Here is a 57124-nt window from a genome sequence, read left to right on the forward strand (position 1 = left end):
TAAATAATGCTTGCAAACATATCACAATCCACCATTCTCTCATCTTTTGTAAGTTCATAAATTAAATGATAATGTTGAAGTAACTCAGTATCAAACCTAGGGTTAAAAGATAATGGTATTTGATCACCTTCACTGTTTACTTTATTTCTATTGTTATGCATTAAAAGATAAACATTATCAAACGCTATATCCTCTTTCGCTGCAACACATGCAACATAAGATTCATATGTTGCCGTTGTAACTAGAGTTCTTTCCATTAATGCCTGAGTATTAATTGATAAGGATAACAGAGTAATAATAATTAATATTTTATTTATCATTTTCATAAAAATAATTTATAGTATTTTCTATTACTTTTAGGATAACATCATTATTAAATAATCCAAATATTTCTCAATGAAATTATAATCCCTATCATTTCATCATATAAAATTCATTTTAATCATAATATCAATGTATAAAAATTTATATTTTTAAAACTCGATCACCGCATATAACATTAATCTTCATAACCAAATTAAATAAAAATAATTTTATCTTACTTCCAATCATACAGAGATATCCCATTTAATTTTTTAATAATTTAACCTTTTATTGTGGTAATTTAGATTAATTCGTTTATTTATATGACAATTGATGATATCTTAAGAGAAGATCATAATATTGATTAATATCCTTTCCTGTTTAGCCCATTTCTTATATTGGGCTTTTTTCTTGAATGCCTTCATTCCTCTTAATTTTTCCTTAACAATTCACACTAGATACTAGAAATTTATTAAACAGATAAATATACTACATATCGTCATAATTCATTTTTTATAACTTTTTATTCGCGCTCTATACCATGAGCGCATTTTTTTATTCTAAGCATTCATGTTTGATATAATCCTGTAACCCAAGAATCACTCGTTCTGACTCTGCAATTCGCTCTCTGAGTAACCAATAATTTCGGATAGCGGTGTCTGTAGGTCGGGCGGTGGTTGCATAAGCCAAGCTGGTGGAGGGAGTGGTTTTGACTTTGGGACACTCGGCTTTGATGTACACCCGCTCAGGATGATGCTCGCTAATATCACGCAAGCGACTAATTTCATTCTTAGCATTCGCTAGCTCCTGCGTATATTGAATATCCAACTGATTTAATCGCATTATGCGTGCTTGATAATCAGTATTAATAGACTTCTGTTCTTCAAGAGCAATCGTTAGTTCTTTGTTTGTTTCTACTAACAGATTAATTCTGTTACCTTGCCTGTTAATCACCCAATAGCCACCAACAATAATACCTGTCATCGCGATGACGGCATAGAGTTTTTCGTATTTCATGATTAGTACCGATGATGTGAGAGTGCAATCTGACAACGTTTTTCTAAACTCTCTTGGTCTTTAGTACATGAGTTATCAATCAAGAGATAAATGCCACCAGCGACTGTAATGAGTAATGCAAGGATAAAGCTGATAATGATGATTAAAGGTTTCCATGACATAGTGCTGACTCCGCCTCTCGACGACTGACAAGCCCTCGCCAAACCTTTCCACCCGCATATACCCAGCGTTTAATTTCTTCACAGGCACCCATTCTATCACCTGCATTTAGTTTCTTGAGTAATGTTGAGCGAGCAAATGCGGTAGCACCCACATTAAAAGCAAAGGAATATAAAGCGGCTTTGGTGTGCTCATCGAGTGGAACTTTGATTAATGCATCGACTAGTTGTTTTGTCTTAATAAAATCGTTTTGTAATAACGCATCACATTCTTGTTGTGTGTATCTCTTACCTTGAATAATGTCTTTGCCTGTATGCCCATAACAAACCGTCAAAACGCCTGCCACATCACGATAAGGTTCATAACGCACACCTTCAAAATGGGCTATCACTACTAATGCGATTGCTGTGGCTACTGCTGTTGTTAGCGCCGCTATTTTCTGTTTGAGAGACATTAAATATCCTTTGGTGCTTTCACCATTAATTCAGCAAGCCTTTTTAACGTTTCAGTCGGGTTTTGTGGGTCAATATGTTGAACAAGCTCTTCAAATAATTGAGTGCGTTTTCGCTGTTCTCGACGAGTCATAAAATAAGTGGCTAAACCCAGAACCATGCTAAACGCCATCCCAATAACAAATCCCCATTCATATAATGAGAGGCTGGCAAAAAAGGCCGTTAGGCCTGCTGTTCCATAGGTTACATTGGTTAATTTTTCCATACGCATAGTCACCCCCAAAGGAGTGTCCGTTGATGATGAGTGTGAGAGAGTTAAAAGTGAAACGATAAAAATTAGGCGGGCATTGATACTTTAAGTGCCTTTAATAAACCTTCAGGCAACTGTTCTTCCAGTGACGCATTAGAAACAATCACAAGACCATACATAGATATCCATGTATTCGTTTGTTGTAAGTGTCCCTGAATAAATTGCTTCGCTTTCTCTAACAAATAAACACAACTCTCTTGTGTGTTTTTACGCCAATAGGATTCAATCGCCACCAGCAATGGAGCACCAGCATTACCAATTTTTTGCAAGCCGATTCGATATTGCTTTTTACCTGCGGGAGACGTTGTGCAAATTAATTGTGTCAGTTGTTGAGTTTCACCATCAGCCGTATGGATATTCGCCGTTAAAATGATAGAGGTGTTCTTTTCACTGTCTGTTTCTGAAGCATAGTGAAGACTAAACTGTAATTCGTTTATCTCTTTTGGCATGATGAGCACCTTTTATTGATATATGTCATATTTAGACAAGAAAAAAACCACTGTTGTGGATTCATATAATTGATATTTTAATGATAATAATTATCATTACAGCACATATCTGGTTTTCCCTGATATTGATACATTGTTTTATTGATAATTTATCTCGTTATTAACACTATTCCCGAGAGTTTATGCCGACATAACTCCTAGCGTGTCGGCTTTTTTTTTGCTCAAATTTAAGCTAGCCTCGGCAAATAACACGAACAGTATCTCCAGTCACTGTTGTAATGTAGGCTTGGTCTGTACGCTTAATATCAAACGATGGAATAGAGTCTTTTTTTGTGTGTTCGACTCGCGCTACGATATCTTTATTTCCAGGCTCAGGATAAAACTCTAAGCGATACATTTCGCCTAAGTGGTGAACCTCCTCTACTTTACGGCCTTCACGTTCAGTAATTAATTTAAGTGCGTACATACATTCGTTCCTTATTTTAGATAATAAAAAAGACCGCCTAAGCGATCTTTGATTAATTCACACATTTTTTATTTATGATGTATGGCATTCACTACAGCACCAATAACAACCATCAGCAGTTCTATAACCATTAACCTTTGCTTGAGAAACAGCCTGAGCACAACTGGTAAAATAACCTAAATATTGCCGGTTTGACGCATTAGGCATATGGTCGCAACCATCTTGATGAACCTCATAATCACCATGATTATCAGTAGATGTATGAACATAGTAATGATGATACATAAATACCTCTTATTGTTGTGTACACAAAGAGATAATATGTTAAATAGTTAAGTTGTTCTTACCCTTAGCTCACATATCAAAGATCTATCTGGTAATTTTGGATAAATAAACTTGCAAGGATTACTTACAGGTTGAAATAACGTCATTGGAACTCATCAAGATAATATCAATAAATTAACCTATGATCCCCCATCTATGAAGGTAATGCCTTAGAACTCAGGAGAATTAAAGCTTCTGCTCCTCTCTTTGCGCTCTTCTTCTGACAACTTATCGTGCTCGGTGTAAAGTTTAGCTTTAACTAAATCAGCTATAGCTGGATATTTAGAATCCATCGAATTCTTCATACATATAAACTCCAGATAACAAAAAACCCCGCCGAAGCGAGGTTCATAAGTTGGTTGACCTTGATGTCAGTCTTATCACAATATCAATTATCTTACGATCGTAAAGTCTTAAAACGATTTTTTTCTACATATCGATCCATTTCTAATGGAACCTCAAGCATCATCAACATTCCTTCAATGATACCTTCCGCTTTTTGTAGTTTTTTTCCAATATAAGTATCAGAACAATGATGTTTTTCTGCTAACTGAATGAAGGTCATTCCAAACAAATAATAATCGACCAATAGATCATGCATATCACTACTTTTTTTATTTAATTGAGCCATACAACTGGAAATTATCATTGCATCATCTTCACTGCACTGAGGACGGGATTTCACTTTATTAGGTATTAATCCTTTAAAACCTGCAGCGATAGAATACCATTGAACTGATTCAGTATTATCAGCACACCACGCTCCCCAACGTGATAAAACTTCCTGTATATCTCTCATGCTAATACTCCCAGCTCTGTACACACGTTAAACCAATGCCCTCATTCCTAATGAGCGGTTTAGAAAAGAAAATAATAATTCGAGTTGATTACCATAAGTGGCTTCCCACAACTTGGGATCACGATGTAACTCATCATGATGTTGCCGACATAATGGAATAGTGAATAAGTCATGAACTTTCGTTCCCATACCTCCCATACCATGGCCGATAATGTGATGTGGATCGTCAGCTTGTTGTCCGCAAACACAACAAGGCTGTGTTTTCACCCATTGAAGCCATTGGGAATTCTCCCAACGTTGTATTTTAGGTTTCAAAAGGAATGACGCTAGTGGCTCAGGATCGATAGCAACTTTTATGACTGGTCTTATCGTGTCTAATCGTTCATTCATTGTTGATAGTGCTGTTACATTGCTTGGAATAATATCTGCTTCAGGAAAACCACCATGTACCCTGCGCTCTTTAGGTTTTTCAGACCAATCCAAAATTTGACGTAATATCGCATCAGGTAATTCATCAACCAAGTTATGCATCACAGCAAATGAGAAAAAATCGGGTATTGTCAGCTGGTGGCCACTATCTAATCTCAAACGACTACGAATAGTGTCTACCATCCAAGCAATACGATTTTTATGAGCCAATTCAGCAACCCACTCAGCTGATGAATGGCGAATATGATTATCATGGTACCAACAAGTCCGTATCACACCGTCTTTATGCCATGTGGTTGTTAATTCATGGTGATGATAACTGTCATGCTTATCGTTAATCTGACAACAATGGATATTTCTGCCTATCCACATATTCATCGATGACAATCCCCCCATAACTTGGATAACTTTTTTATTATTCAAAAAATCAACAATGCCCTTGTTATCCAATAATGGCTGTTCATTTCCTGTTAATGCCCCAGAAGGCCATTTATCTAAACTTTTTGGTACATCGCTAATAATCACGCGAGAATGTGGTTTAAATTGCTTAAGCAACTCCGCTCCAGGCTTCAATAAAACAACGCCAAGGTCAGACTGAATATAGGGCGTTAAGAGTAGTTTCATTAAATCTCATCCCCAACTTTATATTCAGCCCATAACCCTGCAATCCACTTCACACCTTTAGTAGTAAACCTTGATTGTGCAAAAGCGTGGTTATTTTTTGGGTTCGTTCCCGTTTTTATCTCAAAGCGACCAAGATCGACATGAGTTTGATAAGGCGTAAACGTATTATTCAAGCGATACATAATTTTCTTATCAATTAAAAAACAGCGAAAATCGGTTTCTTTCGCCTGCAGTAATTTACACACTTGTCGAAACGTCATAGAACCATGGGATAAAACATAATTATCAACAAACTGAGCCTTAGGTGTCGCAATCGCCAGTTCACTTTCCAATTTTTGTTTTTCTTCCGCTAAGTCTGCTGCTAATCGCAATGCTTCTGGTAATGTTTGAGGAATGACTGGCTGCATTTTTGATTCTAATTCCTGCCAGCGATCAACTATTTTTGCTGTGAACTGAGGTGACAATCGAGCTACCAACACCAGAGAGTCTCTTTTATTAAAACGATATTCAGTATATTGATTGCCGTTATGTTCAAAAGGGAACTCAGCCAATGGCTGGGTTAAAATTTGAGCAACAAAAAGCCTATCGGCAGAACGCTTAACATCGGAGTGATTACTTCCGGTTAAACTGGCAATCTCTCGACTCGACATAGTTAATTCACGATTCATTATGGGTAATACTGAAACTTCCATTGTTTTTTGCATCATGCTATTTCTCTCCACGTTTTACTCGTGACCGTACATCACGTGATTAAATGGGCAGATTGTTCTCTCCTTCACAATATCCATTAACATCAACTCAGGCATAAGTCCCCCATAACCCAATCAGTAATGTCACTACAAACCAAAAACTAACGAACAAAATGTATTTAGTTAGCATTACTGAGCCTCCTGTAACATTTCTATCGCTTGCTTCCAAATGCTGTTCCATGCTTGGCGACCTGAAAACTCACTCATACGACGAATGCCTGTTTTACCTGCTAGCTCAAGTGCAATTTCTTCAATGCGGTTTTTAGGTTTAGAGCGAGAGCCAATCAAGCGGGAAAAGGCACTATCACGTTCAACGGTGTCAACTTGAACTTTTGGTTCATTCCTTGGCTCTTGGCTACGGACAGTGAGTTCATCAAAGTGTTTACGTAATTTTCGAGGACTTAAAATATTTTTGTGCCAGAATGAATCTTTGTTAGCCCAATCGAACAAGGCACAAATTTGCTCATGGGTACGCCCATCGATTTGGCGCATCAGGCGGATATCGTTCGCCCAGTCATACCAAGTAGGCTCTAATGCGGAGGGATTCAGTTTTTTAACACGACCAAACATCCATTTCGCTGTTTTTAAATCATCTTCATCCCCCCATTTCTGCCCATTAGCGCTGTAAATTACTGCTTCAGGATAACGAGTTAAAAAATCATTTTTCGACTGGTCGCTGGATTCGTCAGAATTCTGCGACGAATGATCTGTTTCTGTTGTACTCTCTGAAGTAATCTCTGTTGTATTCTCTGTAAGAACAGGCCATTTTGACCCGTTCAGAACAGCACATTTTGCACTGTTTGATGGTTTCAACTTGCGCTTATCGATAAGGTCATTTTGAACTGTTCGATCAGATGAATTATCACCATTCGATTGGGTCATATTGACCTCTTCGGTCAGCAAGTGGTGATCGTAATTAATCGCATAATAATTAGTACGGTCATGATTCGATTTATTGATTTGCTCGATGCGTAAAACGCCCTGCTTTTTTAAATTAGTAAAAGCACGTTTAATCGTTGACTCAGAGAAAAAAGGAAATTGATTCTTCCACTCTTCGACGGTGTTATAAATCCAGCGCGAGCCGTCATATTCAACACCTGAAGTAGTTTCAGTTAGCCAATATTGAATTTGCTGTAACAGCATCGCCTCATTTAAACCAAGACGTACCGCTAATTCAGGAATAACGACTAAAGGGCGACTTTTTAGTAATAATAAACTCATCTTGCCACCTCATTACTTAATACGTGTGTACTTCTCTTTAAATCGTTGCAAGGGTTCACATTGCGGATCGTCACAACCATCCAGCATAAAAATGACTCGCTGTTTTTCTCTGTCATAACGAACAACATGAACAACAATACCTCGGTGATTTTTGTAGTAGCGATCAAGTTGGTTTGGGTTCTCATTGCTCATTGCCCCGCTCTCCACTTGAAAAATAAAAATCAGCCCATGCCTTTTTAAGAGACTGTCTATCTACCAAACATGCAGGTTTCTTGTAGTTGTCTGGTTGTTCGTCAGAGACTATGATTTCTACATAGCGAAATGACTGACTACCCGAGACAGGTAAACACCGGAATTGCTTTTTAGGTATTAAATGCGCTAATCTACTCATGCTAATTTCTCTTCACACAATTGAAATTTGCAAACCGAAGCCAGAGGCCGTACACCTTTGGCTTCACCCTTTCTGGATATAGCCATCTTTAATTTCTCTTTTGATGTAACGAAACAAACGCATTCATAAATGTGCGGATCTGCGAAATTAATCCATCCAACATCATTTTTATTTTCTGTTCTTCTTCATTATCAATAACGCCATCAGCCAAACTATCTTTCATGAATAAAGCTAAACGCCCCTGCATTTCGTCAACACCACTACGCAGTACAAACAATTCCGTTTCATCCAGTTCCGCAGGACTGATCCGGTCCACGAGTAAGCGATTTGATTCACGAGCGACAAATTCAGCAAATAAAACGGTCTTAGAAATATCTTGCATCGCTAACAACTCGTTTAAATCAAATGAGCGGCAACCGTTTTTCTCATAAAGCTTGTTGTTGAATGATGTTAAAGACAGACCAAGTGCTCCAGCCATTGCCTCACGCCCACCAGCAGTCGCCTCACACATTGCTTTCACTACCTGTTTTATTGATTGGTTACTCATTTCCTACCCTTATTTAAGATTTTTGTAGTTAACTGCTTTAAATAGTTTTGCTATTGTTTATTCAATAAAAAACTATGGAAATCATTGTTGAGTTCCACGCAAATACGACCAATCAATATCAGGTCTAAGCTCTTCACACCGAACTACACCTAACGTCGCTTTCTCAATTTCAAGGCAACGTTCAGCAGGAATTTTGCGAACACCATTAGCCCATTGAGAAATAAGTGTCGTTGGAACTCCCAATTTTCTGGCTAGTTCTGTAGATTTTCCCCGTTTGTTACTTGTGTATGTTTTTAGTGTCATTTGATTTACCTTACATATTACCCATCTAGATAATAGCGTTTCGCTATCATTAGTCAATAGCGTTTCACTTCTTCTAATGGTTAGTGCATTGCTATCTAATGTAGAAAATAAATAAAATTGGCAATGATATGAAAACTATTGAAGAAATTAGACGTGAATGGCTTAATATGCTTATTGAACAACATAAAACTATTGCTAACTTGAATATAGCTTTAGGAAGAGCAAAAACAGATGCGACCTTATCGCAAATAAGAAATAAGGCTATAGATAGCAAAAGTGGTAACCCCAGAAATATGGGCTCCCCTTTAGCTAGAGAGATCGAAGAAAAGCTTGGTTTAGAAATAGGTACACTAGATCATACTCCATGTAAGACTGATAAATCTCATAGAAATAATAGCTTTCTAGAAGCTTATGATTCTGCTGATGACGCAATAAAGTCAATAATTGATTTTATTTTACATAAAGACACTTCCACGCCAATCCCTCAGTGGGTTGATACAGATGCTAAAGCTCATGCTGACTCGTTAGAACTAAAATCAAGAAAATGGTTTGCAAACAATAAAAGCAATAAAAATAAGATCAAAACCAGAGCTTAAACTTGCTTGGTCTGATGGAAAGCCATTATTTTTGCCTCTCAACAAATCCCCAAAAAAATAAACACAAATTTATTAGCGTAATGCTATTGACCAAACATTAGCGTTACGCTATCTTATTGGTGTCAACAATATTACCAATGCCTACTCAAATACAAAGTAAATGATTTTTTATGTGTGAAGAGAATCAATTGTGTGGAGGGAAATTAGCGTGAGTAATATTACTAATGAAAAACAAAACATCAAAATCTATGCCTTAGTCTTTCATAAGAACGCGCTAACTCTGTCAACCGACAATATCCATGAAGACTTTTGGTTAGAGCTACACGAAACCATCGGTTGGATTAAATTTGTAAAACATAGTGAAGAATCTGAGTTTGTTAAGAACGGAGCACTGTTTGTAGCCACTGAACTGCGTCCGGTATCTGATTCAGTCCCTTACCCAATAGTTGAAGCACAATGTGTTTTGTGGCGTCAGCGGGAAGCTCTTTTAAGTGCTGCAGATACCCTCTCCTTTCTTCTGGGTCAAAAACGAGGAACAATGATTGATTGAGTCTTTAACCATTAACGGGGGTGTGGTGATAATGTTCTGCTCAGTCAGCCATTTTTATCAAATCTAACAATAACTAAGGGTACTGGTATTGCTTGTGAAATGTCTTATCCGGGTTGTATCAACTCGCTAGTGCCCTTTCTTATTGTGTGAAGAGATAACATGAGGTTATAGAAATGAGCCAAGAAGATCGTAAGACAAATGTCCCTGACTTTCTTTCTGAATTAGATGCTGGCGTTTTTGAAAATAAAGTCTCTGCTGTTTTAAATGATGTGGCTTTAGGCGTTTTAAATAATGGTGGAAAAGGCAAAGTCACTATTGAATTAGATTTTGCTCGCATTAGTAATTCAATGGAAGAAAAACGAGTTGAAATAGCTCATAAGCTTAAATTCTCTGCACCAACACCTAGAGGAAAACGGACTGAGGAAGATACCACCAAAACACCTATGTACGTGGGTAAAGGTGGCAAGTTGACCATTATGCAAGAAGATCAAGGTCAATTATTTTCTTTACAAGGTCAACCCGAAGGTAAATTAAAAGCCATTAATTAGTTTTCTTATTTTTAATTAAACCTGTCCATTTAATTTAATACTTTTAAATAAGTAGGAGTTTACTCATGTCTCAATTAGACAGTAATGCTATTTCGCAAATTCAAGATATGACAGTGGCTTCATTAAGTCTCAATGCAATAGAGAAGTCATTATGCCCAGCGATTGTGCTTCCGAATGACTTTAAAGTAAGTAGTTTAGAAAATTTACAAGAAGGTCGTTTCCGTTTTCGCGGGGAAATGAAAACAACCAGTATCAGCGACTTTGTTAAATACTCAATCAAGAATGCGATTGAAGAAGGTGTTAGTTGCTTTATTGATGCCGATGAAATGAGTGCAGAAACTATTTTTAATCTCGGCACAATAGGTAAAGCAGGTCATGCTGATAACACTGCTATTGTGAAATTAAAACAAACCGCCCCATTCACAGCATTATTAAAAATGGATGGTGTTAAATATCGTCAAAAACAATTAGCCGAGTGGTTAGAAGATTGGCACGATTATTTAATGGCATTTGATGCTGACGGTAATGTTTTAGATATCAAACAAGCTATTTCTGCTGTTCGTCGTATTACGATTGAATCAACACGCTCTGCTGAACATGAAGATGCTGATTTTAGTGCTAAGCGCTCAGTGTTAGAAAATGTTGAAGCAAAAAGCAAAGACATTATGCCTGCCACATTCCAGTTTACTTGTACTCCTTATGACGAATTAAAAGAACGTAGCATTAAATTACGTTATAGCGTACTCACTGGTGATGATATTCCCGTTTTAGTCCTTCGAATCATTCAACTTGAAAAACTTGAAGAACAAATCGCTCAAGAGTTTCGAGATATGCTTTGCAATAAATTCAATGAAAGCAAAATTGAAATATTCATTGGTAAATTTTCAGCGTAATTAATCATACAAACGCCACTAACTTGGTGGCGTTTATAAAATTGTGTGGAGAGAATAATGTCTTATATTGCAACAACAACAAATAAACATTTCTATTATCTCGATGTACGGATCGAAGATATAGATATTCAAGATATTGCCAGTGGCCTTGCTAATGAATGTCGCTTTAATGGGCTGATTGATAATTTCTATTCAGTTGCTCAACACTTGGTATATGTCAGCTATTTAGTTGCACCTGAATATGCTTTAGAAGCCTTACTTCATGATGCTAGTGAAGCCTATGTAAAAGATCTGCCATCAACTATATCTGATGCAGTTAATTTTGCTGACTTAATGATGTTAGCCACAGAAAAACGTGATTTGGAAATTGATGTTGGTAGTAATTGGTTAATGCTTGATGATATTCCAGAAAGTGATTTTGTTGTTAACCCACTAACACCACCACAAGCAAAGTCAATGTTCCTACGCCGTTTTTATGAGTTATGTAAAGGAAAGATAAATGGATGATGATAGTTATTTCACACTGAAAGAGTACGCAAGGAAACTAAAGATTTCTCGTCATACTATATATCGAAATCCTACTAATTTTTTTATGTTTCGAGTAGGTGGTTCATGGAGAGCAAACCGCGAAAGTTTGAAAAAATTTGAGCTAGCACAGTTTAATGACAACAATATTTACTGGCTAACATTAGTCAGTGGTGGGAGAAATTCAAAATGCCGATCTACAAAAGAGGTAAAAAATACTGGATTGATATCACATCTCCAAATGGAAAAAGAATTAGACAATCTGCTGGCACCTCGGACAAAACAAAAGCGCAAGAATATCATGACAAGTTGAAATATGACTTATGGCAACTAGATAAATTGGATAAGCATCCTGATAAGATCTTCGATGAAATTATTATTCTTGCTTTAAAAGATGCAGAAGGACAGAGAAGTTTTTCAAATAAACAGACCCAAGCTAAATATTTCTTAGGTATTTTTAAAGGGAGAAAAATATCAACAATCACAAGGGAAGAAATAGCTAACTCTTTACCTATTTATAGTACAGCGAGAAAAAGAAAGCTATCTAATGCATCTAAAAATAGATATAGAGCTTTCATTATGCGAGCTTTTTCACTTGCTCATAAAATGGGATGGATTAAAGAACAATTATATATTCCAAGAATGAGGGAACCTACGGTTAGAGTCCGATGGATTAAAAAAGAGCAAGCAATTGATTTAATTAATAATTTAAAACTTAAGTGGATGAAAGACCTTGTTAGTTTAGCTTTACTGACTGGAGCCAGACAAGGAGAATTACTTTCATTAACGTGGCGCAATGTAGACTTAGACAAAGGTATAGCTATTATTACTGCTGAAAATGCAAAGTCGAAACGAGCTCGCACTCTTCCACTTAATGAAGAGGCAGTAAATATTCTAAAAAATATCCCACGAAAATTCGATTACATATTTACTAGAACTGGAAAGAAAAAACATTCAATCGGCTTAGAGGATTTCGCACGAGCAATAAAGTTAACTAGATTGGTTGATTTTAGATTTCATGATTTGAGACATACATGGGCAAGTTGGCATGTGCAAAATGGAACCCCATTGATGGTACTTAAAGAAATGGGAGGATGGGAGACTTTAGAAATGGTTAAAAGGTACGCCCATTTAAATACAGAACATTTAAGTAAATATAGTGAACTCGTCACAATTTCGCCACACTCGATAGATAAGACCAAAAAATGAAACAACTAATATCTTAATTAATTGATATTTTACAATAGTAATAATGCTCTATTATATTCAATTCAATAAAATTTAATGCTTGAGATATCATAAAATAAATAATAAATCTCAATCTATTAATATTTAATGAAATTAAAAAAATTAAAAGGTAAGAAAGATAGTTTACTTAATATAAAAAGGCCCTCTTACGAGGACCTTTTGAATATAGAAAGGTATCTTTTGTGTCAGTGTACGAATTAACGTAACAGAGACAGAACAGTTTGTGGTACTTGGTTTGCTTGAGCAAGTACTGAAGTACCCGCTTGTTGCAGAATTTGACCACGGCTCATGTTAGAAACTTCTGTTGCATAGTCAGCATCTAGGATACGGCTACGTGCAGCAGATAAGTTGTTAACAGTGTTGTTCAGGTTGTTGATAGTAGATTCAAAACGGTTTTGAATCGCACCTAAAGAAGAACGCATACCGTCAACAGTGTTGATTGCGTCATCTAAAGTTTTCAGTTGAGCTTCTGCTTTAGCTTCTGCTTTAGTTACGTCATCCGCAGTTGCAACTTTAACATCACTACCCGCTGTAAATTTGATTACTTTATCACCAGTAGCTAATGCAGGATTAGTCACTTTCAGATCAGCTTTGAAAGTTACATCTTTCTTAGAACCATCAGCTTCTGCAACTTCAGCAACGATATAATGTTGACCATTTTTATCAACACTTGCAGATTTAACATCAACGTTTTGAGCCTTGCCGCCATAGTTTACGTCAACTTTACCTAAACCCGTAGCAACTTTACCATCAGCATCAGCAGGAGCTAATGCAGCTGCATCTTTAGCAGTTAAATCAGCAGCTTTAACACCACTAAATGCTTCTGCGCCAACTTCTAATTCGTTAACTTTCAGCGTTTTGCTGTCAACTTTTTTCAGATCAAATTCAATTTTTTCTTTATCGTTAGTACCAACATGAACGGTCATTTTTTCTTTTTCGCCGCTCAGTACTTTAACGCCGTTGAATTGAGTTTGTTCAGAAATACGGTCGATTTCTTTTAAACGCTCACCAACTTCTTCTTGGATTGATTTGATATCTGATTCTGAGTTAGAACCGTTTTTAGCTTGAACTGTTAACTCACGGATACGTTGTAAGTTGTTGTTGATTTCGTTCAAAGCACCTTCAGTAGTTTGAGCGATAGAGATACCATCGTTCGCATTACGTGCTGCTTGAGTTAAACCATTTACGTTTGAAGTGAAACGGTTAGCAATCGCTTGACCTGCTGCATCGTCTTTCGCGCTGTTGATACGTAAACCAGAAGACAGACGCTCGATTGCACTTCCTAAAGCTCCCTGAGATTTATTCAGGTTGTTTTGAGTTACCAGAGACAGATAGTTGGTATTAATGACTTGTGCCATAGCTAGATTCCTTTAAAATCAAGTCGATAAAATAAAAGTTTGCCTATTCATTTTCGGTGTTAATCACCGGCAACAAGTTTATCGGCACTCCACATACAACCTTTAACTTTTCCTACAAAAATTTCTGCGATTTTTTATAGAATCGATATCAAGTTAATGATAAATAAAGAAATTAAATTATCATTTTTTTATTTATTTTTTATCAATTTTCGTCTCAACGTTTTTTTAACCCATCTAAATTCGACTTTGGTCATCAATGGCAATAAAAGGCTTCTATATGGCAGCCTGTTTCACTCATCAAAAATACTAAATAGACGTAAACTTTTCGCCGATTCTACCGATAACATTTTTTGAGGATCATTTTACGAACACAGAAAGGAGACCAGTATGGCTGGTATTGCTTCACTAGGCGTAGGCTCAGGGATGCCTCTAGGTCAAACATTGGCACAATTAGAAGCGGCGGAAAATAAGCGCCTTGAACCCCTTGATAAACAGATGAAAAGCTACGACGCTCAAATTACTGCTTACGGTAAAATGCGCGGACAGCTCGATAAATTACAAAAAGCATCAGAAGATTTAAAAAAATTCGACAAAATTGTAGGTACTAAAGTTGAAGATGAATTTGATGCTTTTAAAGTTACCACTGATGGTAAAGCAAGTGTCGGTAACTACACCGTTTCTGTTACCCAATTAGCTCAAGCTCAAACATTAAAATCTACAGCAGTCAGTGATGTAAAGAAACCGCTTGGGGAAACCTTAGGTGAAGGTAATAAACGGACATTAGTTATTACACAACCCGGCGAAGAAAAACCATTACGTATCGAATTAGAAGATAAACAAACTTCAATTCTTGAATTACGTGATGCTATCAATAAAAAAGAAGGTAATGTTTCAGCGACTATTGTTAAAGCTGATGATAATACTAGCTATTTAGTGCTAACTTCACGTAAAGAAGGTACTAAATCTGAAATGAAAATCACCGTTGAAGGTGATGATAAGTTAAATCAATTCCTGTCGAATTCAACGGCCAAAGACGATGCATCACATACATCAGGCATGAGACAAATTGTTGACGCTAAAAATGCGAAATTAACCGTTAACGGAATTGCGATTGAACGTCAGACTAATGAGATTAAAGATGCGCCTGAAGGGATCGTTTTAAATCTGAAAAAAACCACTGACAATAATAAAGATGGTGTCGATAAGCCTGAAATTATCAATGTAGCGCGTGACATTGAACCAATGAAAAAGGCGATTAAAGCCTGGACTGATGCTTATAACGAACTGAGCACAACGTATAAAGATTTAACCAAATACACCCAAGTTGAAAAAGGCGAAGAATCGTCTAAAAACAACGGGGTTTTATTAGGTGATAGCACCAGCCGTATGATTATGTCTGAGCTAAAAAGCTTTGTTACTAGCTCACAAAGCACATCTGAATTAGATACCCTTAATAAAATGGGTATTAAATTTAAAGTCGATGGCACATTAGAAATCGACAATAAAAAACTTGATGATGCGTTAAAAGAAAAGCCAGCTAACGTCAAAGAGTTTTTTATGGGTGATGGTAAAGAGACAGGATTTGGTACTCAAACCTATAATTACCTAAAGAAAACACTGCAATCTACAGATGGCACCTTAGATATTGCCACTGATGGTGTAAAAAAACGTAAAAAAACGTTAGATAACCAAATTAAAAACACTCAACGCAATATTGCCGCCACGATGGAACGTTATAAAAATCAGTTCCAACAGTTAGATAAAATGGTGAACTCCATGACTAACTCTAGTGCATCAATCGGCCGTTTATTAATGTAATTTTTAAAAGTAGGATAATATGTATCAACAATCAGCCAGTAAAATGTATGCTCAAATCGACGTTGAAAGCGAGATTTTAAATGCCACGCCTTACCAGCTGATCCAGATCCTATTTAATGGGGCGCTTAGCGCCCTTCGCCGTGCATTAATATTAATGGAGCAAGGAAATATCGTAGGTAAAGGCGAAAATATTTCTAAAGCCATTAATATTATTGGTAACGGGTTAAAGCAAGGTTTGGATAAAGAAAAAGGTGGCGAGCTTGCAGAAAATCTGGAGCTCCTTTATGACTATATGGTTAATCAGCTACTCAATGCTAACTTAAAAAATAATCCAGAAAAAATTCATGAAGTCATCAAGCTCTTAACTGAAATTTCTGATGCTTGGCAACAAATCGGCACACAGATTAATTCTTATTAAATTAGAGTGGATAACAATATGGATATTATGGCGGCTTACGAGCATGTTTTAAAATCAAGTGAGCAAATGTTAACGCTTGCCAAAGATCAGCAATGGGATAAGCTGATAGAAATGGAAATGGATTATTTAAAAAGCGTAGAAAGTATCACTAAGATGATAAAACCTGCTGACGGTGAGCTGAGACTACAACAACGCCTCACAGATATGCTAAAGAAAATCTTAGAAAACGAAAATGAGACGCGAAATTTATTACGGGCTCGTCTAGATGAGCTTGGCATATTAATAAGACAGACTGAACAAGAGCAGAGGGTACAAAATAGCTATGGTCAGTTTACAGAACATAGTTATTATCCTGATCTCAACCTGAAATAACTCTCCTCTGCGCCAAAAGCGGTTTTATTAGCTAATGGCGTCTTTATTTAGAAAATAACATCTCTTATTATTCAGCTTAACTTGTTATCGGTAACGTGAAAATCAACATTTACCATTTTTGTTCTTTTGGTTTTGATTACATAGACATAGATTGTACAGATTGCACTAACACCATATCAATATGTGGAATGTTATCTTCAAGATAAGTTTCTGAATCGATAACAAAACCATGTGATTGATAAAATGAGACTAAATAAGTCTGTGCCATTATTTTTATTGTATGGGTATTAAATTGACGACACGTAGTTGCAATCGCCTCTTTTATTAACTGATGAGCAATACCACTTCCTCGCTGATGTTGAGCAACAATCACTCGCCCTATTGAGGCTTCTTTAAATGCGATACCTTGCGGTAATAAGCGTGCATAAGCAATCAGTTGCTGATCCTCTTCCCCTTTCGCAAACAGATGTAATGTATTTTGATCTAACCCATCCAGATCTTGATAAGCACATTGCTGTTCACAAATAAAAACCTGATTTCTTAATGCCAAAATAGCGTAAAGCTCCTCTGTGGTGAGTTGTGAAAATGATTTTAAAATCCAATTCATACGCTTTATCCCGTGGTTTAAAAGTGATAACAAAACAATCAATGATAATGCGATATCATCGACAAAATTTGTGTTTAATATAAATAATGAAATGATAATGTTGATAGTGCGTTTTTATAGTGAGAAACGCAAAAGAATAGATACTCAATATAGAAAAGTAGACGATAAAACTATCAATCTCAATACGTTCAGACTCCCCACGAGCCTTTATTACTTTGCTTATCTATTTTATAAAGATAATCTTAAAGTCGTTCTAACCCTTTCCACGCTCTATTTTTTACTTCTGTCACTAAAATGGCAGGATTTAAGGTTATTTTCTCTGCAATTGAAAAAGCCAACTCGATAACTTCTTTATGATCTTTAGTTTCAGTATGGTAATTAAACTCTGCAAGAGGCAGAACATATTTACCTTTGAATCCATCAATCTCTTTTTTAAATCCTTCTTTTACCATCTTTTGTGTTAATAACACATAGTCTGCATTTTCAGGATCAGATAACTCAACTCTAACAGTAAACTCAGGCATAGAAACCTCCTACAGTCTGTCTATGTCTATTGGAATTCTGTTAGCTCTCAAAGGGTAGTATATTAAATCACCCCTCATTTTCCTAGTCAGAAACTGTGATAAATAATGTGATAATGATTGAAATTAGAATCGCCCACTTCACTGTGGGCGACTTATTAGCTCATAATAATCTGATAAATAATAATTTATTTAATCACATCATAGAGTTGCTGATTAGATAAGTAATCTGCGGTTAAACCTACTGATGGATTATATTGTCCACCGTGGATCTCAGAGAATGCTTTACCCTCTTTACCTAATGAAACTTTACGTTCATCTTTACCCGTACTTTCATGGATAGAATAGGTTTTACGACGCATTGCTATATATTTATCTGCATCATTAGCAATATCGGTGTGATAGCCTGTAATTTGTGTATCAGTTAAGGCTAATTTATTTGCTAAATCACAGCCCCAGCGAGTTAAACAGACTTCTGCAAAGTGGCGAACCACTAGACCCGGTGCATATAATGCATTTTCGCCTTCACTACCATCAATAGAAGCATTACCCACTAATGTGGCATGGCGTCCTGAAATAGGGAAAATATGCATTTTTGTATCAGCAGCGACGGTTGGGATCACGCAAGTAAATCCTTTAGAGCGTTCATCTCTTGCATAAAATCCGACATATTCTTTAACGTTTTTACCAAGCGTGACTTTTTCAGGTTGGAAATTCAGTGGACCTGGAACAGGATCAATAGCAAAAATATTCACAGGAATATCTTTTAATTGAGAATCTGCCAACATCGCATTCGCTAACATATGGCAAGTAATACCACCACGACTCCAACCCACTAAGTTAACTTGTGTTGGAATAATGCCATCTTTACGGAAGATTCGAATAATTTGCTGTTGAAGTTGTTGCTGAGTGACTTGACGATCGCCATAGTCATATTTACGCCATAAAAAAGAGCCTGTTACTTTGACATCTTCAATGGGAATGCCCGCTTTTTTCAGTTGGTTATACTGCTCTTCGGTTAACTTTTCACGTTGCCAATCAAAGTTACCTTTCATTAAGCAAAGTGCATGCTTCACGTTTTCTTCCCAACCACTACCAAATAGCGAACCCTTGATATCAGAGTAATTAGGACTTTCAACCCATAAATCATCTTCTTGCAGATTACCACTACCTGGGCCATCAACAATAAACCACTGTGCAAACTCTCTTCCTTGGTTGTTTTGCGCTAAAGTGGAGACTAATTCGCCTTGCCAGAAGGTCGGATTATTATTATCAAATGAGTTAGATCCGGTACCACATAAATAAACGGTTAATACTGTCATAATTAAATTTCCTTTTATTAATAACTAAAAAATCAAAATAATGATTCTTATTTCCTTGTATTGAGCTATTCCTTAGCCCACATGCACATTAACCATAAGCCTTTTTTTATTCAATGAGTAAAAATAAATTAGTAGAGCTGAGATCACATAATTGAATCTTACTTAAGTAAAAGAAACAAAAAAGCGCTATCAGATCAATGTAATTAAATTATATAAATGAACACCTTATTTTTTATTATTTCGATTACTAAATCGGTTTATAAATAAAGTACATTAAATAACCAACTCTTAGATTTAGATAAAAAAAATCCCACATTAATTAAATGTAGGATTTTCTATTAGGTAGAATGTCTTATAAACGATTAAAAGCAACTACTCTCACCGCAGGAATATCAGCTTGTGCTCCTTCAGCAACTTCCTGACATGCTTTTTCTAACGCAATATGGGGTGTGATCCCACTCTCTGTTTCTACAATTTTATGTCCGGCGTAGGTATCACCATTTCTGGAACGCACTTTATACGCAATAAACCAATATTCCATATCATCACCGTTTACGTTATTAATCATGTAATTACCATAGCCGTTTATGACCGGCTTTAATGTGATAATAATCAATAATTTTTAGTTTAATAAAATCGTTTTATAAAAAGATGAACTTCATCCTAGGAAAATTAGCCGTGATCTTCCATTTCTGATTGCACTAATTTTTTTATTTTTACTCCTTTTTCAAAGTGATCAAATTTATGTATCATTATCCACCATGTTGCAACTTCCATAATTAATTCAGGGTTGTCATTTTTATTAGCAAAAAAAGCATAAAATGATAATCCCACGCCCTCTCCTTTAGCTGAAATTTTGTCATTACATATTTGAATTATTTTTTGTTGTAGTGCTTTTCTCATATTCTCTCTATCTTTATTTTTTGGCGTAGTAATAAATAGGTAAGAGTAAATACTCTATCCATGAAGTTTATTCCATAACTGAATAAGCAACCAAGCCGCGATAATCCAGCAAATAACCGCCGTAGCCAATGCTGTAAATAGTTTTACATAGTTGATCATCACATAGAGTGAAATAAGGTAAATCATATAAGGAATAACAGCCCATAAACTAAAAATAATTGTGGTTCGTAACGCATCAATAGAACGTTCAGAGCCAACAATATAATGTGCAATAAGCGCAAAAGTTGGAAATAACGGAACCAATCCCGCAATATAGTAATGACGAGATTTCGATAAAACGGCGATTAATACCACTACAAACGCACCTATCAGTGCTTTAATCAGTAATCCCATTATTTTTTCATTAAGTTATAAAAACCTTACTACTATCATAACTATTCATCTTGGTATGTGAGCTGGTTTTATTTTTAGTTATTTAAAATGTTATTAAATATTTACCATTAGAAAAAGCCCAATAAAATTATTGAGCTTTGGAGCGTATTAAATTTTCTTTAAGCAAACATTAGTCTTTTTGCCAAGAAATATCTTGTTCACGTTCATCTGTTTTCAGCAAAACCAACTCGCCTAACTCGGTTGTTTTATAGGTATTCGTTCTATAATGCTTCGTTTTTTTCCCTGTTTGAGGATCTTTTGTGATCCAATAAATACTACCTTCAAAATCAATCCATTGGTAATAAGTCGAAAAACGTTTACGTTCACCGTCATGCCAACCGACGACAATGACTGATTGAGTACCCGCAGTCAGTTCTTCTAAAGGAAATTCAGAGAGTAGCAATCCATTATCACCAATATTAGCAGTACAGTTTTGCCCTCCAACAAAAGAAAATACTTCACAAGGGCACCAACCGAAAAATACAGATGTACTTATTCAACTTTTGCATGATGATTTTATGGAATTTTGTCGTTTTGACGTTTGCGTTAATAAAACAGATACAATTAACAATCTTACAAACGACAATAGCAATATAGCGATTTATTAAGAAGATTATCAAGGTTCACAACTAAGTGATGCTGTGATGCTGTGATGCTGTGATGCTGTGATGCTGTTAACTTATACCAGCTATCAAATAAAAAAATAAAGCAGACTCACCACTCATCTGTCTGGATAAAAAACCATCATGGTGATTGGCAATTACGGTTTCATCAAGGCACAGATAAACCAATTATCTCTTAGTAATTTCCACATAGTTATCTCCTTAAATCTCGTTTAAGAAGATAATAGGGCTGACTCTAAAAGGAAGGTCTAGTATGGATTTGTTATTTAATTCGTATTTTTGTCAATGACGTTTCTACTTTTTAAATTAGCTCATTTATCTTATTTGGACACAGAACTCAAAATAATGAGTTCTGTCTCAGACTTATTTAAACTCAAAATGGAAAAAGCAAGAAACTATATAGACGTCTTTGTTTTTTCGTATAATTCGTTTTACATTTTTTACTTTCCATAATGAAATCTCCTTTTCGTCCTCACCATGTTGAAGACAGATCATTTCATCTATTTTTGCCAATTCAAAATCTGAAAGCGAGCCATATTCTTTACTTAATATTTGACCACTGACATTTCTAGGTGCACTTGATTCTGGATAGACAGAAAAAATAACTTCAACCACAATAACGTTCTCCAATATTGTTCATATCATTACTACTCTATCGAATAATAGGTTAAGTAACTTATTTAACCATTACTTTTGATCTTTTTTGAAATATAAGAAGAGATAAAAGAGTGAGTTACTTTGATATAGATGTGCAAAAGCGCACATCAATAAAATGATGTGACTATCCTATCTGCACAAAGGGGCACTCATTATCATAAATAGCAAACAATAGTATAAGTATTCGAATGTTTAATCACATTCGAAAGCTTATATCATCTATTCAATGATATTGAGCAAGATGCCCCACTCTATTTTGATTAGGTGTTTCTTATCACGTTATATAAAAGAAAAGTCACCTTTATCAAATGATAAGGTACTACACCTGCATCGACATGATTTCTTGATAAGCGGCAACTAACTTATTACGTACTTGTATGCCCATTTGTAATGAAATACTGGATTTTTGCATATCCACCATCACATCGTTTAATTCAACACCTGGTGTACCTAAGGTAAACGCTTGAACCTTGTTGGTTGCATTCATTCGAGTTTCATTAATTTTACCCACGGCTTGAACAAGCTGAGTTGCAAATCCTGCTTGTACTGGCTGGGGTTTCGCAATATTGGATGCTTGCAAAGTCTGGATTTGCATTTTATCCAGAACACTTTCAATAGCTGGAATTGACATATAAACCTCTGCGTTAATCATCTAATTCAATTACTGAATCAATGTCATAGTAAGGAAGTGAACCAACACGCTTACCGAGTTATACCCTAACACAGGGGCTTCATTCCAAAGCGAGTAATTAACGCAAAAGTTAAGGGCTAATTACGCCATTAAATGAAACGCAAAAGGCCAATAATGAGACACCTGAGAGTAGGTTTATTTATTTGCGTAAGGGGAGTCTGTTTTGTTACGCCACGCTTTTAGTATTCATCCCGAACTACAAGGCAAGGATTGTCTATGAATGCCGAAAAAACCGACGTTGTGAACCAGAATAAGGGTTTTAACGCCATTATTAACCGGATAAAAGCCGATCCGAAAATTCCGCTCATTATTGCGGGTTCGGCGGCTATTGCCATTTTTGTTGCTGCATTTTTATGGTTACAAAGCCCTGATTATAAAGTGCTTTATAGTAATCTTAGCGATAAAGACGGTGGCGAAATTGTCACACAGTTAACACAGATGAATGTACCTTATCGCTTGTCACAAAATGGCGCAGCGATTATGGTGCCTGACAATCAGGTTCATGAATTACGCCTGAAACTCGCGCAAGCGGGGCTTCCAAAAGGCGGTGCTGCCGGTTTTGAACTGTTAGATAAAGAAAAGTTCGGGATCAGCCAATTTAGTGAACAGATTAACTATCAACGTGCACTTGAAGGTGAGCTTGCTCGCACTATCGAGACATTAGGTCCTGTACAAAATGCCCGAGTTCATTTAGCACTACCAAAACCATCTCTTTTTGTTCGTGAACAGAAATCCCCTTCTGCATCCGTTACGGTGGGTCTTTTACAGGGTAGAGCGCTGGATGAAGGTCAAATTAATGCCATCGTGCATATCGTTGCGAGCAGTGTTGCAGGTATGCCTGATAGCAGTGTGACCATCGTCGACCAAAGCGGCAAATTATTGACACAACCTGATGCATTAGGTCGTGATCTTAACTCTATCCAACTGAAATATGTTCAAGAGCTAGAAAGCCGTTATCAGCAACGTATTGAAACGTTATTAGGCCCAATTGTGGGTCGTGGAAACGTTCATGCACAGGTGACTGCTCAAGTTGATTTCTCTCATACAGAAGAGACTGCTGAAGAGTACAAACCAAACCAACCACCAAATCAAGCTGCAGTGCGTTCAAAACAATTGAGCCAAAGTGAGCAAAATGGTGGCATGTTAGCTGGCGGTGTTCCTGGTGCATTATCTAATCAACCTGTTGCTCCACCACAAGCACCTATTGAAGCGCCAAAAGCGCAAGAAGGTGAAAAAGCAGATGACGCCAATGCAACGGGTACAAATCGCACATTAACGCGTAATCCAAACAGTAATAGCCGTTTAGATGAAACAACCAACTATGAAGTTGATCGCCGAATTCGCCATATCAAGCGTCCAGTAGGTAATGTCGAGCGTCTTTCTGTCGCTGTTATTGTGAACTACAAAACAGTTGAAGATAAAAAAGAAGCCGCTGAAGGCGAAGAGCCTGTTGTTGAAACTAAACTTGTTCCGCTAACTGATGAGCAAATTCAGCAAATTGAAGGGCTTGTTCGTGAAGCGATGGGCTATTCCCAAGAGCGTGGTGATTCTTTAAGTGTCGTGAACTCACAGTTTAACGATATTGAAGAGAAAGTGATCACCGTTCCTGTATGGGAAAACCCAGATATTCTTGCGAAAGCATTAGATTTAGGTCGCTGGTTATTACTTGTCATCATCGCATGGATCTTATGGCGCAAACTGGTGAAACCACAGCTTGAAAAACGCCGTGAAGCTGAAGTTGCTGCACAGAAAGCCGTGCTGAAAACCAAGCTACAAGTTAAAGATGATGTTGATGAAGCAGAATTAGATGACGAAGCAAGACGTAAACAAGCACGTAAACGTGTGAGTGCCGAATTGCAGAGCCAACGTATCCGTGAAATGGCAGAGAAAGATCCTCGTGTCGTCGCAATGGTAATTCGTCAATGGATGAGTAAAGAGCAATGAGTAATAACTTAACTGGAACCGAAAAAAGCGCCGTTATGTTACTAACTCTCGGTGAAGACCGAGCGGCGGAAGTATTTAAACATCTAAGTACACGAGAAGTTCAGCAACTCAGTATTGCAATGTCATCAATGCGCCATATCTCAAATCAGCAATTAATTGATGTTATGGCAAGCTTTGAAGAAGATGCGGTTCAATATGCCGCATTGAACGTGAATGCAAATGACTACTTGCGCTCTGTTCTTGTTAAAGCCTTGGGTGAAGAACGCGCTAATAACCTGTTAGATGAGATCTCTGAAACACGAGAAACTTCAACAGGGATTGAAACACTTAACTTTATGGAGCCACAAATGGCTGCCGATATTATCCGCGACGAACATCCGCAGATTATCGCAACCATCTTGGTTCACCTTAAACGAGGTCAAGCGGCAGATATTCTGGCACTGTTCGATGAGAAACTGCGTAATGACGTGATGCTTCGTATCGCGACATTTGGGGGTGTTCAGCCGTCAGCATTAGCAGAGTTAACTGAAGTACTGAATAACCTGCTTGATGGTCAAAACCTCAAACGCAGTAAAATGGGTGGTGTTCGTACTGCTGCTGAAATCATCAACTTGATGAAGAGCCAGCAAGAAGAGAATGTCATTACTGCGGTTCGCGATTACGACGGCGAATTGGCACAAAAAATTATCGACGAAATGTTCCTGTTCGAAAACCTTATCGATATCGACAACCGTTCAATTCAGCGCATTCTACAGGAAGTGGAATCCGACTCCTTGGTTGTGGCATTGAAAGGATGCGATCAAGAGCTGCGCGATCACTTCCTTGCCAATATGTCACAACGTGCTGCTGAGATCATGCGTGATGACTTGAGTTCTCGCGGTCCTGTTCGTATGTCTCAAGTGGAAGCAGAGCAGAAAGCAATTCTGCTTGTGGTACGCAAATTAGCAGAGACTGGTGAGGTTGTTCTTCATGGAGGAGACGATACCTATGTCTGATAAACATACTGATACTAACTGGAAGCCTTGGGTTCCCAAAGAACTCACTGATTGGGCATTAAATGTCGAGGACACGACAGAAGACGAAAAGGAAGTCGAAAAACAGGAAAAAGAAGTCGTTCAGCAACAGAAAGTCCTTGAGCAAATTAATATGCTTGATGACATGAAAGAAAAGGCTCAAAAATTGGGTCACGCTGAAGGCTTTGAGGCAGGGAAAAACCAGGGTTATCAGGAAGGCTATCAGGCTGGATTACAATCAGGTATTGAAGAAGGTATTCGCCAAGGCATTGCTCAACAATCACCATTAATTAATGAATGGCAAGGATTGTTGGCTGAGTTTAGGCACTCTTTAAATGGATTAGACAGTGTTATTGCTTCACGTTTAATGCAAATCGCCCTCACAGCGGCAAAAGAAGTTCTGGGTCAGCCTGCTGTTTGTGATGGGTCTGCATTACTGGCGCAGATAACCTTAATGTTGCAACAAGAACAAATGTTCTCAAATAACCCACAGTTAAGAGTTAACCCAAAACATATTCCACAAATTGAAAAAGAGCTGGGTGATTCACTTTCTGCTCATGGTTGGAAAGTGGTTGCCGATAACAGTATTCATGTTGGTGGATGCCGTGTTGTGACAAATGATGGCGATCTTGATGCCACGATTGCAACTCGTTGGCATGAGCTTTGTCGTCTTGCTGCTCCGGAGGCGTTGTAATGACAGCAAGATTGGGGCGTTGGTTAGAAAAACTCAGTGATGCAGAAGCACGTTTAAATAAAATTCCGCGTGTACGTCAATATGGTCGTTTAACCAGAGCAACAGGTTTAGTCATGGAAGCTAAGGGGCTTGTTATGCCCCTTGGCTCTACGTGTTTAATAGAACGTACCATTGGTAAAACTGTTGAAGAAGTTGAAAGTGAAGTCGTTGGGTTCAATGGTAGCCAAATGTTGTTAATGCCTTTACAGGAAGTCGAGGGATTAACACCGGGTGCTCGTGTTTATGCACAGGCCACTCCGGGTGGTGAAAATGAAGGTCGCCAATTGCCTCTTGGAGATGCGCTGTTAGGGCGTGTTTTAGATGGCTCTGGTTATCCTTTAGATGGTTTACCACCACCCGATACAGGTTATCGTGCGCCACTGATCACTCCACCTATCAACCCACTACAACGTACCCCTATTACGGATGTACTGGATGTAGGCGTGCGTGCAATCAACTCACTGTTAACCGTGGGTCGTGGTCAGCGTATGGGGCTTTTTGCAGGCTCTGGTGTAGGTAAAAGTGTGCTATTAGGTATGATGGCGCGTTTTACCCAAGCTGATGTCATTGTTGTTGGATTAATTGGTGAACGTGGACGTGAAGTTAAAGACTTTATCGAAAATATTCTCGGTACTGAAGGTTTAGCACGCTCTGTGGTTGTAGCAGCACCTGCTGACGTATCACCACTTCTTCGTATGCAAGGTGCTTCTTATGCAACGCGTATTGCAGAAGATTTTCGTGATCGCGGAAAACATGTCTTACTGATTATGGATTCACTCACACGTTACAGTATGGCGCAACGTGAAATCGCTCTTGCTGTAGGCGAACCGCCTGCAACCAAAGGGTATCCACCGTCTGTCTTCGCTAAATTACCTGCACTAGTCGAACGTGCGGGAAATGGCGTTGATGGTGGTGGTTCTATCACGGCGTTCTATACTGTTTTAACTGAAGGCGATGATCAGCAAGATCCAATTGCAGACTCTGCTCGTGCGATTTTAGATGGTCACATTGTGCTTTCGCGTTCTCTTGCAGAATCTGGGCACTACCCTGCTATCGATATCGAAGCCTCTATTAGCCGTGCAATGACATCACTGATTGATAAAACACATTATCGTCGCGTACAAGTATTTAAACAGCTTTTGTCTAGCTATCAACGTAACCGCGATTTAATTAACGTAGGTGCTTATGCTGCGGGTAGTGATCCTATGCTTGATAAAGCCATTGCACTTTATCCGTCCCTCGCGAAGTTCTTACAACAAGATATCCAAGAGCAATGCAGTTATCAAAGTGCATGTGAGCAACTTAATCAACTGATCACAGTAAACTAATTCTGAACATAATCAGAGAAAGTAAAGAGGGTTCCAATGCGGGAGCAGTCACCTTTAGTGACACTGAGAGAACTGGCACAGACAGCGGCTGAACAAGCCGCTATTCAACTGGCTCAGGTCCGGCAGAGTCATCAACAAATGGAACAGCAACTCAATATGTTGATTGGGTATCAGGATGAATACCGTGTACGTCTAAATGAAACGTTGAATTTGGGGGGGATGTCGTCAGCATCGTGGCAAAACTACCAACAATTTCTCAAAACGCTCGAATTGACTATCGAACAACATAAACAACAACTTCAACATTGGCAGGCGCAGCTCGATCTTGCAACTGAACAATGGAGAGAAAAACAGCAACGACTCAATGCATTTGAGACTTTGGAGCAACGTGCTGAAGATAGCCGTAAGCGACATCTTGATCGTATTGAACAGAAACAAATGGACGAGTACGCACAGCGTAGTACTTTACGGAGAACAACTTGATGGAGATAACGCTTCTGACCATGGATGTCGCTGCAGCCTCTTCGGGAACGACATCCGCTTCAAATAGTCAGCCCGGTGATAATGCCCCGACATTTGCTCAGCTTTTGGGCTCTCAACCCCAAAATACACAGAGTGATAAAAAGACAACCAATATCACAAACCATTCAACGAAAGAAAACAAAGCACATTCACACTCTGATGAAGACAAAACAAAAGAAGACGGTAGTCATCTTGCGTCTGTCACCACAGAACCCAATGTGATAGAAGAGTCATCTCTTGAAAAATCTCAATTGACTCTGACTTTGCCAGATAATGAACAATTTGCGGCTATTGTTGAAAATAAAACCCCTTCTTTATTAATGTCAGCAGAAGAACTTGCCGCTGAACTTCCCGTTCAGTTAGCAGGACTACCTGGATTAAAACGGCTTACCCTTCCCTCAGAGCAACTGACTCAAGCATTACAACAGCCTCAATCAGTTAAACGTGGTGAAGATTTAGCCTCGTTAGCACGCACTATTTCAAAAGATGGTGATATGTCGGACTTCAACCTTACCGACAAGCTTAATCTATCAAAATCAGATGAAAAGTCCTTGTTAACCCAGCTACGTCCAGAGACGGCAACATTAGCAACAGAAAGTACGCTTGTCGCTGCTAATCAAACAGAAAAGCCTTCTGCGAAAAAAGTAGATAGCATTGCGACACTTTTAACGCCAACAGCAGAAAAAGTGAATGCATTGCTAAACGGCGATAAGCAAGTTGCAAATGCAAAATTAGCGGACAATGTTGCTCAGCAAATGGTGACAGGTAATCGTGTTGTAGAAAGCGATCTTCACAACACCCTTTCTACCTCTTCTTCTTTGGCTTCGCAAAGCATTACGGGTCATGCTCACTCTTCAACACAACCACAAATGCAATTTTCACCGATGGCAGCACAGGTATTAAATGCACAAGTGGGAACACCAGAGTGGCAACAGCAACTAAATCAACAAATTGTGATGTTTAGCCGTAATGGCTTACAAAAGGCAGAGCTACGTTTACACCCTGAAGAGCTAGGTTCATTGCATATCCGCATGAAAATAGAAGATGGGCAAGCGCAGTTGCACCTTGCTTCACAAAACGGACAAGTTCGTTCTGTATTAGAAAATGCCATGCATCAATTGCGTCAAGCTCTCTCTGAAAATGGGATCCAGCTCACGCAGAGTCAGGTGTCTAGCGACACTCATGACAGTTGGCAACAACAAAATATGTCAGATTCCTCTCAATTTAGTGGAGATGGTGCCGATAATCATCAAGGAAGCGAGGGTAATTCTCTGCAATTAGCCTCTGAAACGGCACTACAAAAGATAACCCTTACGCCTCAAGAATTAGCATCTGCTCGTGGTGGTGTTGATATTTTTGCCTAATACAAATGTATTGGGAGGACACCCTATGTCAATAAACGTAAGAGTTAATGGTTTTTTCCCTATCTGTTTCTGCAATTAAAAAACAGAAATAGCGGGATAATTAAGGTTGATTTAGATGGATATGGAAGTCCACAACAGTGAACACGTATCCACTACAAAACAGGAATTTAACTGTCCATGTCTAATTACAGCAATGAACGTAAAAGCTATAGCTTAATTCTGATCATCGTATTATTGGTGATCGCCATTATTGCAGCGGCATTCGGTGGATATAGTTGGTGGGCATTGAAGCATGCTAAATCAGGTTCAGCGGGCACAAATCAGGAAAAAGTTATACCAGCACCCGTTTTTATGTCATTAGAACCCTTTACAGTAAATTTAATTGATGACGAAGAACACTTAGACAGAGTGCTCTACATAGGGATCACATTAAGATTACATAATGAAGAAACTCGTAAACGTCTACATGATTATTTACCTGAGGTTCGTAGCCGCTTGTTATTACTGCTTTCTCGTCAACAGGCTAATAAGCTTGCGACAGACAATGGAAAACTCCAGCTAATGACGGATGTAAAAGAAACGCTGAGACCGACTCTCGTACCGGGAGAATCTGAACAGATCCTCTCCGATGTACTGTTTACCACGTTTATTCTGCGATAATCATTATGAGCGATAATATCCTTTCACAGGCAGAGATTGATGCTCTGCTGAATGATGACACATCAGGTGACGACGCCAAAAAAAGCGCGAACAGGGAACCTGCGATAGCGAAGGATCCGAATGAACCGGATATTCAGCCTTATGACCCCAACACGCAACGTCGTGTGGTTCGAGAACGTTTACAGTCGTTAGAAATTATTAACGAACGCTTTGCACGTCAATTCCGTATGGGGCTGTTTAACATGCTCCGTCGGAGTCCTGACATTACTGTTGGTGGCGTTAAAATTCACCCTTATCACGACTTTGCTCGTAACTTACCTGTGCCAACAAACCTTAACTTGGTGCATTTAAAGCCTTTACGAGGAACAGCATTATTTACCTTTGAACCCAATCTGGTTTATATCGCGGTAGATAACCTGTTTGGTGGTGATGGCCGTTTTCCAATCCCTGTGGAAGGACGTGAATTTACCAACACAGAGCAGCGGATCATCAACAAAATGTTGAAACTGGCACTTGATGCCTACCGTGATGCTTGGGATTCCATATTCAAAATTCAAGTGGAATATGTTCGTTCTGAAATGCAGGTGAAATTTACCAATATCACCTCATCACCGAATGACATTGTTGTTACAACACCTTTTCAGGTGGAAATTGGTTCAATGGTTGGGGAATTTAGTATTTGTATTCCATTTGCCATGATTGAGCCATTACGTGAACGACTAATTAATCCACCAATTGAAAATGTTCGTCAAGAAGATGGGGTTTGGTTAGATAGTTTAGTCAACCAAGTTCAGCATTCAGAGCTAGAACTGGTCGCAAACTTTGCTGACATCCCACTGCGTTTATCAAAAGTGCTAACACTTAAAGCTGGGGATGTTATCCCAATTGATAGACCAGAAAGATTGATTGCACATGTTGATGGTGTGCCCGTATTAACAAGCCAATACGGTACAGTAAATGGGCAATATGCCCTTCGTGTTGAACACCTAATTAACCCTGTTTTAAACGCTCTGGATGAGGAACAAACCAATGAGTGATGCAAATCGCCCAACTGATAATTCACAATCGGCTGAGGATATGTGGGCTGATGCAATGGAACAGCAAACTGGGAAAAGCCAGGATAATAGTTCCGATCTATTTGAACATCTTTTACCTGAAGACGATACGCTGAACCATCTATCTGACATCAATTTGATTATGGATATTCCAGTCAAATTAACAGTAGAGTTAGGCCGTACCAAAATGACCATTAAAAAATTACTGAGCCTGTCACAAGGTTCTGTCGTTTCACTGGATGGTTTAGCTGGTGAGCCTCTTGATATTCTTATCAATGGCTATTTAATCGCTCAAGGTGAAGTTGTAGTTGTTTCTGATAAATACGGTATTCGCATTACCGATATCATTACGCCATCAGAACGTATGCGTCGTCTGAGCCGTTAATCTATGGAACAGCTTCCTTCCTTTTCCAGCCAAGGTGCGGTAAATACTACCGCACCCGCTACAACACAAACTGTTCAAACACCTACACAACCATTGCCTGTAGGTCAAAGCCTTGCTCAAGTTAGCACGGCACTTGCAGGCATTATCGTTCTTATTATTGTTGCTATGTGGTTATTTCGCCGTTTTGGCTTTGCCCGTGGTTCATTTAAAGGAACGACAGCACAACTTAGCGTTAAAGCAAGTTGTTCATTAGGTGCGAAAGAACGTGTGGTGGTGGTTGAAGTAGAACAGGAATGGCTCGTATTAGGTGTAACTGCATCGCAGGTAAATCTGCTGCATAAATTACCCGTCCCTGATAAAGCCTCGCAGGAAGCGAACTCATCACCAACATCGCCATTGTTTACTCAAATATTACAAAAAACGCTAAAGCGAGATAAAGGCAACTCATAATGCATCAGTGTGTCACTTTTTTTAACGCATTAAAGCGTTGGCGTCTCTTCGCTAGTGTGCTGGTTTTAATCTTGTTACCTACCAGTGCGTTTGCCCAATTTCCGAGTGTTATTACACAGCCTTTACCGGGTGGTGGTCAAAGTTGGTCATTACCAGTACAAACATTAATCTTCATTACAGCGTTGGGATTTATTCCTGCTGTTTTGCTGATGATGACAAGTTTTACCCGCATTATTATTGTCCTTGGATTATTACGTAATGCTTTAGGTACACCTTCTGCACCACCAAACCAAGTGGTTCTTGGTTTGGCGTTATTTATGACCTTTTTCATTATGGCACCGGTTTTTGATAAAATTTATCAAGATGCCTATATGCCATTTACTGAAGATCAAATTACCTTCGAGCAAGCCTTAGAGAATGGCTCTAAACCTTTGCGTCAGTTTATGATGCAACAAACGCGTGAAACTGACTTAGCTCTGTTTGCTCGTCTTGCCGATGCGCCTGCGTTTGAAACTCGCGAAAGTGTACCAATGCGTATTTTGGTGCCTGCTTATATTACGAGTGAGCTAAAAACCGCCTTCCAAATCGGTTTTATGATTTTTATTCCTTTTCTTATTATCGACTTAGTTGTTGCCAGTGTGTTGATGGCGCTAGGTATGATGATGGTGCCACCTGCCACCGTCTCATTGCCATTTAAACTCATGCTTTTTGTTTTAGTAGATGGTTGGCAATTAATACTAGGCTCGCTTGCACAAAGCTTTTTCAATTAGCGCAGAGGTAACCCCATGACACCAGAATCCGTCTTAGCACTAGGTACTGAAGCGATGAAAATCGCTTTATCACTAGCTGGCCCTCTTTTATTGTCCGCTCTAGTGACGGGTCTTGTGATCAGTATGCTTCAAGCTGCAACGCAGATAAACGAAATGACATTGTCGTTTATTCCAAAAATTCTTGCTGTATTAGCTGCTATTTTAGTTGCTGGTCCTTGGATGTTAAGTTTACTTGTCGATTATATGCATAACTTATTTACTGGCATTCCTGGGATGATTGGTTAATAGCAATGATAACCCTGACCAGTGAAATGCTTAACGGCTACATTAGTGATTTTTTCTGGCCATTTGTGCGTATACTCGCCCTTTTTAGCACTGCACCGCTATTTAGTGAAAAGCAGACACCTAAAAAATTTCGCATTGCGCTCGCCTTTTTAATTACCGCATTAGTTGCACCAGGCTTACCGCAAAGCAATGTACCTTTATTCTCGCTTATTGCCTTTTGGGTACTGTTGCAACAAATTCTAATTGGCACAATTCTAGGGTTATCAATGCAGTTGGCGTTCGCTTCTGTTCGTCATGCTGGTGAAGTGATTGGTTTACAGATGGGGCTTTCATTCGCCACCTTCGTCGATCCATCAGGTGGCCCTAATATGCCTATTCTGGCACGTATTTTTAATATGCTAACAATGCTATTATTTATGGTATTTGATGGACATTTATGGCTATTGTCTATATTAGTTGATACGTTCTATGTTGTTCCTATTGGAAATCAGACGTTTAACTCATTAGGTATTCTCACTTTAGTTCAAAGTGGTGGTACTATCTTTATTAACGGTATGATGTTAGCCATGCCATTAATCACTCTACTTTTAGTGCTCAACCTTTCATTAGGTATTCTAAACCGAATGACACCACAACTTTCTGTCTTTGTGGTTGGTTTCCCTCTTACGCTGACTATCGGTATGTTAGCATTATCCATGATTATGCCTGCATTACCTGTGTTTACAGAGCGTGTCTTTAGCGATACGTTTAATCGTATTACATTGATATTGCAACAGTTGGTTTCTTGAGATTTCGGATTATTAACTTTTAATTAGTTATTTTTCATCTCACTCATTAAAATTAATCTGTTTTCACTCTAGCCATCAATGGTCATTTATTCTACAACCCTTGTATATCATTTGCTATACAAGGAGGCGTGATATGAAATCAGATGTACAACTTTATATTCGCGCTAAAGAATCACAACGCGCTCTTATTGATACTGCCGCTGAAATTCTCCATAAATCTCGTACTGACTTTATTCTTGAAACAGCATGTCAAGCTGCTGAGGATGTCATTTTAGACCGTAGAACCTTTAATTTAAATGATGCTCAATATGCGGAATTTATAGAAATTATTGATGCGCCGGTTGATATTGAACCTGCTCTTGAAAAGTTATTAATGAGAAAACCATTATGGGAAAAGTAACAGCGCCTGAGCCGTTATCAAGTTCACATGAAGTCGCTGATTTTTATAGTAGTGAAATTGTATTAGATAACTGGATAAAGCAAAGAGGTTTCAAAAACCAATTATTGGGTGTATCTCGTACTTTTATGGTCTGTAAAGAAAATAGCCACTATGTTGTTGGCTATTATTCTTTTATCATGTTGCTGAAAATATTGGCGTTAAAGCGATTATGGTTCATGCTCTTACAGAAAATGCAAAACAGTTTTATCTTCATAATGGTTTTAAAGCCTCTTCAACACAAAAAGACACTTTATTTCTAGCATTAAAGAAATGAACTCATCTGTTGTATTCAATAAAAAAAACCCCTGATAAATAAATACCAGGGGTGATATCAAAATGTCTTAGAACCGAACTAAATAATTAGCGATACATCTTAAACATCGACATCTCTTTCATGTCGTTAAAGACTTTATAAGAAGCTTGTAATACAGACTCTTCTTGGTAATAATCTGAAATTGCTTGTGTCCAGTCTAAATCACGCAGTTCGCTTAAACGTTTTGCATTTCTTAAAGACGTATCCGCACCTAAATCATCCAAATTATCAAGTTCTTGAAGTTGTAAGCCTAATTTCGCTTCCACACTTGAAATATTATTTAGCGTCGCACGGTTAATACGGTTTGCAGCATCAATTTTGTCTAACGCAGCATCACGATCAGCTTGTGGTTTACCCGTTAAAGGTTCACGCAATGCTGTAATCGCATCATCAAGAGCATTAAAGATGTCTGGCTCTGTCCCTTTACTACCTGAAGATTGTAATGTTTCGATCCCTGTAAAGTTAGTGACCATTTCAATATTACTATCTACTTTTTGGGTAATTTGCTTATCACCGCCTTGATAGGTGATTTTGCCTGTTGCATCAGCTACAAAAGGAGGTTTGTCTGATTGGAAGCCTGCAAAAATATAACGCCCCACACCATCTTTTGTATTACCAATACCCACTAGCTGGTCTTTTAAACCAGCTAATTGTTCAGCTAAAGACGAACGGTCTTCATCACTTAATGTTGCATCATTACCTGCTGCAACCAGTGTTTCTTGAATTTTGGTTGTAATATTCACCATTTGGCTTGCTAAGCTCATTTGCAAAGACATACTGTTTTTTGCAAATCCACGCGCTGTCGCATACTGCTGATTACGCGATTCAGATTGTTTAACCATCACCGCTTGAGAAGCCGCCATTGGATCATCTGATGGTTTTTCAACACGACGACCACTGGAGATTTTATTTCCTTCAGTCATCCATTTGCTTTGCGAACTGGTGATATTGTCCACTCGCTGACTAAAAATTTGATTTGAACTTAAACGCACCGTGTTATTCCTTATTCTGATGAAGGCTTAGAGAACTTGCATAATCGCATCAAACATACTGTTCGCTGTTTGAATAACTTTCGCATTTGCCATGTAATATTCTTGAATACGATACATTTCACCGTACTCTTCATCCAAGTTCACACCAGAAACAGACTGCTGCTGTTCTACAATACTTTTAGTAATAGAAACCTGAGCATCAAAGTCTACTTGAGCGGTATTTACTTTATTACCGACCATACTGATCAGTGAGCCATAACCACCAGCAATCGTTGTTTTACCATCAATAATTTTCTGGTCAGGTAACTCAAACAATTTTTTCATGTTTTCGTTATCGCTTGGGCCAGTATTATCAGCACCTGCAGCAGCAATCTTACTAGGATCAGTTACCGCAACTTTCATGCCTGCAATCACGTTACCCACGGATTGAACGACAATAGAATCGTCTTTTTGTGCTGTACCATTGACTTTGATATTCATCCCTTCAAAAGTCAGTTCTTGTTTTGTTGCATCAAATGTGGCTGCAACTTTACGACCACCAGGCTCTACCGTCACATTCCAATTGCTGCCGTCATATTTAACTGTATAGTCAGCCGCTTTCACTTCTTTGGTGTCGGTGTATTTGACGTCAAAGGTTGCATTACCTTTATTTTTACCGTTAGTCATCACATGAGCGCCACCAAGGTCGAAGAATTTTTCACCTTTGTCGCCATTTAAATCAAAACCTTGCTCATGTTGTTTATTAAATTGATCACCCAACACTAACGCTAATTGGTTTAATTGATTACGGCTTGGATCTAACACTTCTTCACGGCTACGATAAGCACCGCCAAGCTCGCCACCTTTAATGCGTTTTGCATCCACTTCACGAACTTCATCAATACCGTTGCTATAACCAATAACAAGGCGTTCGCTGTTTTTATTAGATGGAATAGCAGAAACTTCATAAGCGCGAGTACCAGACACTAATGGCAAACCATTAGCAAATGTGACGTTAACAAAACCACCGTCTTGTTGAGTCACTTGTACATCAACCAGTGTGTTTAGCTCTTGAACTAAACGGTCACGTTGGTCTAATAAATCATTAGGTTCAGCGCCATTAAAGCCTTTAGCACGACTGATTTCGTTATTTAGTTTTGCGATCTGTTTTGTATATTCATTGATATTTTTAGAGGTGTTAGTGACCTGACTATTAATATCTTTTTCTAGATCGCGCAATGATTGGTCTGCTTTAGCAAACATATTCACCATTGCTTCCGCTTTACCAATCACCGTTGTACGTGCAGGGTTATCTTCTGCGTTATTGGTAACGTTAGGTAAGCTTGTAAAAAATTCGTCAATTGCACTCGAAACATCATTCCCTTTATCTGCTAACAAATCATTAATTTGTGAGATATTTTGGGTATAACTGTTTAAAGCACTTTGTTTTGCCATTGCACGGTTCATTTGACCCGCAAGGAATTCGTTATACTCACGATGAATACGGCTAACATTAACACCATTACCGATATAACCATTACCGGTCATTGTGCCACTGTTTTCATTAAAAACAGTCATTTGACGGTTGTACCATTTCACATTTTGGTTAGCGATATTATTACTCACAGTGCTCATCGCAGCTTGTGCCGCATTAAGTCCGCTCATCGCTGTATTAATTAAACTGTTGGACATTTGTCTATCCTTTTACGTTTAGTCATCACCCGTATGCACGGAGCATAGCTGGCAAGTTAAATGGATGCTCTGGTCTTTATTATCGGTTCTTCCCCTCTAAACTTGAGGGGAAAATGATTAAAATAAGTCGCTTAAATCGTGAGTATAAGTTTTAGCAACTTGCTCACCACTTCCTTTTAATTGGCCAATAATTGAAACCAGTTTTTTGGCATAACCCGGATCGGTAGCATAGCCTGCTTCTTGGATACGGTAAGCCGCTTGTTCCGGAGTTTGAGCTTGAGGTACTTTAGCGTAACGAGGACTTTCAGTGATCAATCTAAGGTAATCTTGAATAGCTTCAACATATGAGCCATAAACACGGAAATTGTCACGCATTTTAATCGAGTTACCATCGATCACTTCAGTTGTCATGATATTCGTAACAGGCCCTTTCCAGCTACTTCCTGCTTTAATACCAAACAGGTTATAACTCGGTTTACCGTCACCTGTTAGAATTTCACGCTTACCCCAACCTGATTCAAGTGCAGCCTGAGCAACAACTAAAAGATGGTGTACACCAGTACCTTCTGTGGCTTGTTTTGCAGGCCCTAACAGTTTTGATGCAAAAGAAGCACTGCTTTCAGATAAGCCCTTAAGCTTGCCAATCGTGCTTTCAACTGCATTTTGATAAGGCTGCATCGCACGATAAATTTGCCCCAATGCTTGCGTTGGCATGGATTGAAATATATCACTACCATCTAATGGCATAGGTGTTTTGCCCGCCATTTCACTTGGGTCTAGCGTGACTTTGGCAGAAAGTTGTTTTTCTATCATGTCAGCAAAGCCCAAGCCTTTTTGTGATAAGTCTTGAGCGATTTGTTGATCATAAAGAGAGGTGTACATCTTGGTACTTTCTGAGTTGAACATGCTTTCTTGAGGAATAGCATCACGCATGCTCTTTAACATCATTTGAACAAAAACACCTTCAAGTTGCTGCGCCACTTGGCGCAGCCCTTGCTGATCAGCATTTTGCCCAACCTGATATTTAAGTTTATTCAATGCATTACTGTCATATGCCGGCGCAGACATCGTCGGCATTGAAGAAAGCAGAGATAAATCTTTCATCAGATAATCTCCAGTCTCGCACGTAAGCAACCCGCGCTTTCCATTGCTTGCAAAATTGACATTAAATCTGTTGGTGTTGCACCAAGTGCATTTAATGTGCGGATCACTTCGTTTAAGCTTGCGCTTGCATTCACTTGTTGTAATGAGCCACCTTGTTCACTCATATTTACGCTAGTATTACGCGTTACAACAGTGCTACCCCCTGCAAACGGAGTATTAGGTTGGCTTACATTAACTTGGCTATCAACCGTAACGGAAAGGTTGCCTTGAGCAATAGCACAGCTTCCTAATGTCACATCACGATTCATAACAACAGAACCTGTTCTTGCATTAATAATCACTTTCGCATCTGCAACAACACGTTTAATTTCAAGGTTTTGAACTTCAGCCAGAAAACGCACTTGTTCACTTTTACCAATAGGAACACGCAATTGAACTGTACGAGCATCTAAAGGAATAGCCGTACCTACACCGCGTAATTTATTAACGGTATCAGAGATGTGTTGTGCCAAAGTGAAGTTTTCTTCATTCAGTTGTAGGTTCAGCAGACCTGTTTGACCAAATTGCGAAGGCAGTTCACGTTCAATGATAGCGCCGCTGCTAATGCGTCCACCCGCTAACTGGTTCACTTTAACGCTATTACCACCCGCAGATGCGCCTGCTCCCCCGACAACAATATTGCCTTGTGCTAAAGCATAAATCTGATTATCGACACCTTTTAATGGTGTCATCAGCAACGTACCACCACGTAAGCTTTTGGCGTTACCTAAGGATGAAACAACGACGTCGATTGATTGCCCTGTACGACCAAAAGGCGGTAATTTTGCAGTTACCATTACCGCTGCAACGTTTTTCAATTGCATATTGGTGCCAGGTGGTACTGTGATCCCCAATTGTGAGAGCATGTTATTCAGACTTTGCGTGGTAAACGGGGTTTGCATTGTTTGGTCACCCGTTCCATCTAATCCCACAACCAAACCATAACCAATCAGCGCATTTTCTCTTACCCCTTCAACAGAGGTGAGATCTCTGATCCGTTCGGCATGAGCGGAAAAACCGACACATGTCATCACGATAAAGAAAAGGCTCATCGCTATTTTTTTCATCTGGACCCTACTCATTAAAAAGGTGATACATTTAAGAAGAAGCGTTGTAGCCATCCCATAGACTGTGCTTCATTGATATAACCGTCTCCGATATATTCAATACGAGCATCAGCAACTTGGGTTGAATTTACGGTATTAGCACCACTGATTGTTCTTGGGTTCACAACACCTGAAAAACGGATAAATTCAGTACCTTGATTGATAGCAATTTGCTTTTCACCGATAACGTGCAGGTTTCCATTGGCAAGAAGCTGATCGACGGTAACAGTGATGGTGCCTTTAAAGGTATTGTTCGCATTTGCGCCACCTTTACCGCCAAAGTCACTGTTTCCTTCCATTCCCATATCAGCACGGCTATTACCAAACAATCCTTCCAAAAATCTTGGCGTGATCGAAGCAAGGAATCCTGCTTTGCCATTACGGCTCGCATTTGCGGATGAGTTTTTGCTTGCACTCACGTTTTCTTGCAATGTAATCGTTAGCGTATCGCCAATATTCCGAGGACGTCTGTCTTCAAATAGAGGTTGATAGCCAAAATAAACAGGCTGAGCTGACTGAAAAATAGAGCCATTAGGTGCAGGTGCTGTTGGTGCCGTTGGAACCGCCGTTGTGTTACCTTCTACCAACGGTTTTTTAGGTATATGTGCGCATCCCGCCAGTGTCAGTACCAACAGGGCGGTACCTAAACGTTGATGACGACGCCATCTGACACTAAGCTTTCTTGCCCCAGAATTGTCAGTAATGACCTTTGTATCCATCTTCGATACTCTTTTAGTAATACGCCTGACAGGAACCCCTGTCAGGCTAATGAACAAACGAAATTAGAGTTGCGTTAGTTTCTGTAACATCTGATCAGATGTTGAAATCGCTTTACTGTTAATTTCATAAGCACGTTGAGTCTGGATCATATTGACCAGCTCTTCAGCTACGTTAACGTTAGAGGTTTCAACATATCCCTGATACAACAAGCCTGCGCCGTTGATACCTGGGGCATTCTCAGTAGGTGCGCCAGAACTTGCAGTTTCTAAGTACAAGTTTTCACCAACACTTTCTAATCCGCTGTCATTAATAAAGGTTGTTAGCGTCAATTGACCCACTTGTTGTGGTGCAGGTGAGCCTTCAATTTCAACACTGACAGTACCATCACGACCAATCATCACTTTTTTGGCGGTATCAGGCAAAATGATGGCTGGAACAACTTGGAAACCGCTAGTTGTCACTAATTGCCCATTTTGATCCATTTGAAAAGAACCATCACGAGTATAAGCATCGGTACCATCAGGTAACTGAACATGGAAAAAACCTTGTCCTTTAATCGCCACATCACGAGTACCGTTTGTTTGAGCCAAGTTACCTTGACTATGTAAACGCTCAGTAGCAACAGGACGAACACCTGTACCAATTTGTAAACCTGACGGTGCATTCGTCTGTTCTGATGTCATTGCACCCGGCTGGCGGATCGTTTGATACAGTAAATCTTCGAAAACCGCACGTTGGCGTTTAAAGCCATTGGTGCTGACGTTTGCGAGGTTGTTGGAAATCACATCCATGTTAGTTTGTTGTGCATCCAACCCAGTTTTAGCAATCCATAAAGAACGGATCATGGTTTTCCCCTTACACTATTTAACTCAGTGATAGCAATTGGTTAGCCTTTTGCGCATTTTCATCAGCGCTATGGATAACCTTCATTTGCATTTCGAAACGTCTTGCGTTTGCTATCATATCGACCATGGCTTCTGCTGGATTAACATTACTGCCTTCTAAAACACCAGCTAACACCTTCACGCTATCATCCGCAGGTAATTCCTCACCGGCACGCGCAGTCCCTTTAGGGGATAAATGGAATAAACCATCATCGCCACGAACTAAATCGTTTTGCTCTGGTTTTACCATTTTCAAACGACCAATTTGACCCAACATTTTCGGTGGATCAGTCGGTACATGCGCAGTCACAATACCGTTATTGGCAATACTGACGTTTGCTTGAGCAGGCACTTCAATCGCACCGTTATCGCCCATTAACAAACGCCCTTGTACCATTAACATGCCATCAGCGTTGCGTTGGATATTCCCGTTTCGGGTATACGCTTCTGTGCCATCTTCAAGTTGAACGGCCAAAAAGCCGTTATCACTTAAAGCAACGTCCATTGATCTGCCGGTATAGTTCATCGTTCCTTGACTCTGATCGCTACCTGGCGTTGAGGCTACCGTTAATGTACGAGTCGGTAAGGTATCGCCATTGACAGGTACGGCTCGCATTGCACTAAGCTGCGCTTTGAATCCCGGCGTTGATGCGTTTGCTAAGTTGTTCGCCACGACAGCTTGGTTTTCCATCGAATGTTTGGCGCCGCCCATCGCGGTATAAATCACATGATCCATAACAGATTATTTCCTGCGTTATTAGCGCAAGCTAACCAGAGTCTGCAGGATCTGATCCTGAGTCTTGATGGTTTGTGCGTTTGATTGATAGTTACGTTGAGCAACGATCATGTTGACTAACTCTTGGCTCATATCCACGTTAGACGCTTCTAATGCGTTATTGGTTAATTTGCCGAATACACCAGAGCCCGCTACACCGACGATTGGTGAACCTGAACCGTTAGTTTCAGACCACATATTGTCGCCTTGTGAGCTTAAACCGCCTGGGTTTGCAAAGTTAGCTAGTGCGATTTGACCAACAACTTGGCTTTGTTGGTTTGAGTAAGTCGCCATAATGGAGCCATCAACTTCAATACGGAAGTTAGTGAATTCACCCGCTTGGTAACCATTTTGCGCTAATTTAGAGACACTTGATTCTGATACTTTTTGCTGAGTACTACCGGTGAAATCAAGTTCAATTTTGCCTACAGCAGAACCATTCAAAGAGGCGATATTCATATCGGTCTTTGTATAACTATCTAGCACACCCGCGTTGGTATATTTTAAAGTACCTAAATCTTGAGCAGGTGTTGGCGCACCACCAGCAGCCTTAGTCGATGTATCTTGACCATAAACTTTCCATTCATTGTCATTTGTCTTTACAAAGAATAAGTTCAGATTATGTTCATTACCTAAGCTATCGTAGGTTGTCACGTTAGTACTAAAGTTATAAGTATCACTATCTTTAGGATCGAACGTCGTTTTAGCAGGTTTTTCTTCACCTGAGTTCAGGTTAACCGCCATATTGATTTTATCGGTTGCACTGGCATTCATCATATCGGTAGGAATAACGATAGGTGTTGGTGTTGCCCCTTTTTGAACAACATTTTTACCATCAACAACTTGTACTGGATAACCTGTTACACGCATACCTTGCATATTAGTCAGGAAACCATTTTTATCTTTACCGAATTCACCATTACGTGAATAGAAAACACCACCGTTTTGATCTTCAATACGGAAAAAACCACCGCCAGAAATCGCTACGTCTGTTGGGCGGTTAGTGGTTGTGATACTACCGTCTTTAAAGTTTTGGCTAATGCCTGCCACTTTAACACCCAGACCTGCACCAGAGCCGGCGAAAACGTCAGCAAAAGAGACAGTCGCACCTTTGAAGCCATAGGTTGCGGAGTTAGAAATATTATTACCGATAGAATCTAAGTTAGCGGCTGCTGCGTTTAAACCACTTACTGCTTGTGAAAAGGACATGCGCCCTCCAAGTTGAATATGTGTTAGTTAAAGAACCTGACGAATTTCATCCAATGAAACGGTATTACCTAAGCCAACATCAAGGCGGGCACCACCATCCACCATGGACACACTATTCACCAGCGCATAATTCAGTGTCTTAACAGGGACCTGAGCATCATTAAGCGTGGCGTTAACGGTAAATTTATAACTGCCAGTTGGAACAGGATTGTCATCTTCATCAGTACAATCCCAAGAGAAGTTATAAACATCCGGTAGCATCTTTTTGTCCATTTGGATTGTACGAACGGTAGCACCACTGGCATTAGTGATGTTTATCGTAAGAGAATCGGTTGGACTGAGTAATTCAAAACCAAAAGGTGTTGAAAATAGGTGTTCATCGCTAGGCGCAGTTGGGTCAGTATCACCTGATTTATATATTCCCATTTGCTGGCGCGTTTTTTCATTTTGAGTATCAGGTGTTGGAATTGTGTCATCCCCATCACCGGGCTTTTCAGTTTCACCTTTACCGTCGGTTGGCTGAAAGACAACAATTTTATTCCCAGAGACCATAACACCACGGCCAACGAGAGAAGAAGCGCGCAACGCCTGACTTTGATCAATCTGTCCAACAATGTTATTCACTGTTTTATTCAGTGTTTCAATGCCTTCAACGGTTGAAATTTGAGCCAACTGGGAAGTTAACTCATTATTTTGCATTGGGTTTGTTGGATCTTGATTTTTCATCTGTGTGATGAGAAGTGTCAGGAAATTCCCTTTAATATCCTCACTACCACTTTTTTTCGTATGGTATGAAGAAGGTGTATCCCCGATAATGGTATTATCATAAGGTTCATTCATTGAGGAGGAAATACCCACAATTTATTCTCCCTATTGACCTATCATCAGTGTTTTTTGCATCAGCGATTTTGCCGTGTTCATCACTTCGACGTTAGCTTGGTAGCTTCTAGAAGCAGAAATGGTATTAATCATTTCACCCACAACATCAACATTCGGCATACGTACATACCCTTTTTCATCGGCAAAAGGATGTCCCGGCTGATATTCCATGCGAAATGGAGCAGGATCATCCACCACTTCAGTGACACGAACACCACCAACTTCTTGACCAGCAGGTGCGTTTACCTGAAAAACAACCTGCTTTGCACGATAAGGTTCACCATCTGGGCCCGCAACACTGTCGGCATTTGCCATATTGCTAGCGCTTACGTTTAAACGTTGAGATTGCGCTGAAAGTGCTGAACCTGAAATATCAAAAATACTAAATAAAGACATGCTCTTTACCCTACTGTTGCAATACAGACATCATGCTTTTAACTTGTGAATTAATAAATGTCACATCAGCCTGATACTTAAGGCTATTGTCAGCAAAATTACTACGTTCCATGTCCATATCCACGGTATTACCATCCATCGCAGTTTGATGAGGCACGCGATAAAGTAAGTCCGCTTCTAAGCGATAACCGGGTTTGATCGGGATATGGCGCTCTGATGTCATCGCCAATTGCATGCCATGACTACCAGTACGTCCGTTTTCAATGGTTTTCTTCAATTCAGAAGCAAAATCAATATCACGAGCCTGAAAGCCTGGGGTATCTGCGTTTGCGATATTCGCAGCGAGAATTTCTTGGCGTTTATTGCGTATTGAGAGCGCTTCTTGTTGAAAATGAAACGTATTTTCTAATTTATCGAGCATCTTCTATCCTTGGTGGCTAAGCCACTTACCTCAGCTGATAAAACAATTTCAGTTGACAGAATAAACGCTCAAAAAAAAGATGATTGGAGGAATAGGCGTAAATTGGATTGCTATTTATGCGTTTAAGGCATGCAAAGTCGATGTACACTGTTATTGCTAAATAATGACAAACGCACAATTAGCATCAACTCTGTAAGGTGATACAAATTATGTTAGTTAGAACTCTTATCGGTCTGTTTTCTTTTTTCTTTATGGTGAATGTGAGTATCGCGAAATCACTGCCTGAAGAACTACAAGATTTCTTTGTCGCACTTCACCAACCAGGCGATAAAGTGACTGTGACAGTTTTAACGCCCGAAGATAAATGGCCAATCTGTCAAACACAAGAGATCCAACGTCATGCGGGCTCTCGTAATTGGGGACGTCTTTCAATCCCAATTCAGTGCGATAAACAACGTCGTTTTATTCAAATTGATGTTAGCGTTAATGGTGAATACTTAATCGCGAAAAAAGACATCAATCGTGATGATATTATTGAAAATTCTGCTATTAGTATGGCAACGGGCGAATTAGAAAAATTACCTTATGATGTATTACGTGATCCCGCATTAATTAAAAATGCGATCGCAATGCGACAAATATCCGCAGGAAAACCTTTAACCTCCACAATGGTTCGTCGCCCTTGGGCTATTTTGGCAGGACAAACCGTCACCGTATTTGCACAAGGCCCTCACTTTCAGATCCGTTATGAAGGTAAAGCCGTAAACAACGCGGTTGCCAACGAAACCATTCGAGTGAGAGTTAAATCAGGTCAAATTGTCACTGGCGAAGCACTTGAAAACGGCTCTGTACGCATCCCTCTTTAATGGATTAAAAAGCTGATAAGCAGAATAAGCCTATATTAAATTGCTTGTTACCCGTTTCAGTTATGGCAAGCCAAGGTAAACTCTCTTGCGCTACATTTTTCACTCTAAATAATTAAAGCTGTAGTTAGACAATAATTTAAAACATCGCATATAGATACTCTAAATAATTCAAGTTGTAGCTAGGCGACAAATGAACGAATCGCTAGGAGCATACATAAGTATGTGACTAGTGTGAGTGAATGCGGTCAACAACGCTACGGCTTGAAGTATGACGAGTAGTGTGACTAGTGCGAGTGAGTGTAGCCAACAACGCTACAGCTTAAAGTATCGACTAAGATTAAAGTTTTTGATTTCACAGCCGATATAAAGAAACAAGATGATAGGCGAAAACACATAGGTTGTTTTACAATGGCTTCATCTGACTATTAATTGATGCCTAACAAAGGATTTTCCTATGAGTATTGAACGCGCGAATCCACTGCTTCCGATTAACGCAATTGCACAACGCAACCCGAGTGAAATCACTCAGGGCTCTCGTAAATCGGGAACAACTGAACAAAAAACTGCAACAGGCGACACTTCTGTAAAACTTAGTGAAGCGCAGAAGAAACTTGTTCAACCTGGAAATAAAGACATTAACGTTGAGAAAGTTGCTCGCTTGAAAGAAGCAATTGCCAACGGAACATTAACCATGGACAGTGGTAAAATTGCGGATGCTCTTTTCCGTGAAGCTGCTGAAAGCATAACTCAATAATATTTTAATGATTATGATGGAAGAACTCCGCCAGACTTTAGATCTTCAATTATCACAGCTTAATACCATTGCAGGTATTTTACGTGCTGAACAACAGTTATTATGCGCAGGTAATATTGATATCAATGCCCTGCACGAAGTGACTGAACAGAAGAATTTTGTCTTGTCTGCTTTAGGTCATACAGACCAACAGCGTCATACGCTAAGCCAACAAGCTGGTGTAGAAAAACCTTATACAGGGTTGCCGTTCTTATCTGATTTATGGACACAGATAATAGACATCACGGCGGAGTTAAGATATCTAAATCAACATAACGGATTACTACTCGATCAACACATCTCTCGTAATAGTGATGCTATCCGTTTTTTGCAGAAGAACCACAGCCCAACCCTTTATGGTTCTGATGGGCAAGCACAGCGTTCAACACTGGCTGGGCGTAAAATTCAGGTTTAGGTTTTTTCGATAATTATCAGAATTCACACGAAACGCTATCAATATTGATAGCGTTTTGCTTTGCCAATAAAACACCACTCACTTTAAGCTGCCAGCAGATCACACTAGCACTGTTATCTATTATCCTTTCGTGGCACATCATTTTTTTCGCTAAGCTATCTATTTATTGATGCACCGACTTCTCTCCCTTTACTGTGAAGAAAAAGCTAACACCATGTTCTAACCCTTTGCACTCTTCAGTTTTATCAACCATTACAAACACAAAAAAGACCACTTAATAAAGTGGTCTTAAATTTAGATAATGACATATTAGGGAGAATGATTAATGAGGTTGTCCACCAATCATTGATGTCATACGAATACGACGACCTTCACTGACTTCCATATTCGACAATACAGCTAATTGTGGCAGGCTACGGCGTAAGAAACGTGACAATAATGAACGTAACGCATGATTGACTAATAATACAGGAGCTCCACCAGACATCTCTTGGTGACGTACCGCATCCGCTGCTTGTTGTTCAATATTTTCAGCTAATCCTGGCTCTAAACCGCCGCCACTTTGCATTGCTTGAACAAGGATACGCTCTAAGCTTGCATCTAACCCAATGACTTGGATTTCATCTTGATCGCCAAACCAGTGTTGTGTAATCGCACGGCGAAGTGCAACACGAACAACCGCCGTTAATTCAGCCGGATCTTTCTGTTCTGGTGCATGCTCTGCTAAGGCTTCTAATATGGTTCTCATATCACGAATAGGCACTTGTTCAGACAGCAGGTTTTGCAATACTTTGTGCAATACAGTGAGTGAAAGCATATCTGGGATCATATTTTCTGTCATTTTAGGGAGCTCTTTACTCACCCTATCAAACAGCATTTGTGCTTCTTGACGACCAAATAATTCCGATGCATATTTCGTTAATACATGGTTAAAGTGCGTTGCAATAACAGTACTTGCAGCAACAACGGTATAGCCCTGAACCTGAGCTTGCTCTCTTAAGCTGTCATCAATCCAAACAGCAGGTAAACCAAATGCAGGCTCTTGAGTAATATCGCCCTCTAAAGAGCCAACGGCATTACCCGGATTGATTGCTAACCAACGACCTGGATGCGCTTCACCGTGACCAATTTCAACCCCTTTCATTAGAATGCGATAAGAAGAAGGCCTTAATTCCATATTGTCTCGGATATGAACAACAGGAGGAAGATATCCCGTTTCCTGAGCAAACTTTTTACGAATACCACTAATTCGGCCTAACAGCTCACCATTTTGGCGACTATCTACCATTGGAATTAAGCGATACCCTACTTCCATCGCTAATGGATCTTCAAGTTGTACATCTTCCCATGAAGCTTCAACAACACGATTTTGTTTTTCAACTTCTTCCATCTCTTTTTGTTGTTGCACTTCAGGATTAGCGTTACGACGTAAGATATACCAACCTAATCCACCTAATGCTGCGGTGAAGAAAAGGAAAACAAAGTTAGGCATTCCTGGCACTAAACCTAACAGACCTAGCACACCCGCGGTTAACATTAGAACGCGAGGATTGTCAAACAGTTGGGTAACCATCTGTTGCCCAACATCTTCATCTGTGGCAACACGAGTAACGATAACACCCGCTGCTGTTGAGATAATCAATGCAGGAATTTGAGCAACCAGACCATCACCAATGGTTAAAAGAGTATAAGTCGTTGCCGCATCGTTTAATGCCATCCCGTGTTGAGCGACACCGACAATAAGACCACCCACCACGTTAATCACAAGGATCATTAAGCCTGCGATGGCATCACCACGAACGAACTTACTCGCACCATCCATTGAACCGTAAAAGTCGGATTCCAATGAAACTTCTTTACGGCGTTTTTTTGCTTCGTCTTCGTTGATAATGCCTGCATTCAGGTCAGCATCGATTGCCATCTGTTTACCCGGCATTCCATCTAGCACAAAACGCGCACCTACTTCAGCAATACGTCCCGCACCCTTAGTGATAACCATAAAGTTAATCAAAACAAGGATGATAAAGACTACAATACCGATAGCAAAGTTACCGCCAACAAGGAAATGGCCAAAGGCCTCAACAACGCGTCCCGCAGCATCTGGCCCTGTATGCCCTTCCATTAAGATGATACGTGTTGAAGCTACGTTTAGTGATAAACGTAACAACGTAGTAAACAGCAAAATAGTAGGGAAAGCAGCAAAGTCCAAAGTACGTCGAGTGAACATTGCGACCAACAGCACCATGATGGAAAGTGCGATGTTAAAGGTAAATAATAAATCCAATAGAAAAGGTGGCAATGGCAATACCATCATTGACAGTATCAACAAGATAAGCACTGGCCCTGCCAGTATCTGCCACTGAGAACTTTTCCAATTTCCCGGCAAGCGGAGTAATGAGGCCAAATTAGCCATGACGATTATCTTCTCCAGCAAAGTCCAGTGCGGGAGGCACTGGCAAGTTCATAGGTTGTTTAGGTTTTAAACCACCTTCGGTTTTCCATCGTTTCAGTTGATAAACCCATGCAAGCACCTCGGCAACCGCAGCATAAAGGGTTGAAGGTATTGCATGACCTATTTCACTGTGACGATATAACGCCCTAGCAAGCGGTGGCGCTTCTAGAAGCGGAATTCGATTTTCTGCACCAATCTCTTTGATTTTTAACGCAATAGCCCCTGCACCTTTTGCTAAAACTTTAGGTGCCGTCATTTTGTCGTTATATTGCAGTGCAACAGCATAGTGTGTTGGGTTCGTAACAATAACGTCTGCTTTCGGTACATCCGCCATCATTCGGCGACGAGACATCGCATGTTGTTGCTGACGGATACGCGCTTTAAGTTGAGGATCACCCTCTTGTTGCTTAAATTCATCTTTAATTTCTTGGCGCGTCATACGTAGCTTTTTCAAATGGCTACGAATTTGGAAAATAATGTCAAAAGCCACCATCGGGATCAGCATAAAAACCGTGATATAAACGGCAAAAATCAGCAGTTGCATCGCATTGGCTAGCGCACTAAGCGGTGGCAGTGTGATCAGATGGAGAATATCGTTCCAGTTGTGCCATAAAAAAACGGTTGCGGCGATCCCCACAAAAGTTGATTTCAGTATCGCTTTAAATAACTCAGCCAACGCATTCATTGAAAACATACGTTTTAACCCAGAAATAGGGTTCCATTTTTTTGGATCAAACTTAATGGATTTACTGCTAAAGTTAATCCCGCCTAATAAGGCAGAGCCACCAATTGCCACAAGCACTAATCCCAAAAACACGGGAGATAGCGCAAAAACAGCTTGTTTAATCAAGCTACCAAATCGAGGGATCAACAAATTCTCATTACCAATAAGGTGATGATTAAACGTAAATCCTTCTGTTAACATGGCATGTAGCCCACGAGTGATAAATCCACCACTCATCCACAGCAAACTCACGCCCCCCAAGATCATTAATACGGACGATAGCTCTTTAGAACGGACAATTTGTCCATCCTTTTTGGCTTTTTCCCGTTTATGGGGTGTGGGTTCCTCTGTTTTTTCGAGATCGCTATCTTCAGCCACAGTCTGTCCGATTTAGATATTGAGATTAAAAGCATGAATGAAATGACTCTAAGCATGACAAATTCAGAGGAAATTGATGGGCTGAACAATCGCAAATTTACGGGGCTTTTTGGGCTATGACGGCATGCACTGGAAAAACAACCCAATGATAAAAATGGAGATATAAGCAATATTGACGCTGATAATAAGGAAATCAGCAAAATTCATAGTAAAATTGAGTAATTTTACTTTTGATTATTATATCGACAACATCAAAAGCCGCTTAGAAAAAGCGGCTTACATTTTCTTCAATAGCGTGGGCTATTAAAGCATTATTACGTACTTTTTTATCCATAAAATACATCATCCTAAAAGAGCTGAGCATAGAGCGAATGCGTCCTGCATATCTCAACGTCCTTATCGCCCTAAAACTCATTAGAAGGTTAGAAACCTAAACTTTCCAGTAAATCATCAACTTGATCTTGATTTTTGATCACACCAGCGTTGTTTTTGTTAACCTGTGGACCATTTAATAAAGAGTCAGTCTCTTTCTTCACATTAGACTTTTCAAGTTGCTCTGGTGGCAGGTTTTCCATTAAGACCATCACAAGTTGTTTTTCAATTTCTTGAACGACACTCATCATGCGCTTAATTACCTGGCCGGTCAGATCTTGGAAATCCTGTGCCATCATAATTTCCAATAACTGACTGTTAGTAAAAGCCGTACTCTCAGGGATATCCCGCAAATAATTGCGGGTATCGGTTACAAGAGAGCGTACATCTTTCAGCTCTTCTGGCTGTTCAAACCATTGGTCCCAACGTTCAGTAAGCTTAGTCGCATCGGTACTTAACGCATCCTGTTTAGGCTGCGCAGCTTCGACACAGTTCAATGTACGCTCAGCTGCCTGAGCGGTCATTTGAGCAACATAGTCCAGTCGTTCCCTAGCGTCAGGGATGGCTTCTGCTGCTTCGGCTATTGCTTTATCCAATCCTAATTCTCGCAAACTGTCGCGTAACATCCGCGTCAATTGTCCGATCCGGCTGATAATATCAGATGTCATTTCAATATTATCTTTCGGCATAATTGGATTCCCACTCATTGCGACTCCTTAGATGCCCAGTTTTTCAAAAATTTTATTTAGTTTTTCTTCAAGAATTGCTGCTGTAAAAGGTTTAACAACATATCCACTTGCACCAGCTTGCGCTGCTGCAATGATATTTTCTTTTTTAGCTTCAGCGGTCACCATCAATACTGGTGTTGCTGCAAGTCCCGCGTCACTACGAATATTTTTAAGAAGCTCTAGACCATCCATGTTTGGCATGTTCCAGTCTGTAATCACAAAATCAATTGCCGAATTGCGTAATTTAGCTAACGCGTCAGCACCATCTTCTGCTTCTTCTACATTCGTAAATCCTAATTCCTTTAGCAAATTACGAACTATGCGGCGCATTGTTGAAAAATCATCAACCACTAAAAATTTCAGATCCTTACTTGCCATTGAAAACTCCTTCAAAATATATCGGCAAATTACTGTGTTGCTTTTTAAACTGAACTTAATCAGATACGCAATGATTGCGTGCTACTGATTTTCATCAGTACGGCTTTACTCATTGCGCTTATGCTTTTCACTTCGTCTACTGCGCCTAATTCAACCGCAGCACGAGGCATACCAAAGACGACACAACTCGCTTCATCTTGTGCAAAGGTATAACTACCAGCGCGACGCATCTCTAATAAACCAGCAGCACCATCACTTCCCATTCCGGTTAAAATCACACCGATGGCATTACGTCCCGCATATTTTGCGACAGACCTAAATAGCACATCGACAGAAGGACGATGACGATTGACCGCAGGCTCTTTATTAATGTGGATCTGGTAGTTAGCACCATTACGACGAAGCTCCATGTGATAATCACCTGGCGCAATATAAGCATGCCCAGGCAATACACGTTCGCCGTCTTCTGCTTCTTTTACACTAATTTGGCATAAACGATTTAATCGTTCTGCAAATGAGTGTGTAAACCCTGCGGGCATATGTTGCGTAATTAATATCGCAGGGCTGGTAATAGGTAATGGTTCTAGAAAATTACGAATAGCCTCTGTGCCACCAGTTGATGCACCTACAGCAATCAACTTTTCACTCGAAATCATCGGTGTAAATGACAATGATTTAGAAGGCGGTGCTTGTACTTCTCGGCGATTAATTCGTGCCTGTGCAGCAGCACGAATTTTCTCGGCAATCAGTTCACTATAAGCCATCATACCTTCACGCAAACCAAGCTGTGGTTTAGTCACAAAATCAACTGCGCCCAGTTCTAACGCTTTTAACGTCACTTCTGAGCCTTTTGCTGTTAATGATGAGACCATAACGACAGGCATTGGTCTTAATCGCATCAGTTTTTCCAAGAAATCAATACCATCCATACGTGGCATTTCAACGTCTAACGTTAATACCTGTGGGTTGTACTTTTTTATTAAGTCACGAGCCACTATAGGATCTGGTGCACAATCAACAACTTCCATATCGCTATGACTGTTGATGATTTCTCGCATGATTTGACGCATTAGCGCCGAATCATCAACACAGAGTACCGTTATTTTATTCATAACCTCTCCTTGCTGGTGTCAGCCCGTAAACGGTATGCCCATGCAAGTAGAAATCCTTGCTAAGCTGGCTTACATTTTCAGAATGTCCAACAAACAGCATTCCGTCTGGCTTAAGTAATGAGGTAAAGCGGTTAAGTAAGGTTTGTTGTGTCGCTTTGTCAAAATAGATCATGACATTACGACAAAAAATCGCATCAAAACTGCCTTCTAAATCCCATTGCTTATCGAGTAAATTCAAATACTGAAAAGAGACCATCTCGCTAATTTGCTGTCTAATTTTCACGTATCCTTCAAAATCGCCGACACCTTTGAGAAAATATTTTTTCAAATATTCATTATTTAATGTTTTAAGCTCTTCCTGTCGGTAAACACCTTTTCGTGCTTTATCCAACACATTAGTATCGATATCGCTGGCAATAATTTTGGTTTTATAAGGGTTATTTCCAAAAACATCGCGTAAAGTCATCGCAATTGAATAAGGTTCTTCTCCAGTAGATGCAGCTGCACACCATACTCGGTAGACGCCTCCTGCTCTTTTTCTGGCATGTTTTGCCAAAATAGGAAAATGATGCGCTTCCCTGAAAAATGCGGTGAGATTGGTTGTTAATGCATTTACAAACTCTTGCCATTCAGGGTTGCGTACATCACTTTTAAGAAACGCAAGATAGTCACCAAAGTTATTCATCCGTAATTCACGTAACCTCCTAGTGAGACGGTTATAAACCATCTCCCTTTTGTTGTTAGTCAGCACAATACCTGCCTTTTGATAAATCAATTGGCATATAGATTGGAACTGATCATCGGACAACATAAACCGTTGGGTAAAAATATCCAACGGTTGAGCAGCGATATCTGATAAGACTTCAGTAACATTACGTTTCATTGTTTTTTAATGGGTCTTTTTAAAAAATGATTTTTTATCTGCTTTTTTCAACCCATTACCTTCTAGGGATGAAGAATTATTATCCTCATCCGTGTCAGGCAACTCGAATGCCGATACAGCATTAACAAGGTTATTAGCCTGATCTTCTAATGCTGCGGCAGCAGATGCTGATTGCTCCACCAAAGCAGCGTTTTGCTGTGTCACCTGATCCATCTGACTGACTGCATCAGCGACTTGGTGAATACCTCGGCTTTGTTCATCAGAAGCTGAGGCGATTTCTGCCATTAACTCAGTGACTTTATTTACTGATGTGACGAGTTCCTCCATTGTCTGCCCTGCATTATTAACGAGTTGAGAACCTTGAGAGACACGTAAAACAGATTCATCAATCAACAATTTAATTTCTTTTGCAGCATCAGCACTACGTTGAGCAAGGTTACGAACTTCTCCAGCAACGACAGAGAATCCACGTCCTTGTTCACCCGCGCGAGCAGCTTCAACCGCCGCGTTAAGTGCTAATATATTGGTTTGGAACGCAATACCATCAATCACACTGATAATAGCCCCTATCTTTTGAGAACTTTGTGTAATCGCATCCATGGTTTCAACAACACTATGCGTGATTTGACCACCACGTATGGCTGTTTCAGAAGCAGATTCTGCGAGCTTACTCGCTTGCAGAGCGTTATCAGCATTTTGTTTTACCGTTGCTGTTAACTCTTCCATGCTTGCCGCAGTTTCTTCTAACGAAGCAGCTTGTTGTTCAGTTCTTGAGGATAAATCCGTATTTCCTTTGGAAATTTCTTGAATACCAGAATACATAGCATGGCTGTTATCACGAACGGTACGAATAGAACGCGCGAGCTCACCACGCATATCTCGTAGTCGTCTAAACACATCCCCTATTTCATCATCGGTGAAGACAAGAATTTCACGATTTAATTTACCGGTAGCAACATCATTAAAATAATGACTTAAACTTGCGAAAGGCTTAATGATATTAAAACTTAGCCAGCGATGAGCGGCGAGTGATACAACAATAACCATCGCTATTGCACCGATAAACATCAAGATAGCGATAGTATAAGAGCGATGTCCTTGCTCTATAGATTCAGTAATTTCGCTCTGAACATAATTCATATAGGTATTAAATGAATTTTCCATCGCTGTTTGATAACGTTCCGTTGGTTGATCTAAAAAACCTTGGAAGTTATTGTTTTTTAACATGCTATGTAATTCAGTTAATGCACCATATAAAACGTGATAATCGTTTTTTACAGCTTCAACGATTTCTTTTTCTTCTGTTGGGATTGCCTCTTTATTTATCTCAGCAAGGAAATTTTGAAAATGAGTATTCGCCGTTTCCAAACGTGAAAGTGCAATTGATTCAATAGATTGAATATAATCCGTTGACTGTTCAGTTTTCACTGCAATAGCTACACGATTAATCGCATTACGTGTTTGTATTAAAGATGCCCAACTTAATCCTAATTCATCTCGCTTAGATGTATCTATATCTACTTTGGTGAGTTGTTCGTTATTCAAATGAACGATCCCTAGCGAAATACCACTAGAAATCACCTGCATAACGCAAAACATCATCAGTAATAAATAGAGACTGGTGGATATCTTTAATTTGCGAAACCTAAACATGCCTTCACCTCGTTTAAAGCGGTGGTTAAAAGCCACCGCTTGTCAGCCACTTGTTGTTGTTAGAAAGTTTCCCAGTTAGCGGGATCTTCAACACTGCTGCTCTTTTTCTTTTCTGAGGTTCCTGGTTTTATAAGTGGAGCAGCGGCTTTAACTACAGGGGTTGCATCCGATTCCTTTCTTTCTAGCGTTTTTTCTTCCTGACCCGGTAATTTGAAGATTGAAACTAAGCGGGTTAATGCAACTGCTTGATCTTCAAGACCAGCAGCAGCGGCTGCAGATTGTTCTACTAAAGAGGCGTTTTGCTGAGTGACACGATCCATTTCAGAAACCGCAAGGCCAACTTGTGAAATACCTCGGCTTTGCTCATCTGATGCAGAAGCGATTTCGCCCATGATGTCAGTAACACGCGTTACTGAATCCACGATACGCGTCATCGTCTCACCCGCACTTTCAACGAGTACAGAACCCGTTTCAGTACGATTTACAGAATCTTCAATCAGTGTTTTTATTTCTTTAGCAGCTTCTGCACTTCTCTGTGCAAGGTTACGAACTTCACCGGCAACTACCGCAAATCCGCGACCATGCTCACCAGCTCTTGCTGCTTCAACAGCCGCATTCAGTGCCAAAATATTGGTCTGGAATGCAATGCCATCGATAACAGCTGTGATATCGGTGATTTTCTGAGAACTTCCGGCTATGTCGTGCATCGTTTGCACCACATTAGCAACAACTTTTCCGCCTTGGCGGGCAATATCTGAGGCGTCATTAGCAAGGTTACTTGCTTGGCGAGCATTGTCCGCGTTCTGTTTCACGGTCGCCGTTAACTGTTCCATACTTGCAGCAGTTTCTTCTAACGAAGCCACTTGCTCTTCTGTACGAGCAGATAAGTCATTATTTCCAGCAGCAATTTCACTTGTACTGTTATAAATGTTTTCCGTACTTTGATAGACACCACGAACAGTTTGAATAAGCTCTTGTTGCATATGTTTTAAACCATTTGCTAACAAGCTCATTTCATTGCGACCATTCACTTCGATATTTGGACGTAAATCACCTTCAGAGAAGGTTTTAATACTTAATAGAAGTGAATTTAATGGTCTAATTAAGGCATTACGTAATGCAAACCAGCATAGAATTAATGCAGAGATAACGATAATAGCTAACACAACCATAGTAATGACAGTACGTTGATGAGAGGCTTCTAGTGCCACATTTAACTCTTCGTTAAATTTCTCATTGCGCATGACATATGCAAGATATTCTTTATAAAAAGCGTCTTGATAACCCGTAGTTGGTTGCTCAAAAAAGTCTTTTAAGTTTCTATCTTGAAGTAAAATTTCTAGTTGGTTTAATGCAGAGAAATATTCGATAAAACGTCCTTTTAAACTACGAACATCATCTTCTGAGTGAACTTGATAAGCGGTAATATTCTTTTCAAATTCTTTAAATTTCTCGTCTGCACGAGACATATTTTTACGAGCAAGCCCCGTCAAATAGTCA

The 57124-nt window shown here is 39.5% G+C and carries 70 protein-coding genes and 1 pseudogene (2 of these 71 cut by a window edge); 27 read left to right on the forward strand and 44 right to left on the reverse strand.

The window, feature by feature from the left end:
* The 15 genes from F1325_RS11505 to F1325_RS11570 all read right to left on the reverse strand — a co-directional run.
* On the reverse strand, positions 1-326 hold the 5' portion of the coding sequence (locus F1325_RS11505) for a hypothetical protein (protein WP_129586838.1). Its footprint begins 97 nt before the window's first position; only the first 326 of its 423 coding nucleotides appear in the window; its start codon is at positions 324-326; its stop codon lies off the left edge, out of view.
* A 532-nt stretch (positions 327-858) separates the two neighbouring features.
* Positions 859-1320, reverse strand: a complete 462-nt coding sequence (locus tag F1325_RS11510) for a lysis protein (protein WP_160230478.1) — start codon at positions 1318-1320, stop codon at positions 859-861.
* A gap of 2 nt (positions 1321-1322) precedes the next feature.
* Entirely contained in the window at positions 1323-1481 is a 159-nt protein-coding gene (locus F1325_RS19185) for a hypothetical protein (protein ID WP_167514943.1), read from the reverse strand.
* A complete protein-coding gene (locus F1325_RS11515) occupies positions 1463-1933 on the reverse strand; it encodes a lysozyme (protein WP_160230479.1) in 471 nt (156 codons plus the stop codon). Before F1325_RS11515 ends, F1325_RS19185 begins: the two co-directional genes overlap by 19 nt.
* A complete protein-coding gene (locus F1325_RS11520) occupies positions 1933-2202 on the reverse strand; it encodes a hypothetical protein (RefSeq protein ID WP_160230480.1) in 270 nt (89 codons plus the stop codon). Before F1325_RS11520 ends, F1325_RS11515 begins: the two co-directional genes overlap by 1 nt.
* A gap of 65 nt (positions 2203-2267) precedes the next feature.
* Positions 2268-2690, reverse strand: coding sequence for a hypothetical protein (locus F1325_RS11525; protein WP_160230481.1), 423 nt, complete (start codon positions 2688-2690; stop codon positions 2268-2270).
* 232 nt (positions 2691-2922) lie between these two features.
* The gene (locus F1325_RS11530) at positions 2923-3156 is read right to left on the reverse strand and encodes a hypothetical protein (protein ID WP_160230482.1); all 234 of its coding nucleotides are present in this window, start codon (positions 3154-3156) and stop codon (positions 2923-2925) included.
* Between the two features lie 72 nt (positions 3157-3228).
* Positions 3229-3441, reverse strand: a complete 213-nt coding sequence (locus tag F1325_RS11535) for a hypothetical protein (protein ID WP_160230483.1) — start codon at positions 3439-3441, stop codon at positions 3229-3231.
* Positions 3442-3877: 436 nt separating this feature from the next.
* On the reverse strand, positions 3878-4279 hold the full coding sequence (locus tag F1325_RS11540; RefSeq protein ID WP_160230484.1) for an antiterminator Q family protein: 402 nt from the start codon (positions 4277-4279) through the stop codon (positions 3878-3880).
* Positions 4280-4306: 27 nt separating this feature from the next.
* Positions 4307-5332, reverse strand: coding sequence for a DUF968 domain-containing protein (locus F1325_RS11545; protein ID WP_160230485.1), 1026 nt, complete (start codon positions 5330-5332; stop codon positions 4307-4309).
* Positions 5332-6039: a phage antirepressor KilAC domain-containing protein gene (locus tag F1325_RS11550; RefSeq protein WP_160230486.1), complete on the reverse strand. Its 708-nt coding sequence runs from the start codon at positions 6037-6039 to the stop codon at positions 5332-5334. The genes F1325_RS11545 and F1325_RS11550 overlap by 1 nt, the downstream gene beginning before the upstream one ends.
* Positions 6040-6210: 171 nt before the next feature.
* Positions 6211-7302, reverse strand: a complete 1092-nt coding sequence (locus F1325_RS11555) for a replication protein (RefSeq protein ID WP_160230487.1) — start codon at positions 7300-7302, stop codon at positions 6211-6213.
* Between the two features lie 12 nt (positions 7303-7314).
* Complete coding sequence (locus F1325_RS11560; protein WP_099659597.1) at positions 7315-7494, reverse strand: DUF4222 domain-containing protein; 180 nt, start codon at positions 7492-7494, stop codon at positions 7315-7317.
* A gap of 287 nt (positions 7495-7781) precedes the next feature.
* A complete protein-coding gene (locus F1325_RS11565) occupies positions 7782-8240 on the reverse strand; it encodes a YmfL family putative regulatory protein (RefSeq protein WP_160230488.1) in 459 nt (152 codons plus the stop codon).
* Positions 8241-8321: 81 nt separating this feature from the next.
* Positions 8322-8543, reverse strand: coding sequence for a transcriptional regulator (locus tag F1325_RS11570; protein ID WP_063108339.1), 222 nt, complete (start codon positions 8541-8543; stop codon positions 8322-8324).
* A 128-nt stretch (positions 8544-8671) separates the two neighbouring features.
* Between F1325_RS11570 and F1325_RS11575 the strand changes: the two genes are divergently transcribed.
* From F1325_RS11575 to F1325_RS11600, 6 genes are all read left to right on the forward strand, one after another.
* Positions 8672-9139: a hypothetical protein gene (locus F1325_RS11575; RefSeq protein ID WP_099075719.1), complete on the forward strand. Its 468-nt coding sequence runs from the start codon at positions 8672-8674 to the stop codon at positions 9137-9139.
* A gap of 208 nt (positions 9140-9347) precedes the next feature.
* Positions 9348-9689 (forward strand): hypothetical protein, encoded by a 342-nt coding sequence (locus tag F1325_RS11580; protein ID WP_160230489.1) that lies wholly within the window; start codon positions 9348-9350, stop codon positions 9687-9689.
* Between the two features lie 173 nt (positions 9690-9862).
* Positions 9863-10237 (forward strand): hypothetical protein, encoded by a 375-nt coding sequence (locus F1325_RS11585; protein WP_160230490.1) that lies wholly within the window; start codon positions 9863-9865, stop codon positions 10235-10237.
* A gap of 65 nt (positions 10238-10302) precedes the next feature.
* Positions 10303-11130 carry a YfdQ family protein gene (locus tag F1325_RS11590; RefSeq protein ID WP_160230491.1) on the forward strand — a complete coding sequence of 276 codons (828 nt, stop codon included), beginning with the start codon at positions 10303-10305 and terminating at the stop codon, positions 11128-11130.
* A gap of 57 nt (positions 11131-11187) precedes the next feature.
* Complete coding sequence (locus F1325_RS11595) at positions 11188-11637, forward strand: HD family hydrolase (RefSeq protein ID WP_160230492.1); 450 nt, start codon at positions 11188-11190, stop codon at positions 11635-11637.
* Between the two features lie 207 nt (positions 11638-11844).
* The gene (locus F1325_RS11600; RefSeq protein WP_099075724.1) at positions 11845-12864 is read left to right on the forward strand and encodes a tyrosine-type recombinase/integrase; all 1020 of its coding nucleotides are present in this window, start codon (positions 11845-11847) and stop codon (positions 12862-12864) included.
* Between the two features lie 236 nt (positions 12865-13100).
* Here F1325_RS11600 and F1325_RS11605 read toward each other — a convergent pair whose 3' ends face one another.
* Positions 13101-14261 (reverse strand): FliC/FljB family flagellin, encoded by a 1161-nt coding sequence (locus F1325_RS11605; RefSeq protein ID WP_160230493.1) that lies wholly within the window; start codon positions 14259-14261, stop codon positions 13101-13103.
* Between the two features lie 387 nt (positions 14262-14648).
* On the opposite strand from F1325_RS11605, the gene fliD reads away from it, so the two are divergent.
* The 3 genes from fliD to fliT are packed head-to-tail and all read left to right on the forward strand — an operon-like array spanning position 14649 to position 16869.
* Entirely contained in the window at positions 14649-16079 is a 1431-nt protein-coding gene (gene fliD, locus F1325_RS11610) for a flagellar filament capping protein FliD (protein ID WP_109373772.1), read from the forward strand.
* 19 nt (positions 16080-16098) lie between these two features.
* Complete coding sequence (gene fliS, locus F1325_RS11615) at positions 16099-16497, forward strand: flagellar export chaperone FliS (protein ID WP_109373773.1); 399 nt, start codon at positions 16099-16101, stop codon at positions 16495-16497.
* An 18-nt stretch (positions 16498-16515) separates the two neighbouring features.
* Positions 16516-16869, forward strand: coding sequence for a flagellar protein FliT (gene fliT / locus F1325_RS11620; protein WP_023581843.1), 354 nt, complete (start codon positions 16516-16518; stop codon positions 16867-16869).
* A gap of 136 nt (positions 16870-17005) precedes the next feature.
* On the opposite strand, the gene F1325_RS11625 is transcribed toward fliT, so the two are convergent.
* From F1325_RS11625 to fliE, 9 genes are all read right to left on the reverse strand, one after another.
* Positions 17006-17476, reverse strand: coding sequence for a GNAT family N-acetyltransferase (locus tag F1325_RS11625; protein ID WP_109373774.1), 471 nt, complete (start codon positions 17474-17476; stop codon positions 17006-17008).
* Positions 17477-17718: 242 nt separating this feature from the next.
* Positions 17719-18000 carry a hypothetical protein gene (locus tag F1325_RS11630; protein ID WP_109373775.1) on the reverse strand — a complete coding sequence of 94 codons (282 nt, stop codon included), beginning with the start codon at positions 17998-18000 and terminating at the stop codon, positions 17719-17721.
* A 185-nt stretch (positions 18001-18185) separates the two neighbouring features.
* Positions 18186-19319, reverse strand: a complete 1134-nt coding sequence (locus F1325_RS11635; protein ID WP_160230494.1) for a hypothetical protein — start codon at positions 19317-19319, stop codon at positions 18186-18188.
* Between the two features lie 352 nt (positions 19320-19671).
* Positions 19672-19887 (reverse strand): hypothetical protein, encoded by a 216-nt coding sequence (locus F1325_RS11640; RefSeq protein ID WP_023581839.1) that lies wholly within the window; start codon positions 19885-19887, stop codon positions 19672-19674.
* A gap of 104 nt (positions 19888-19991) precedes the next feature.
* Positions 19992-20222, reverse strand: a complete 231-nt coding sequence (locus F1325_RS11645) for a DUF6500 family protein (protein ID WP_160230495.1) — start codon at positions 20220-20222, stop codon at positions 19992-19994.
* Positions 20223-20276: 54 nt separating this feature from the next.
* The gene (locus tag F1325_RS11650; RefSeq protein WP_196564485.1) at positions 20277-20615 is read right to left on the reverse strand and encodes a GlpM family protein; all 339 of its coding nucleotides are present in this window, start codon (positions 20613-20615) and stop codon (positions 20277-20279) included.
* Between the two features lie 169 nt (positions 20616-20784).
* Positions 20785-21057, reverse strand: coding sequence for a hypothetical protein (locus F1325_RS11655; protein ID WP_160230496.1), 273 nt, complete (start codon positions 21055-21057; stop codon positions 20785-20787).
* 583 nt (positions 21058-21640) lie between these two features.
* Complete coding sequence (locus F1325_RS11660; RefSeq protein WP_160230497.1) at positions 21641-21892, reverse strand: hypothetical protein; 252 nt, start codon at positions 21890-21892, stop codon at positions 21641-21643.
* Positions 21893-22253: 361 nt separating this feature from the next.
* Positions 22254-22565 carry a flagellar hook-basal body complex protein FliE gene (gene fliE / locus F1325_RS11665; protein WP_162558386.1) on the reverse strand — a complete coding sequence of 104 codons (312 nt, stop codon included), beginning with the start codon at positions 22563-22565 and terminating at the stop codon, positions 22254-22256.
* A 276-nt stretch (positions 22566-22841) separates the two neighbouring features.
* On the opposite strand from fliE, the gene fliF reads away from it, so the two are divergent.
* From fliF to F1325_RS11740, 15 genes and pseudogenes are all read left to right on the forward strand, one after another.
* Positions 22842-24569 carry a flagellar basal-body MS-ring/collar protein FliF gene (fliF, locus tag F1325_RS11670; protein ID WP_160230498.1) on the forward strand — a complete coding sequence of 576 codons (1728 nt, stop codon included), beginning with the start codon at positions 22842-22844 and terminating at the stop codon, positions 24567-24569.
* Positions 24566-25564 (forward strand): flagellar motor switch protein FliG, encoded by a 999-nt coding sequence (fliG, locus tag F1325_RS11675; protein WP_109373784.1) that lies wholly within the window; start codon positions 24566-24568, stop codon positions 25562-25564. Before fliF ends, fliG begins: the two co-directional genes overlap by 4 nt.
* Positions 25557-26276: a flagellar assembly protein FliH gene (fliH, locus tag F1325_RS11680; RefSeq protein ID WP_109373785.1), complete on the forward strand. Its 720-nt coding sequence runs from the start codon at positions 25557-25559 to the stop codon at positions 26274-26276. Before fliG ends, fliH begins: the two co-directional genes overlap by 8 nt.
* Complete coding sequence (fliI, locus tag F1325_RS11685; protein WP_088495230.1) at positions 26276-27643, forward strand: flagellar protein export ATPase FliI; 1368 nt, start codon at positions 26276-26278, stop codon at positions 27641-27643. The genes fliH and fliI overlap by 1 nt, the downstream gene beginning before the upstream one ends.
* A gap of 36 nt (positions 27644-27679) precedes the next feature.
* Positions 27680-28126 carry a flagellar export protein FliJ gene (fliJ, locus tag F1325_RS11690; RefSeq protein ID WP_006533149.1) on the forward strand — a complete coding sequence of 149 codons (447 nt, stop codon included), beginning with the start codon at positions 27680-27682 and terminating at the stop codon, positions 28124-28126.
* Positions 28126-29529, forward strand: coding sequence for a flagellar hook-length control protein FliK (locus F1325_RS11695; RefSeq protein WP_109373787.1), 1404 nt, complete (start codon positions 28126-28128; stop codon positions 29527-29529). The genes fliJ and F1325_RS11695 overlap by 1 nt, the downstream gene beginning before the upstream one ends.
* Positions 29530-29706: 177 nt before the next feature.
* Complete coding sequence (fliL, locus tag F1325_RS11700; protein WP_109373788.1) at positions 29707-30189, forward strand: flagellar basal body-associated protein FliL; 483 nt, start codon at positions 29707-29709, stop codon at positions 30187-30189.
* Between the two features lie 5 nt (positions 30190-30194).
* Positions 30195-31226, forward strand: coding sequence for a flagellar motor switch protein FliM (fliM, locus tag F1325_RS11705; RefSeq protein WP_109373789.1), 1032 nt, complete (start codon positions 30195-30197; stop codon positions 31224-31226).
* Entirely contained in the window at positions 31219-31629 is a 411-nt protein-coding gene (gene fliN / locus F1325_RS11710; RefSeq protein WP_006533153.1) for a flagellar motor switch protein FliN, read from the forward strand. The genes fliM and fliN overlap by 8 nt, the downstream gene beginning before the upstream one ends.
* 3 nt (positions 31630-31632) lie before the next feature.
* Entirely contained in the window at positions 31633-32079 is a 447-nt protein-coding gene (gene fliO, locus F1325_RS11715) for a flagellar biosynthetic protein FliO (RefSeq protein ID WP_109373790.1), read from the forward strand.
* The gene (fliP, locus tag F1325_RS11720) at positions 32079-32849 is read left to right on the forward strand and encodes a flagellar type III secretion system pore protein FliP (protein WP_109373791.1); all 771 of its coding nucleotides are present in this window, start codon (positions 32079-32081) and stop codon (positions 32847-32849) included. The genes fliO and fliP overlap by 1 nt, the downstream gene beginning before the upstream one ends.
* Positions 32850-32864: 15 nt before the next feature.
* Positions 32865-33134 carry a flagellar biosynthesis protein FliQ gene (fliQ, locus tag F1325_RS11725; protein WP_069367481.1) on the forward strand — a complete coding sequence of 90 codons (270 nt, stop codon included), beginning with the start codon at positions 32865-32867 and terminating at the stop codon, positions 33132-33134.
* A 5-nt stretch (positions 33135-33139) separates the two neighbouring features.
* Complete coding sequence (fliR, locus tag F1325_RS11730; protein WP_098942426.1) at positions 33140-33922, forward strand: flagellar biosynthetic protein FliR; 783 nt, start codon at positions 33140-33142, stop codon at positions 33920-33922.
* 133 nt (positions 33923-34055) lie between these two features.
* Positions 34056-34322, forward strand: coding sequence for a DUF1778 domain-containing protein (locus F1325_RS11735; protein ID WP_160230499.1), 267 nt, complete (start codon positions 34056-34058; stop codon positions 34320-34322).
* Positions 34310-34635 (forward strand): annotated as a pseudogene (locus F1325_RS11740) (hypothetical protein). The gene F1325_RS11735 and the pseudogene F1325_RS11740 overlap by 13 nt, the downstream one beginning before the upstream one ends.
* 86 nt (positions 34636-34721) lie before the next feature.
* Here the strand turns inward: F1325_RS11740 and flgL are convergent.
* The 11 genes from flgL to flgB form a co-directional block, all read right to left on the reverse strand.
* Positions 34722-35666, reverse strand: coding sequence for a flagellar hook-associated protein FlgL (flgL, locus tag F1325_RS11745; protein ID WP_109373793.1), 945 nt, complete (start codon positions 35664-35666; stop codon positions 34722-34724).
* 27 nt (positions 35667-35693) lie between these two features.
* Positions 35694-37337 carry a flagellar hook-associated protein FlgK gene (flgK, locus tag F1325_RS11750; RefSeq protein ID WP_109373794.1) on the reverse strand — a complete coding sequence of 548 codons (1644 nt, stop codon included), beginning with the start codon at positions 37335-37337 and terminating at the stop codon, positions 35694-35696.
* A gap of 117 nt (positions 37338-37454) precedes the next feature.
* Positions 37455-38441: a flagellar assembly peptidoglycan hydrolase FlgJ gene (gene flgJ, locus F1325_RS11755; protein ID WP_109373795.1), complete on the reverse strand. Its 987-nt coding sequence runs from the start codon at positions 38439-38441 to the stop codon at positions 37455-37457.
* A complete protein-coding gene (locus F1325_RS11760) occupies positions 38441-39547 on the reverse strand; it encodes a flagellar basal body P-ring protein FlgI (RefSeq protein WP_099075765.1) in 1107 nt (368 codons plus the stop codon). Before F1325_RS11760 ends, flgJ begins: the two co-directional genes overlap by 1 nt.
* A gap of 14 nt (positions 39548-39561) precedes the next feature.
* Positions 39562-40305 carry a flagellar basal body L-ring protein FlgH gene (locus tag F1325_RS11765; RefSeq protein WP_023581820.1) on the reverse strand — a complete coding sequence of 248 codons (744 nt, stop codon included), beginning with the start codon at positions 40303-40305 and terminating at the stop codon, positions 39562-39564.
* Between the two features lie 63 nt (positions 40306-40368).
* Complete coding sequence (flgG, locus tag F1325_RS11770; protein ID WP_109373796.1) at positions 40369-41151, reverse strand: flagellar basal-body rod protein FlgG; 783 nt, start codon at positions 41149-41151, stop codon at positions 40369-40371.
* A 19-nt stretch (positions 41152-41170) separates the two neighbouring features.
* The gene (locus F1325_RS11775; RefSeq protein ID WP_109373797.1) at positions 41171-41926 is read right to left on the reverse strand and encodes a flagellar basal body rod protein FlgF; all 756 of its coding nucleotides are present in this window, start codon (positions 41924-41926) and stop codon (positions 41171-41173) included.
* Between the two features lie 21 nt (positions 41927-41947).
* Entirely contained in the window at positions 41948-43174 is a 1227-nt protein-coding gene (gene flgE / locus F1325_RS11780; RefSeq protein WP_109373798.1) for a flagellar hook protein FlgE, read from the reverse strand.
* Positions 43175-43201: 27 nt separating this feature from the next.
* Entirely contained in the window at positions 43202-44032 is an 831-nt protein-coding gene (locus F1325_RS11785) for a flagellar hook assembly protein FlgD (protein ID WP_109373799.1), read from the reverse strand.
* Positions 44033-44044: 12 nt separating this feature from the next.
* Entirely contained in the window at positions 44045-44449 is a 405-nt protein-coding gene (gene flgC / locus F1325_RS11790) for a flagellar basal body rod protein FlgC (protein ID WP_006533173.1), read from the reverse strand.
* 10 nt (positions 44450-44459) lie between these two features.
* The gene (gene flgB, locus F1325_RS11795) at positions 44460-44870 is read right to left on the reverse strand and encodes a flagellar basal body rod protein FlgB (RefSeq protein WP_072068529.1); all 411 of its coding nucleotides are present in this window, start codon (positions 44868-44870) and stop codon (positions 44460-44462) included.
* A 209-nt stretch (positions 44871-45079) separates the two neighbouring features.
* Here flgB and flgA point away from each other — a divergent pair, with 209 nt between their 5' ends.
* The 3 genes from flgA to F1325_RS11810 all read left to right on the forward strand — a co-directional run bounded on the left by flgA (position 45080) and on the right by F1325_RS11810 (position 46944).
* Entirely contained in the window at positions 45080-45736 is a 657-nt protein-coding gene (flgA, locus tag F1325_RS11800; RefSeq protein ID WP_109373800.1) for a flagellar basal body P-ring formation chaperone FlgA, read from the forward strand.
* A 454-nt stretch (positions 45737-46190) separates the two neighbouring features.
* Positions 46191-46490 (forward strand): flagellar biosynthesis anti-sigma factor FlgM, encoded by a 300-nt coding sequence (gene flgM / locus F1325_RS11805; RefSeq protein ID WP_023581812.1) that lies wholly within the window; start codon positions 46191-46193, stop codon positions 46488-46490.
* 13 nt (positions 46491-46503) lie between these two features.
* Positions 46504-46944 (forward strand): flagella synthesis protein FlgN, encoded by a 441-nt coding sequence (locus F1325_RS11810; RefSeq protein ID WP_109373857.1) that lies wholly within the window; start codon positions 46504-46506, stop codon positions 46942-46944.
* A gap of 322 nt (positions 46945-47266) precedes the next feature.
* On the opposite strand, the gene flhA is transcribed toward F1325_RS11810, so the two are convergent.
* The 8 genes from flhA to F1325_RS11850 all read right to left on the reverse strand — a co-directional run.
* Positions 47267-49357, reverse strand: coding sequence for a flagellar biosynthesis protein FlhA (gene flhA / locus F1325_RS11815; protein WP_160230500.1), 2091 nt, complete (start codon positions 49355-49357; stop codon positions 47267-47269).
* Positions 49350-50498, reverse strand: a complete 1149-nt coding sequence (flhB, locus tag F1325_RS11820; RefSeq protein WP_109373803.1) for a flagellar biosynthesis protein FlhB — start codon at positions 50496-50498, stop codon at positions 49350-49352. Before flhB ends, flhA begins: the two co-directional genes overlap by 8 nt.
* Before the next feature lie 422 nt (positions 50499-50920).
* Positions 50921-51577, reverse strand: a complete 657-nt coding sequence (gene cheZ, locus F1325_RS11825) for a protein phosphatase CheZ (RefSeq protein WP_109373804.1) — start codon at positions 51575-51577, stop codon at positions 50921-50923.
* A gap of 9 nt (positions 51578-51586) precedes the next feature.
* On the reverse strand, positions 51587-51976 hold the full coding sequence (gene cheY, locus F1325_RS11830) for a chemotaxis response regulator CheY (protein WP_023581807.1): 390 nt from the start codon (positions 51974-51976) through the stop codon (positions 51587-51589).
* Between the two features lie 59 nt (positions 51977-52035).
* Complete coding sequence (locus F1325_RS11835) at positions 52036-53088, reverse strand: protein-glutamate methylesterase/protein-glutamine glutaminase (RefSeq protein ID WP_109373805.1); 1053 nt, start codon at positions 53086-53088, stop codon at positions 52036-52038.
* Positions 53081-53899: a protein-glutamate O-methyltransferase CheR gene (cheR, locus tag F1325_RS11840; protein ID WP_232797660.1), complete on the reverse strand. Its 819-nt coding sequence runs from the start codon at positions 53897-53899 to the stop codon at positions 53081-53083. The genes F1325_RS11835 and cheR overlap by 8 nt, the downstream gene beginning before the upstream one ends.
* Before the next feature lie 78 nt (positions 53900-53977).
* Positions 53978-55624, reverse strand: coding sequence for a methyl-accepting chemotaxis protein (locus tag F1325_RS11845; protein ID WP_109373807.1), 1647 nt, complete (start codon positions 55622-55624; stop codon positions 53978-53980).
* 59 nt (positions 55625-55683) lie between these two features.
* Positions 55684-57124: the 3' portion of a methyl-accepting chemotaxis protein gene (locus F1325_RS11850; protein ID WP_160230501.1), read on the reverse strand. It continues 266 nt past the right edge of the window; the window shows 1441 of its 1707 coding nt (coding positions 267-1707); its start codon lies beyond the right edge, outside the window; it ends in the stop codon at positions 55684-55686.

Source organism: Proteus columbae, from assembly GCF_009914335.1.
Lineage (GTDB): Bacteria > Pseudomonadota > Gammaproteobacteria > Enterobacterales > Enterobacteriaceae > Proteus.

Bases quoted from the DNA above. Each gene is read 5' to 3' on its own strand.
- flgC (WP_006533173.1), bottom strand. From the start codon at position 44,449: ATGTCTTTATTTAGTATTTTTGATATTTCAGGTTCAGCACTTTCAGCG.
- F1325_RS11760 (WP_099075765.1), bottom strand. From the start codon at position 39,547: ATGAAAAAAATAGCGATGAGCCTTTTCTTTATCGTGATGACATGTGTC.
- F1325_RS19185 (WP_167514943.1), bottom strand. From the start codon at position 1,481: ATGTCATGGAAACCTTTAATCATCATTATCAGCTTTATCCTTGCATTA.
- F1325_RS11575 (WP_099075719.1), top strand. From the start codon at position 8,672: ATGAAAACTATTGAAGAAATTAGACGTGAATGGCTTAATATGCTTATT.
- fliS (WP_109373773.1), top strand. From the start codon at position 16,099: ATGTATCAACAATCAGCCAGTAAAATGTATGCTCAAATCGACGTTGAA.
- F1325_RS11625 (WP_109373774.1), bottom strand. From the start codon at position 17,476: ATGAATTGGATTTTAAAATCATTTTCACAACTCACCACAGAGGAGCTT.
- F1325_RS11645 (WP_160230495.1), bottom strand. From the start codon at position 20,222: ATGAGAAAAGCACTACAACAAAAAATAATTCAAATATGTAATGACAAA.
- fliH (WP_109373785.1), top strand. From the start codon at position 25,557: ATGTCTGATAAACATACTGATACTAACTGGAAGCCTTGGGTTCCCAAA.
- fliT (WP_023581843.1), top strand. From the start codon at position 16,516: ATGGATATTATGGCGGCTTACGAGCATGTTTTAAAATCAAGTGAGCAA.
- fliR (WP_098942426.1), top strand. From the start codon at position 33,140: ATGATAACCCTGACCAGTGAAATGCTTAACGGCTACATTAGTGATTTT.
- fliF (WP_160230498.1), top strand. From the start codon at position 22,842: ATGAATGCCGAAAAAACCGACGTTGTGAACCAGAATAAGGGTTTTAAC.
- F1325_RS11845 (WP_109373807.1), bottom strand. From the start codon at position 55,624: ATGTTTAGGTTTCGCAAATTAAAGATATCCACCAGTCTCTATTTATTA.
- F1325_RS11810 (WP_109373857.1), top strand. From the start codon at position 46,504: ATGATGGAAGAACTCCGCCAGACTTTAGATCTTCAATTATCACAGCTT.
- fliQ (WP_069367481.1), top strand. From the start codon at position 32,865: ATGACACCAGAATCCGTCTTAGCACTAGGTACTGAAGCGATGAAAATC.
- fliG (WP_109373784.1), top strand. From the start codon at position 24,566: ATGAGTAATAACTTAACTGGAACCGAAAAAAGCGCCGTTATGTTACTA.
- cheY (WP_023581807.1), bottom strand. From the start codon at position 51,976: ATGGCAAGTAAGGATCTGAAATTTTTAGTGGTTGATGATTTTTCAACA.
- F1325_RS11525 (WP_160230481.1), bottom strand. From the start codon at position 2,690: ATGCCAAAAGAGATAAACGAATTACAGTTTAGTCTTCACTATGCTTCA.
- flgG (WP_109373796.1), bottom strand. From the start codon at position 41,151: ATGATCCGTTCTTTATGGATTGCTAAAACTGGGTTGGATGCACAACAA.
- fliP (WP_109373791.1), top strand. From the start codon at position 32,079: ATGCATCAGTGTGTCACTTTTTTTAACGCATTAAAGCGTTGGCGTCTC.
- F1325_RS11560 (WP_099659597.1), bottom strand. From the start codon at position 7,494: ATGAGCAATGAGAACCCAAACCAACTTGATCGCTACTACAAAAATCAC.
- flgJ (WP_109373795.1), bottom strand. From the start codon at position 38,441: ATGAAAGATTTATCTCTGCTTTCTTCAATGCCGACGATGTCTGCGCCG.
- flgA (WP_109373800.1), top strand. From the start codon at position 45,080: ATGTTAGTTAGAACTCTTATCGGTCTGTTTTCTTTTTTCTTTATGGTG.
- F1325_RS11540 (WP_160230484.1), bottom strand. From the start codon at position 4,279: ATGAGAGATATACAGGAAGTTTTATCACGTTGGGGAGCGTGGTGTGCT.
- F1325_RS11530 (WP_160230482.1), bottom strand. From the start codon at position 3,156: ATGTACGCACTTAAATTAATTACTGAACGTGAAGGCCGTAAAGTAGAG.
- cheZ (WP_109373804.1), bottom strand. From the start codon at position 51,577: ATGAGTGGGAATCCAATTATGCCGAAAGATAATATTGAAATGACATCT.
- fliO (WP_109373790.1), top strand. From the start codon at position 31,633: ATGGAACAGCTTCCTTCCTTTTCCAGCCAAGGTGCGGTAAATACTACC.
- F1325_RS11565 (WP_160230488.1), bottom strand. From the start codon at position 8,240: ATGAGTAACCAATCAATAAAACAGGTAGTGAAAGCAATGTGTGAGGCG.
- F1325_RS11510 (WP_160230478.1), bottom strand. From the start codon at position 1,320: ATGAAATACGAAAAACTCTATGCCGTCATCGCGATGACAGGTATTATT.
- F1325_RS11535 (WP_160230483.1), bottom strand. From the start codon at position 3,441: ATGTATCATCATTACTATGTTCATACATCTACTGATAATCATGGTGAT.
- fliJ (WP_006533149.1), top strand. From the start codon at position 27,680: ATGCGGGAGCAGTCACCTTTAGTGACACTGAGAGAACTGGCACAGACA.
- fliM (WP_109373789.1), top strand. From the start codon at position 30,195: ATGAGCGATAATATCCTTTCACAGGCAGAGATTGATGCTCTGCTGAAT.
- F1325_RS11570 (WP_063108339.1), bottom strand. From the start codon at position 8,543: ATGACACTAAAAACATACACAAGTAACAAACGGGGAAAATCTACAGAA.
- fliD (WP_109373772.1), top strand. From the start codon at position 14,649: ATGGCTGGTATTGCTTCACTAGGCGTAGGCTCAGGGATGCCTCTAGGT.
- F1325_RS11630 (WP_109373775.1), bottom strand. From the start codon at position 18,000: ATGCCTGAGTTTACTGTTAGAGTTGAGTTATCTGATCCTGAAAATGCA.
- F1325_RS11555 (WP_160230487.1), bottom strand. From the start codon at position 7,302: ATGAGTTTATTATTACTAAAAAGTCGCCCTTTAGTCGTTATTCCTGAA.
- flgM (WP_023581812.1), top strand. From the start codon at position 46,191: ATGAGTATTGAACGCGCGAATCCACTGCTTCCGATTAACGCAATTGCA.
- F1325_RS11600 (WP_099075724.1), top strand. From the start codon at position 11,845: ATGCCGATCTACAAAAGAGGTAAAAAATACTGGATTGATATCACATCT.
- fliN (WP_006533153.1), top strand. From the start codon at position 31,219: ATGAGTGATGCAAATCGCCCAACTGATAATTCACAATCGGCTGAGGAT.
- flgE (WP_109373798.1), bottom strand. From the start codon at position 43,174: ATGTCCTTTTCACAAGCAGTAAGTGGTTTAAACGCAGCAGCCGCTAAC.
- F1325_RS11605 (WP_160230493.1), bottom strand. From the start codon at position 14,261: ATGGCACAAGTCATTAATACCAACTATCTGTCTCTGGTAACTCAAAAC.
- F1325_RS11650 (WP_196564485.1), bottom strand. From the start codon at position 20,615: ATGGGATTACTGATTAAAGCACTGATAGGTGCGTTTGTAGTGGTATTA.
- F1325_RS11590 (WP_160230491.1), top strand. From the start codon at position 10,303: ATGTCTCAATTAGACAGTAATGCTATTTCGCAAATTCAAGATATGACA.
- F1325_RS11595 (WP_160230492.1), top strand. From the start codon at position 11,188: ATGTCTTATATTGCAACAACAACAAATAAACATTTCTATTATCTCGAT.
- F1325_RS11640 (WP_023581839.1), bottom strand. From the start codon at position 19,887: ATGATTAATAACGTAAACGGTGATGATATGGAATATTGGTTTATTGCG.
- F1325_RS11550 (WP_160230486.1), bottom strand. From the start codon at position 6,039: ATGATGCAAAAAACAATGGAAGTTTCAGTATTACCCATAATGAATCGT.
- fliL (WP_109373788.1), top strand. From the start codon at position 29,707: ATGTCTAATTACAGCAATGAACGTAAAAGCTATAGCTTAATTCTGATC.
- F1325_RS11545 (WP_160230485.1), bottom strand. From the start codon at position 5,332: ATGAAACTACTCTTAACGCCCTATATTCAGTCTGACCTTGGCGTTGTT.
- F1325_RS11735 (WP_160230499.1), top strand. From the start codon at position 34,056: ATGAAATCAGATGTACAACTTTATATTCGCGCTAAAGAATCACAACGC.
- F1325_RS11835 (WP_109373805.1), bottom strand. From the start codon at position 53,088: ATGAATAAAATAACGGTACTCTGTGTTGATGATTCGGCGCTAATGCGT.
- cheR (WP_232797660.1), bottom strand. From the start codon at position 53,899: ATGTTGTCCGATGATCAGTTCCAATCTATATGCCAATTGATTTATCAA.
- fliE (WP_162558386.1), bottom strand. From the start codon at position 22,565: ATGTCAATTCCAGCTATTGAAAGTGTTCTGGATAAAATGCAAATCCAG.
- flgB (WP_072068529.1), bottom strand. From the start codon at position 44,870: ATGCTCGATAAATTAGAAAATACGTTTCATTTTCAACAAGAAGCGCTC.
- F1325_RS11775 (WP_109373797.1), bottom strand. From the start codon at position 41,926: ATGGATCATGTGATTTATACCGCGATGGGCGGCGCCAAACATTCGATG.
- F1325_RS11520 (WP_160230480.1), bottom strand. From the start codon at position 2,202: ATGCGTATGGAAAAATTAACCAATGTAACCTATGGAACAGCAGGCCTA.
- F1325_RS11695 (WP_109373787.1), top strand. From the start codon at position 28,126: ATGGAGATAACGCTTCTGACCATGGATGTCGCTGCAGCCTCTTCGGGA.
- F1325_RS11765 (WP_023581820.1), bottom strand. From the start codon at position 40,305: ATGGATACAAAGGTCATTACTGACAATTCTGGGGCAAGAAAGCTTAGT.
- flhA (WP_160230500.1), bottom strand. From the start codon at position 49,357: ATGGCTAATTTGGCCTCATTACTCCGCTTGCCGGGAAATTGGAAAAGT.
- F1325_RS11515 (WP_160230479.1), bottom strand. From the start codon at position 1,933: ATGTCTCTCAAACAGAAAATAGCGGCGCTAACAACAGCAGTAGCCACA.
- F1325_RS11585 (WP_160230490.1), top strand. From the start codon at position 9,863: ATGAGCCAAGAAGATCGTAAGACAAATGTCCCTGACTTTCTTTCTGAA.
- F1325_RS11635 (WP_160230494.1), bottom strand. From the start codon at position 19,319: ATGACAGTATTAACCGTTTATTTATGTGGTACCGGATCTAACTCATTT.
- fliI (WP_088495230.1), top strand. From the start codon at position 26,276: ATGACAGCAAGATTGGGGCGTTGGTTAGAAAAACTCAGTGATGCAGAA.
- flgK (WP_109373794.1), bottom strand. From the start codon at position 37,337: ATGTCCAACAGTTTAATTAATACAGCGATGAGCGGACTTAATGCGGCA.